The following is a 51,925-nucleotide window of genomic DNA, read 5'->3' on the forward strand; positions in this document are numbered from 1 at the left end:
TCCTCCCTCGACAGGCTCGTGGGCGGGCTGACGCAGGCGTTCTCGAGCACGGTGCCCGCCGTCTCCGTCACCTCGCACTTCTCGTGCACGGCCACCACATGGGGCTCGTCGTCGACGACGACCACCTCGAAGCTGAACTCACGGCCGGGTACATAGTCCTCGACGAGGAACTCCATCCCGCCGGCGGTGAAGGCGCTGGCGTAGACCGTGTCGGACTGTGCCTCGGCGGCGATACGTTCCAGGTCGGCCCAGGTCGTGTCGGGGGTGAGCGGAAACGTTCCGAACGAGGCGATGCCGCTGACCGGCTTCACGAAGTAGCGCCCGCCGCCGCGTTGGCGTTCGGCGAGCGTCCCGGGGGTGAGCGCGGACGCCCGGCCCCGGCTGAGGCCGGCGTCGGCAAGCCGGTTGCGCAGCGTCAGTTTGTCGCGCAGTTCCAGGACCTGCTTCTCGTCCAGGTCCGGCACCCCGAGACGGGCGTTGGCCAGCGCCATCAGGTGCCGGTACCCCTCCCAGACGGTCAGGCAGCACGACACCGACGTGCCCGCCGCCTCCAGTTGGTCGAGGTAGTCCTCGACGTCGCGCGGGGTCAGCACGTGCCCGTCGGTCACCCGGACGTCGTCGGCGAGGTCCGCCAGCGCCCCGCGCCTGGATTCCTGGTACTGCGGCTCCGGCAGCGAGCTGAGCACGTAGACCTTCAGCCCCCGCGCCGTGACCGTGCCGACAAGGTCCTCCATGAACGAGAACCCGACATGGCTGAGCAGCAGCACTCCTCTGGCGTTTTCCATGCTCGATCCGGCCTCCTCACCGGCGGGCGGGGGCGCGGCGCGGCCGCGCCGCGCCCCCGCCGGGGACAAGGGTCAGGCTCAGGCCGGCTGCTTCTCGGCCTTGACGATGGTGTCCTGGTAGAGCTCCTCGAAGTACTGCGCCAGGATCGACTGGTGCTCGCGGAGGTACCGCTTGAACGCGACGATGTCGTCATCGCTGCGCAGGAGGTGCCGGACGGCCGCCCACACCTCGCCGGGGTGGTCGTCGTTGATGTCGGTGTGCGAGTGGTTGATCTGGCCGCCGATGTTGCTCTCGCCGACCGAACCCTTCAGCGCCTCCAGCTTCTTGGGCTCCAGCTTCACGTTCACGTACTCGACGAGGTAGGAGTACGCCACCACGCCGAGCGGACCCTCGTGGTCCAGGAGGTAGGAGAAGTAGCCCGTCAGCAGCTTGGTGGACAGGTAGGGCTCGGTGTCCAGGAACTGCTCGCGCGACACGCCCACCTTCTCCAGGTCGGCGATGAACAGCTCGTCGTGGAGCATTTCCTCCTGCTCGTAGTTGGCCCAGACCTGAGCCGCCTCCGGGCTGCGCTTGGCGATCTCCGCCAGCGCCTTGGACTCGGCCACCCGAAGCAGCCGGATGCGCCAGGCGGTCTCGATCAGGTGCCGCTTGTAGTACGCGGAGTCGACGTTCCTACCCTCGAGGTGCGCGGCCTCGGGGACGTTGGCGTACCACTCGGCGACCTGCAGATCGAGCTGCTCGTCGATCTCGGCGCGCAGCTTCGCCGAGGCGCCGGCGTTGAGGAACGGGGTGCGGTCTCCGTAGCCGACGTTGTGCACGCGGTTGGGCATGGTGTCCCTTTCTCGTGGACGTTTCTCGTGGACGCTCGGACGTTCGGTGCGAGCGGTTTCGGATGCGGTTCAGATGTCGTCGGCGACGCGAACGGTCGCGTCGCCCCGCAGCCGGCACTGGCAGGCCAGACGGTGGTTGCCGCCGGTCCGGCCGAGGTCTTCCAGGAAGTCGAGCTCGTCGTCGTCGGGTTCGCCGAGGGAGTCGAAGCCCTCCAGCACCTCGACGACGCACGCGCCGCACGATCCGGAGCGGCATCCGAACGGGATGAGCCGCTGCGGGGTCTCGTACTCGACTTCGGTGAGGGGAGATCCCGTGGGCAGCAGGATCTCGGTTGCGGTCGGAAGGATGGTCAGTTTCTTCAGGGTCACGACAGCGGCTTCTCCGGGGTCATGACAGCGGCGTGGCGTCGCGGTCGGTGGAGTGCTCCGGTGCGAGGCGGGAGCCGGGGCGCAGCTCGACCGCCGCATGGTTCGCCGCGGTCGCCGCCTCGCCGAAGCCCACCGAAATGAGCGGGACGCGACCCTCGTAGGTACAGATGTCGCCGACCGCGTAGACCCGCGGAAGATTCGTCCGCATCGCCCTGTCGACCGCGATCTGACGATTCTCCGTCTGGAGCCCCCATTCGGTGATCGGACCCAGGCTGGTGATGAATCCCAGTGCCGCGACAAGGGTCTGCGCGGGCAGCGTCAATTCCTCTTCGCCGATCGTGACGCGTACTCCTGACAGGCATTCTGCGCCATTGCACGCCGTCACCTGCGCATCGGTCAATACGCGAATATCGGCCGCATACATTTGTTTGACGCTGTGCTCGTGTGCACGGAAGGCCGAACGCCGGTGGACGACGGTGACGGACCGGGCGATCGGCGCGAGGGCGAGGGCCCAGTCGACCGCGCTGTCGCCGCCACCCACGATCACCACGTCGCGGTCCCGGTGCTCGTGCAGCCGCGGTACGTGGTACGCCACGCCACGCCCCTCGTAGGGCCGCAGACAGGGCATCGTGCGCGGGACCGAACGGCCGAGTCCGCCCGCGATCACGACGGCTCCGACTCGCACCCGCCCGCCGTCCTCCAGCTCGATCGCCCAGCCCGCCCCGGCGTCCGGCGCCAGGGAGACCGCCGTCCGGCCGAGCAGGTAGTGCGGTTCGAACGGCGCGACCTGGGCGACCAGATCGTCGATCAGTTCCCGGCCCCGCACGGCCGCGTGGCCGGCGACGTCGTAGATCTTCTTCTCCGGGTACAGGGCCGCGATCTGGCCGCCCGGCTCCGGCAGCGCGTCGATCACCGCGCTGGAGAGCCCGCGGAATCCCGCGCAGTAGGCGGCGTACAGGCCGGCCGGACCCGCTCCGACGACGGCCACGTCCACGCTCCTCCCGGCGCCGACCGCGGCCGTTTCCGCGCCACCTGAGGTCGTCTCCATTCGATTACCCGCCTCATTCATCCCGAACTCCGGACCCTTTTGACCTTCGGCGTTTCCGTGCTCGCACAAAGCACAACGGAGGAGACTGTGCTTGGCCTATGAAACTTACCGCCGATCGCAAATTCATCCTTCAGTGCGCTGATCATTCCGTCAAGAAAAGGGGTCGGAACTCCACCGTTCATATACGCGGGCGGGCATTCCATCCCGGTGCGCTCTGCCACTCGACCGCGTCCTACTGATCGACCGCGTCGCCGAGGGCCTGGTCCAGGGCGCTGGCGAACCGCTGCCATTCCCGGGCGTAGGAGTTGGCCAGGTCCGCGACCGTGACCGCGCAGTGCAGCGGCACCGCGGACATCAGCTGTCGCCCTGCCTCGAGATCCGGCGCACGCTCGTTCAGCCAGCGCAGCAGCGCGCGCCCGGACTCGGTGAATCTGAGCGACGGGTCCTTCGCCAAGATCTCGATGCGCTGCGCCCGGCCGCTCTCCGCCCGCTGATCGCCCGCCGACGGCCCGGTGCTCGCCTGGTTCCGGTCTCGGACCCCGCGTGCGGCACGCATGCGGGGCGGCGGAGGATCCTGCTCGTTCTGCTCACTGCGCCGCACCCGTTGCCGGATCTCGCACGCGGTGCTGATCGACACCCCCGCACTGGCGGCGATCTCGTGGAGCGTGGCGCCGGCGTGCTCGGCGAGGAACGCGCGTGCCGCCTCCCGGCGCCGCGCGGCGTCGAGCGGGCGGGAGCGGCCGTCCGCCCCGACCCGGACCTTCGACTGAGGAACTTCCTCGGTCGAAGCCCGACGGACGACGCCCACGGTCTTGGGCGAGAGTCCGGTGATGCGCGCGATCGCGCGGTCCGACAGGTCGGGGTGCGAGACCAGGATCCGCGCGGCCGCGGCCTTTCTGTCCTTGAGCGTCAGTGGCAGGCCGTGGGCGACATTGGCCACCACGGAGCGAATGAAGATCTCGCCGACCGGCCCGTCCAGATACCGGACCGGAATCATCTTCTCCCCCCGGAGCCCGGCGGCCTGGAGGCGATGCATCCCGTCGATCACGCGCCGGGTGTCCCGGTGCACCAGGATCGGCTCGATACTCCGCTGCTGCGCGAGCACCTCGACATGCTCCCGGCTCAGCCCGCCCAGACGAGGCGAGTCGGCAGGCACCAGAGAGTCGACCGGCGCCAGGTGGACATCGGCTCGCTCGCCCTCCGCCGTGGCTTCGAGATCCCGAGTTGTTGTCTTTAACAGGTCCGTCAACGCCCCCACCGCTCCCCGTTGTTTCACACTACAGGTAGATAGGAAATGGTTAACGATCAACATCGCGATCCGTCAAGCCCCCAGTCGAGCCCACCAGCCCCTCAGCGCCAAGCCGGGGGCCTCAGTCGATGATTTTGTGACCATCTCGTCCAGTTGGTTCCTTATGCAGTCTGCATATGCCAGCGACATGATCCCGAGGGTTCTCCCGCTAGGCGCGCCCGGCTTACCCCCTCCCACAGCTCTCGGAGAAGCCGTTTTCCGACCTCAACGGCCCCGTGAGACCGCTCGCCGAAGTTCCGGATGCCGCCCTTGACCGCCCGAAACGGAAGCTGTTAATCTCCCCAAAATTGAGATGATCAAGCACAATTCAATCTCATTGAATAACCGGGGGGTTTCGACAGCAAACCCCGATAAATCGACCACGGTGCACCACCACCGCCTTCGCCCGGCAATTCATCCGGTGCTGCATCCGGTGATACATAGCCACTGCATAACACTTTATGGAGGGGTAAACGTGTCTCTTTCACGTCGCAATATGCTGGTCGGCTCCGGCATCGCGGCCTCCGCGCTGACCTTGGGGCCCATCGGGAACACTGCCGCACAAGCCGCTGCCCAAACGGCCGCGTCCCAGCCCTTCGCGCCGCACGACTGGAAATCCGTCCGTGCGCAGTTCCTGCTCCGGCCCGACTACGCACATCTGTCGAACTTCTTCTTCGCCTCGAACCCGACCCCCGTTCGCGAGGCGATCGCAAAGTATCGGAAGGCGTTCGACGAAAACCCGTACAACTTCCTCGACGACAACATGTTCGAGCGCGACCAGGACATGCTGTGGCGCAAGGTATGCGCCGCCGCCGCCGAATACACCGGCGGGCAACCCCACGAGATCGCCCTCACCAGCAGCACCACCATGGGGCTCGCCCTCATCTACAACGGCCTGCGCCTGAAGCCGGGCCAGGAGATTCTGACCACCACGCACGAGTTCTACCCGCACCACGAATCAATACGTCTGGCCTGCGACAAGTGGGGCGCGAGCTGGCGCAAGATTCCGCTATACGAATCCTCGCTGAACTTCTCCGCGGACAAGGCCATAGAACGGATACGCGCCGCCGTGCGCCCCAATACCCGGGTCGTCGGTGTCACCTGGGTCCATTCCAACACCGGCGTGCGGCTGCCGATAGCCAAGGTCGCGGCCGTCATCGAGGACCTGAACCGCAACCGCGACGAGGCGGACCGCATCCTGCTGGTGGTGGACGGAGTCCACGGCTTCGGCGTGGCCGACGAGGACGTCGCGAAGATGGGCTGCGACTTCTTCTCCGCGGGTACGCACAAGTGGATCCTCGGACCGCACGGAACCGGAATCATCTGGGGGAAGGCGGAGAGCTGGAAGCATGTCCAGCCGACCATTCCCAGCCTGATGGCCCCGGAAACGGAGGACGCCTGGCGGCAGGAACGCCCGCCGCACGGCCCGACCGAAGCCGCGTGGATCAGCCCGGGTGGCTTCTTCGCGTATGAACACCAGTGGGCCACTGTCGAGGCGTTCCACTTCGTCCGGCAGATCGGCCGCAAGCGGATCCAGGACCGGATCCTCGAGCTGAACGGCCAGATCAAGGAAGGCCTGGCCCGCATGAAGCACGTCACGCTCCACACGCCGCTCGACCCCACAGTGTCCGCGGGCATCGTGACCTTCGACGTCCAGGGCTACAAGCCGAAGGACGTCGTACAGATCCTCCGTGACAACCGGGTCGTCGCAAGCGCCACGCCGTACGCGGTTCCGCATGTGCGTCTGTCGGCCGGAATCGTCAACTTCCCGAAGGAGATCGACAAGGCTCTGAAGATCGTACGGTCACTGGCTCGATGACCCGCGATCACTGTCGCGGCGCTCCGGCACGCTGGAGGCGCAGCAATCGCGAGGCGTTCACCGGCGTGCTCTGGTGGGTCGGCGGCGCCTTCGCCGTGATGTGGGCCCTGAGGCTCTGCCCGCCCAAGCACACGAACAGCCGGGCCAGGTGAGCCAGTTCCGCTAGGACCTCTCCGAAGGAGCCTGGTGGGAGCTGGTTCGGTAGCGGCTGCGGAATTCGGCCAGGAGTTCGTCGGTCACCTCGGCGCCGGCGCTTACCGCGGCGTGGACGTCGCGGAAGTAGTTCTCGTAGCCGGCCGGGGTGTAGAGGCACAGGGCGAGGGCGGGGACCGGGCCCGCGTTGCGGAAGCCGTGGGGGGTGCCGCGGGTGGCGGCGAGCAGGTGGCCCGGGCCGGCCGTCACCTCGCCGTCTCCGTTGTGGAGGGTCAACTCGCCTTCGAGGACGTAGAAGTACTCGTCGTGTCCGTCGTGCACGTGTGGCCTGGCGCCGATGGTGCCGGGGGCGAGGGTGAACTCCTCGAAGGCGAAGTGCCCGCCCGTGTGCTCGCTGGTGAGCCGGAAGAAGTGCGCGACACCGGCGACGTCTATGAGTTCGCCGTCCTCGGGGCGGCGCAGCAGCGGACGTGCGGGGGTGGGGACCGGGGCCTGGTGATCAGTCATGGGGGCATTGTGACCCAGGAGCCGGCCGGGGGATCTTGCCGACCCCGCCGCCGACGGCCATGAGCCCGCGCTCGTCAGGATCACGGGCCCGAGTTCACTTGTTCACGGAAGGCTCGGCCAGTGTGCCGTATGGGGCTTGGTGAAGTAGTCCGCGTCCTTGGGGCGGGCCGCGTCGCGGCCGGCGGGGCGGGGGGCCGGTTCCAGGTGGGGTATGTACTTGGAGCAGTGGATGTAGGCCTCCTCGATGGTGAGGTGGACCCACAATTCCGGACTGCGCCCGGGCGCGACGTCCGTGGGCAGGTCGGGACGGATGCTGCGGAGGTCGCTGTCGCGGTAGAGGTGGGCCACGCCGTTGATGTGAAGCCCCACGTGATGGTGGGTGAAGTCCACGAAGAGCATGCCGAGGTGAGGGTTCTCGATCACGTTGCCGGCGCTGGCCAGCACACCGTTCCCGCGGAACTCGGGGTAGGCCAGTGTGTAGTCGTCGATCACATGGACGAACCCCGGTGGCCCGGCCCGGAAGCTGGCGTCGCATTCCCCGTGGGAGTCGGCGGTGGCCAGGAAGACCATTGCCTGGCGGCCGATGAAGTCCCGCATTTCGGAGGTCAGATGGCGACGCACCTGTTGATCGTAGAACCGGGCGGCGCGGTCGGCGGTGCCCAGTTGCTGCTGCAGCTGGTGTTCGCCCGCTGATCCGAAAGGTGGCGGAGGCAAGGTCACGAGAGGGTCTCCTGGACGGCGGACAGGGGGGTGGCTCAGGGAGTGGACAGGACGGGGGTCTCGAACGGGTCGTGATGGATGCGGTCGGGCGGGGTGCCGTTGAGGATGAGCGCCTCCCTGGCGGAGGCGACCATCGGAGCCGGGCCGCTGAGGAAGGCGTCGTGCTCGTACCACGGCCCGTATTCGGCCAGGACTTCCGGCAGGGATCCGCGGATTCCGGGGATGTACTCGTGGGAGACCGCGGCCCTGATGGTCAGCCAGTGGTGCCGTTGGGCCGTCCGGAGCATGTCGTCGACCCCGTACAGCTCGGCCCCGGTCCGGGCGCCGAGGAACAGATCCACTGTGTGACGTCCCCCTCGGTGGGCGACCTCTTCGATGAGTGCGCGGATCGGGGCGAGACCGGTGCCGCCGGCCACGAAGAGCAGTTGTTCGCTGTGGTCGGCCGCGTCCAGGACCATGTCGCCCATCGGGGGCCCCAGCCGGAGTACGTCGCCCACCGCCGCTCGGTGCACCAGTGCGTCGCTGACCGAGCCACCGGCCACCGCACGCACGTGGAAGGTGAGTGTGCCGTCCTCACGAGGCGCGTTGGCGGGCGAGTAGTAGCGCCACCGCTTCGGCCACCAAGGCGTCTCGACGCTCACATACTGGCCCGCGGCGTACTCATAGGCCATATGCGGGCGCACGGTGATTTCGGCGATGCCGTGGCCGCGCGACACGCGGTGCACGACCGTGGCGGGCCACACGGCGGGGCGTACCGCCTCGTCCTGTTCGGCCGCACTGATCATGACCTGGGCGACCGTGCCGTACGCCTTCGTCCAGGCGGCTGCGATGTCCCGGGTCCACGCGGGGCCGGCGTACCGGGCCAGAGCGGCGAGGAGACACTCGCCCACGGCCGGGAAGTGTGCGGCGAGGGTGCCGAATTTGCGGTGATCGCGGCCGAGGTGTCCGCAGAAGCGGACGAGGCTCTCGGGGTCGTCGGCCAGATCCACGATGCGCAACAGTGCGCGCAGGAGGCGGTCGCGCTGGGTGTCCATCCCTTGCGGGAACAGCGAACGGACCTGGGGATAGCGCGCGAAAAGTATTGTATAGAAATAGACCGTTATCTCCCCGGCGAGGGGCTCGACCACCGACAGGGAAGTCCTGATGAGGTCTATCTCGTGGTCCGACAAGGGCGCTTCGACGGGCTCCGGCGCTCCGGTGGGTACGGCCTGGGCAGGCGCCGGGGCCGGAGACGGACGCACGGATGTGTTGCTCGGCCGACCGATCCGGAACCTCAAGGCGTCAGCGCTCCCCGTCTGCTGTTCGACGGGGAGGGAGCGGCATAGGGGTCGAGTGGAGCCAGCATGAGTCCTCGCCGGGGTGCGGAATCGATGAAGCGGACGGAGTGCTTCCGGATGCCACACGATCCTCAATGACGATCACGAGGTGGGGAAGAGCCGCACCCACTAGAACTCGGGGCCGCATCTTGTCGCATTGCCCTGACCGGATCCCACCGGTGTGAGGATTTGGGGGACATATCGAGCCGCTGTCGCGGCGCCCCGGGCGAACGCCGGCCGGCGTACCTCCTCGCGGCTCAGTTGGTGACCTCGCGTCGAAGCCGCGCAGCGAGGTGGTGTTGCAGGGGCTGACCGACCGCCGCGAGGTCGTGGGCGAAGTCGAGCGTGTCCTCGTCGGTCAGGGTGTAGCGGCGGCGGGTGGCACTGACCTCCTTGGCGGTGGGAGTGCGGGCCACCTCGTGGCTGGTGAGGTCGACCGTGCCGGCGTCGGCGCGGCCCACCGAGATCTCCGCGATGCCCGTGGGTTGGGTGATCAATGCCTCGACGTGCCCCTCGGGCCGCAGCCGCCACCAACCGCTCTCCCGGGCCGACGGCCGCAGCGGGGTGCCGTCCGCGTCGAGCAGCCAGGCGCGCGCCTCGTAGTGGAGGAAGGGACGCCCGTCGTGGCTGAAGGTGACCTCCTGCGCGTACGCGAACCCCTCGGCGAGCGTCGGGTACTCGCCGCGGCCCCGGCCGACCCAGGTGCCCAGGAACCCGATCAGCGGCGCGAGCAGTGCGTGCGGCGCGGGTGCTTCGTCCGGTCGAAGGGCGTCGGGGTACGGGTGCTTCCGGGCGGGGTCGGACATGCTGCGCGCTCCTGGGTCGAGGCCGGTGCCGGGTGGCAGCCTAGGGCGTCGATCCGCCGGTACGGCAAGGGCGCCCGACCCGAGCCTTCGCTCGGGTCGGGCGCCCTTCCGCGACGCGTCCGCGCGGCGGCCCCCGCCGGGCCGCCGGATCACGGAGTCCGTCCGGGTCAGACCACCGGGACGGGGTAGGTCGGGTACTCCACCCCGGAGACGTGCTGGACGACGCGGATGACCTGGCAGGAGTAGCCGAACTCGTTGTCGTACCAGAGGTAGAGGATCGCGTTGTCGCCGTCGACCTTGGTGGCGCCGGCGTCGACGATCGAGGCGTGGCGCGAGCCGATGAAGTCGCTCGAGACCGCGTCGGGGGCGGTGGTGAAGTCGATCTGGCGCTTGAGCGGCGAGGTCAGCGACACGTCGCGCAGGTAGTCGAGGACCTCCTCGCGGGTGGTCTCGCGCCCGAGCCGCAGGCTGAGGATCGCGATCGAGACGTCCGGCACGGGGACGCGGATCGAGCTGCCGGTGATCGGCGCCTTGAGATCGGGCAGCGCCTTGGCGACGGCCGAGGCGGCACCGGTCTCGGTGATGACCATGTTGAGCGGCGCGGAGCGGCCGCGACGGTCGGCGCTGTGGTAGTTGTCCAGCAGGTTCTGGTCGTTGGTGAACGAGTGGACGGTCTCCACGTGGCCGCGCAGGACGCCGTACTCGTCCGCCATCGCCTTCAGCGGCGGGACGATCGCGTTGGTGGTGCAGGACGCGCAGGACAGGATCTGCTCGTCCGGCTTGATCGTGTCGTGGTTGACGCCGTGCACGATGTTGGGCACGTCGCCCTTGCCCGGAGCGGTCAGGACGACCTTGTCGACGCCGGGGCGCAGGTGCTTCGACAGGCCCTCGCGGTCGCGCCACTTGCCGGTGTTGTCGATGAGGATGGCGTTCTTGATGCCGTACGCCGTGTAGTCGACCTCCGACGGGTCCCCGGCGTAGATCACCTTGATCTCGTTGCCGTTGGCGATGATCGTGCTGTTCGCCTCGTCGACGGTGATCGTGCCCTGGAACTGGCCGTGGATGGAGTCGCGGCGCAGCAGCGAGGCGCGCTTGACGATGTCCTGCTCGCCGCCCCGGCGGACGACGATGGCACGCAGCCGCAGGCCGTTGCCGGAGCCGGCCTTCTCGATGAGCAGGCGGGCGACGAGGCGGCCGATGCGGCCGAAGCCGTAGAGGACGACGTCGCGCGGCTCGCGGCGCTCGATCTTGTTGTCACCCGTGGCGCCGACGACGGCCTCGGCGGTGAACGCCTCCACCGACAGACCGCGGTCGTCGGCCTTGTACGTCGCGGCGAGCATGCCGATGTCGATCTGCGAGGGGCCGAGATCGAGGGTGGTGAGGGCCTGCAGGAACGGCAGCGTCTCGGTGACCGAGAGCTCCCCACCCGCTATCTGCCGAGCGAACCGGTGGGTCTTGAGGATGCTGACCACCGACTTGTTCACCAGGGAGCGGCTGTGGAGGAGGACCGTGACGTCCCGCTCCCGGTGCAGCTTCCCGATGATCGGGATCATCGACTCCGCGATCTCCTCGCGGTTCTTCCAGTTAGTGAACGAGTCGTCGTTGACAGTCACAGGCTTATCTCTCGATCGAGCTAGGCGGTGCTCATATGCTAACCCCCTGCCGTTTTGATCATTCAAGCGGTGTGGGTCGGGTGAGTGCGGCGGCCGGATCCGCGCCGGAATGCGGCTCCACAGGGCATTAATTTGTCCCCATTTGCCACTTTCTGATCTGATACGCGGCCGTGGCCGTCCTCACCCTCTACCCCTCGCGGGCAGCGCGGGGCTCACCGGCCATGTTTGGAGCACGGTGAGCCATGTCCCCGGAGGGAGAGCGCGGAACGCCGAGCCGGTGTCGCAAGCTGAACGCCGGTTCACCGCTTGGAGGGGGCCCATGGCGTACACGGAGCTCGACACGACCGGTCTGCCGCCGGAGCACAGGTTCGAATGGTGGCGCGAGATGGTGGGGCAGGGGGTGGCGCCCACCCGGATCACCAGCGACCACGCCGCCGACTTCGTCGGCCGTGCGGGGGCCCTGCCTTGGGGCCGGTGCAGTTGACGACCATGTCCTTCCCCGCGCTGAGGTCGGAGCGCCCCGCGGAGCTCGTCCGTCGCTCCGACCCGGAGACGTTCGAGCTCACCTTGATCCTCGGCGGAGCGATGCGGGTGGCCCAGGACCGCAGCGAAACGTATCTCTCCGCCGGTGACTTCGCGATGTGGACCTCCTCGCGCCCGTACAGCGGACAAGCCCTCAGCAGCCCGGCGCTCGGCGCTTCGCGCGCCATCATCCTGCATCTGCCGCAGGCGCTCGTCCCACTGCCGCAGGACAGGCTCCGGCCGTTGCTCGCGCGCGGGTTACCGGCGAGGTCGGGGATGGGCAGGATCCTCGCCCAGTACCTGGAGTCCCTGTGGCAGGAGGCGCCCGGTCTGGACGAGGAGAGCGGCGGCCTGCTCGGCAGGGCGGGCCTCGACCTGGCCACCGGCTTCCTCGCCCAGCAGATGGGCGCCCAGGAGCGTCTCCCGCCGGAAACCCGGCACCAGGTCCTGCTGGCCGCCATCGACACCTTCATCGAGGACAATCTGGCCGATCCCCGGCTCGCCCCCGACGCCATCGCCGCCCGCCACCACATCTCCGTACGCCTTCTCCACCAGCTCTTCCGCGGCCGGCCGGAGACGGTGGCCGCCAGGATCCGGCGCCGACGGCTGGAGCGGTGCCACGAGGACCTCGCGTCCCCCCGGTTCCGCACTCTGCCGGTGCACGCCATCGGGGCGCGGTGGGGTCTGACCACCCCGGCAGGGTTCAGCCGCGCGTTCCGGGCGCGTTACGGCATCTCCCCGGGAGAGCACCGGAAGGCGTCGTCGGGCGCGCCCGCCTCCGCACCGGGCGACGGGCGGCGCGACCCCTTGCGGCCCGTCCCCGTCAGCCGACCCGCACCCTGAGGATGCGGCCGGAGGCTTCCACGACGAACAGGTCGCGCCGCGGGTCGTGGTCGCCGAAGGCGCGGGCCACCCGGACACTGCTGGGCATCCGCAGGCCGTTCACCAGCACGCAGGAGCGTCCGGTCGCGGGGTCCACCCGGATCAGTTCGCCGTCGCGGAAGCTCGCGACCACCAGGTCGCCGCCGAAGGAGGTGAGGTCGTCGAGAAGCTTGATCTTCAAGGGGTTCGAGCTGAGGCTGACGACCGTGGTGTGGTGCGCCGGGTCCTTCAGGGGGATCCGTACGACCGGCGACGAGGTGTCGGTGATGACGCTCGCGTACAGCTGGTCACCGACGATCTCCAGGCCGTTGGTGCCGAAGACGTTCGCGGCCTTCGTCCACTCCTCGTCCTTCGTGCCGTCCGGGCGTATCTTGAGGACGCCGGTGGCCAGCTCGCGGCTGACGTAGAAATTGCCCTCGTCGTCGATGGCCAGGCCGTTGATGCCGGAGATCCCGTCCACCACCTTCTGCGGCCGGGGTTCCGCGGCGGTCGGGTCGAACCGCATGATGCCGCCGTGCGGAGTCAGCGGGTTCACACCGTAGTTGACGTACATCATCCCGTCGGGGCCGCGCCGGATGCCGCCGGGCCCGGGCACCGGGAAGCTGGTCCTCAGCTTCCCGTCGGGGGTGTACCCCTCGACCCGGTGCTTGGTGACGTGCGCGACCCAGAGCATGCCGCGCCCGTCGAACTCCAGATTCTCCCGCCAGTCCAGCAGCGGTATGCCGCCCTCCCGGAACACCTCCACGCCCGCGCGCTCCGGGCACCGCTCCAGGGCCGCGGCGGCGGGGGCGTCCGCCGCCGCCACCCCCGGACCGCCAAGCACCGTCGCCGCCAACAGACTTGCCACGATTGCCACCGAACGAATATTCATGCCACTCGTTCTATCGCTTCGGCCCCACCGTCAACAGCCATCCGTCTGCCAATGGGTGGCCACTACAGCATCCGGTCGGCCTTCCTGGCCTCCACCGTCATCGGCAGCTGATCCGGATGGACGTCGATAGTGGCGATCTTGCGGACGGGGATGCCCGGGACCGGCTGGAGGCGCCAGTGGCGGCAGATCTCGGCCAGGGCGACGACGAGTTCGGTGTAGGCGAAGGTGTTGCCCATGCATTTGTGCGCGCCCGCGCCGAAGGGGATGAAGGCGCCCTTGGGCAGGTGTTCCGCGCGGCCCGGCAGCCAGCGGTCGGGGTCGAAGGCGTCCGGGTCGGGGAACCAGCGCGGGTCGTGGTGGAGCGCGTACGGGCTGTAGAGGACCTCACCGCCCGCGGGCACCGTGACGTCGCCGAGGCGGACGGGGACCAGGGCGCGCCGGGTGAACATCCAGACCGCGTAGAGCCGCAGGGTCTCGGTGATGACCCGGGAGGTGTACTCCAGCGAGGAGAGGTCGGCATAGCGCGGCGGGCGGTCGCCGAGGACGGTGTCGAGCTCGTGGTGGACGCGGGCCTCCACGTCGGGGTGGCGGCCCAGCTCGTGGAAGACCCAGGCCAGGGTGGCGCCCGTGGTCTCGATGCCGGCTATGGCGAAGTTGACGACCTGGTCGTGGATCTCCTGGTCGGTCAGCCCCCGGCCATCCTCGTCGCGCAGCGACAGCAGCATCGACAGCAGGTCGCCGTGGTCCTTCCCGGCGCCGCGGTACGCGCTGATCGTCTCGTCGACGGCGCGGCCCATGTCGCCGATGGCCCGGGCGAAGCGGTGGTTGCCGGGGGTGGGGAGCCTGGACCACCACTCGGGCAGGATCGTGCGGACCATGGCGCCGCGCAGCAGGACCGGCACGCTGCGCTGGACCGCCTCGGATGCCCGGCGGGTGAAGCCGGCGGTGAAGAGGGTGTTGGTGAGCATCGCGAAGGAGAGGTCGTTCATCACCTCGCCCACGGACACCACGTGCCCCGGCCGCCAGGACGCGACGGCGGCCTCGACGGCCTCGCGCATCAGGGGTGAGTAGTCGATCAGCTTCCGGCGCTGGAAGGCCGGCTGGAGGATGCGGCGCTGCCGGACGTGGGCCGCGCCGGAGACGGTCCCCACCCCCGCCCCGAAGAACGCCGCGGTCTTCTCGAAGAGGCGGCCCCGCTCGAAGTCGCGGGCGTCGTCGACGAGGACACGGTGCACCAGCGCCGGGTGGGTGAGCGCGTAGGCGGGCAGCGGTCCCAGACGGATCCGTACGACGTCACCGTGGGCGGCCAGCGAGGTGACGAACCCCAACGGGTCCCGCATCAACGACGGTGCGTGGCCGATCAGCGGCCACGCACCTGGGGCCACGAGCGCGCCGCCACCACCCCCGGCGGAGCCGCCTTCCCGTCCGGGCGCCGGCTCCTCCGTCGTGAGCGGGCCCGCCTTCGCGTGCTGCTTCGCCTGGTCGTCGATCACAGGTGTTCCCTCGCATTCGCTCGTGGCGTGGATCTCCGTGTCGAGGGTGTCGATCGCCGGGGTGTCCATGGTGGGTTTCGGCGGCCTGGGGCCGGCGGGCGCGGAGTCATGCTGCGGGGGCAGTCGCCACCTCCTCGGCCGCGGGGACCGCCCGGCCTTCCGGTACCCATTCCTTCCACGCGAGTCGCACTTGAACCGCGCTGCGGTCCTTCAGGCGCTGCACGGGGGCGTAGCGCGGCGAGAGCTGATGGGCCTCGGTCACACCGACGAGCAGGTGGTGGAACGCGTCGAGCCACCAGACGAGGTGCGGGGTGTGGGCGCGCATGCCCTGCCCCAGCTCGTGCAGGTCGTCCAGGACGGCGGCGTGCATCCCGGCCACCCGCCGGCATGCCTCGACCCATGAGAGGCCGTGCTCGCGGGCGGTGATGCAGACGAGGTTGGGCAGGCCGTCGTCCTCGTCCTTCTCGACGCCGTAGAGGTCGTTGAAGAAGACGTAGAGGGTCTCGGTGAGGTGGTACGCCTCACGGATCCGGGGGCCGTACGCGTCCGGGGGCAGCTCCTTGCCGTAGGCGTATTGCAGGAGGTCGAGCCAGATGGTCTGGCCGGACGTGCGCCGCCGGACGTCGATGTACTGGGCGGTTCCGGGGTATTGGCCGAGGCGTTCGACCATGGCCGCCTCGTCGTTGGTGGAGTGGTACCAGGCGGTGAGGTTCGTACCGAGGCGGTGGATCCATCGCGGGCTCATGCCGGCCCGCCGGAACTCCCGCCCGAGCTCCCACCAGCCACGGGCGAAGCGGTCGTCGCGCGAGGGCTCGGGCAGCCCGCCCATGACCGCCCGCCCGATGCGCTCCGCTTCCCGGGGGTCTATCCCGACCCCTTCTATCCGGTCGTCGTGGAACGCCCACAGTGCCAGGAGCCTGGCGATGGTGGCCTGACGAGCCGGTGCCGCCAGGGGATAACTACGCCGGGCGAAGAGGTCCGATCGCAGGATCGTGTTGTACCTCCTGCGCTCTTCGTCCGAGGTGAGCAGCCCCAATTGGTCCAGCCAGAGTTGTACCTCCTCCTCCGCGTCGGAGGTCGGGCACGGGTCCGGCAGACGGTTCCAGGGCTCGGGGTACAGCAGATAGATCTCTTGCACGGTGACAGCAGCCGTTGGGGAGTTCATTTTCTGGGTCCTCGTTGTACGCCGGCGGTGCGCGAAAACAGTGCTGTTACTGGCGAGGTGACGTTCTTCGCTCATGAAACGGTCACAGCGTGCCCCGGAACGCCCGGGTCCGCCGCGGGCGGTCCGGGGGTGGGTACGGCCGGGATACGCCGGATGTCCATAGGGGGTCCGCCTCTCTGTGGCCGGGATCTGACCCGAGCATCCCCACTCCGCGTGAGTGCCACCAGGACGGAGGGTGTCGAAATGAAGCACTAGGGAGCGCGCGGTGCATTCGTCATCACTGCATGAGCCAGTGGACTAGTACGCGCGCTCCTGCGCCCCTGCCTGCGACGACTCCGGGCGGCGAGGCCGCGGTCCGGTGCCGGCACCGTGGAGTCGGCGGCTCCGGTCGGCCGTGGTCCGGAGGGAACGCTCGGTGAGTGCGCGGGTGGATCAACCTGTCGTCACGACGCTTTCCGGCGGGTGCTGGACAGGAGGGTCAGATGGGTGCCCGGGCGGCCCGCGCGGCGGCCGTTGGTGGTGCGGTAGACGTCCACGGGGCCCGCGGGGCGCCAGTGCTGGCCGAGTCGCTTGGCGGTGTACATCGCCTCGTCAGCGCCCCGCAGCAGGTCCGAGAGCCCGGCGCCGGGGCGGTGGGCGGTGCGGCACAGGCCGATCGAGGCACGGGGCGAGAGCGTCGCCGCGCCGGTGTCCAGCGGCGCGGAGAGCCGGGCGGAGAGCCCGTACGTCAGCTCGGTGTGCGGGTCGGCGTCCGGCGCGAGGCGGATCACCGCGGTGAACTCGTCGCCGCCCAGCCGGGCCGCGAAGCCGCCCCGCTCCCGGCACCAGGCCGACAGGCGTCGCCCGACCGCCGCGATGACCTGATCGCCGACCGCGTGACCGTGGGTGTCGTTGATCTGCTTGAAGCCGTTGAGGTCCAGCAGCAGCACGGCGGCGTGCGGGTGCTTGATGGCCCGCTGGGCGCGCGTGGTGAACTCGTCGCGGCACATCAGCCCCGTGAGGGGGTCGGTGCGGGCGGTGCGCAGGCGGCGGACGAGGACGAAGACGTGGGCTGCCCAGCCGACGGTCGGGGCGGCTATGGGCAGTGCCTGGAGAAGGAGGTTCATCGGGCACCTTCCGGAACGGAGAGTGGCCCGTCGCGTCGTCGCGGTGGGAGCGCGGGCGGGCCGGTGGGTGGGTCCGGTCATGCTGGAGATCCCCACTTCTGCCGTGCGGGAGCGAGTGACGGCGAACACCTCTTCGCCGCAAGGGCGTCCATGAGCCAGAGCCTCCGCCGGTGCCCGCCTCTGGCGGTCCGCGTCCGGCCCCGGCAGGCTGTCCTGACCGGCCCGCCCGGCGGCGGCGCCGGCCGACACGTCGGAGGAGGTACGGTCATGGGCCCTCGCAGGAGCACTGGTTCACCGTTGCCGGAGGACTCCGCGCCGGCGCCGTCGCGGAGCGCGCGCCAGGACCGCGGCCGCGCCGTCGCGCGCGTCGCCCTCACTGCGGAGGCCGCCCGGCTGCTGCGCCGGCTGCGCGCGGAACACGGGCCGCTGATGTTCCATCAGTCCGGTGGCTGTTGCGACGGCAGCTCGCCCATGTGCTATCCGGACGGGGAGTTCCGTACAGGCGCCTCCGATGTGCTGCTCGCGGAACTCGCCGTCGAGGGGGTGGCCGAACCGGTCGGCTTCTGGATGTCGGCCGACCAGTTCGAGCGCTGGCGCCACACCCACCTCACGGTGGATGTGGTGCCCGGGCGCGGCAGCGGCTTCTCCCTCGAAGCGCCGGAGGGGGTGCGGTTCCTGGTCCGCTCGCGGCTGCTGACCGACGACGAGACGCGCCGGCTCTCCGGCTGACGGCAGGGTGCCTACGACACCGCGTCCACCAGCGACAGCATGCACAGCCGCTCCGGCGGCCCCGGCCGGGCGTAGTACCAGCCCTGGGCGGTGTCACAGCCCAGCACCCGCAGGTGGTCGGCCTGGGTGCCCGTCTCGACGCCCTCCACCGTCACCGACAGGTCGAGGGTGTGGGCGAGGGAGACGATCCCCTCGACGATCTTCACATCGACGGGGTCGGCCGGAGCGTGCTGCATGCCGCGTGTGAAGGAGCGGTCGAGCTTGAGCGTGCTGACGGGCAGCCGGCGCAGGTAGGAGAGGTTGGAGTAGCCGGTGCCGAAGTCGTCGAGGGCGATGTCGACGCCCATGTCGGCGAGTTGCCGCAGCGGCCGCAGCTCCGCCTCGTCGGCACCGATCAGCGCGTTCTCGGTGACCTCCAGGCACAGGGCGGACGGCGCCAGGCCGGCGTTCTCCAGGACGGCGACGGTGTCGGCGACCAGGGAGGGGTAGCGCAGCTGGGAGGGCGAGAGGTTGACATTGACCCGCATCGGCGCCTGGCACTTGCCCTCGCTGCGCCACGCGCGGGCCTGCCGGGCGGACTCCTCCAGCACCCAGCGCCCCAGCGGCACGATCAGGCCCGTGCTCTCGGCGAGCGGGATGAACTGGTCGGGTCCGAGCACGCCGTGCAGGGGGTGCAGCCAGCGTACGAGCGCCTCGGCGCCGCGCACGGTGCCGTCGCTGAGCCGTACCAGCGGCTGGTACTCGATGAAGAACTCGCCGTTCTCCAGCGCCCCGGGCAGGCAGTTGGTCAGGCTGTGCCGGGCGATGACCCGTGCGTCGGAGTCCGCGTCGGCGAGCTCGTAGCGGTTGCCGCCGGCGGCCTTGGCGCGGTACATGGTGATGTCGGCGCTGCGCAGCACCTCGGCGGGGCCCAGCTCCCCGGCGATCCCGTCGACGATGCCGATGCTGGCCCGTACGGACAGGTCGCGGCCCTCGACGTGGACGGGGTCGGAGAGCGCGGCCAGCGTCCGCCGGGCGAGCGCGGCGGCGTCGCTCGGCGCGTGCGGACCGGTGAGCAGGGCCACGAACTCGTCGCCGCCCAGGCGGGCGACGAGCTCGTCCGGGCCGGTGGCGCAGGAGCGCAGCCGCTCGGCGACGGCGACGAGCAGCTGGTCGCCCACGGCGTGGCCGAGGCTGTCGTTGACGGCCTTGAAACCGTCGAGGTCGAGGTAGCACAGGCCGAAGCGGCCGGCGGCGCCGTGGTCGGTGTCGAGCGCCCGGTCGAGCGCTTCGAAGAACAGGGTGCGGTTGGGCAGTCCGGTGAGGGCGTCGTGGGTGGCCTCGTAGCGGAGCTGTTCGTGCAGCAGGCGGCGCTCGGTGATGTCCTCCATGAGCGCGAGCTGGTACTGGGGGCGGCCGTTGGCGTCCCGCAGGAGGGCGACGGACAGGTCGGTCCACAGCACGCTGCCGTCACTGCGGTAGTACGGCTTCTCGACGCGGTAGTAGTCGCGGTCGCCGCGGATCAGCTCGCGGTACAGGCCCCAGACCTCCGGCCCGTCGTCGGGGTGGACCCACTCGCCGACGTTGCGGCCGGTCACGTCGTGGGCCATGCTGCCGAACATCCGGACGAGGGCGTCGTTGACGTCCATGATGCGGCCGTCGACGTCGGCGATGCCGACCCCTATGGCCGCGCCCTCGAACACCGCCCGGAACCGGGCCTCGCTGGTATGCAGGGCCTTCTCCGTCTCGGCCTGCGCGGCGAGCGCGGCACGGGAGAGGGCTTCCTGCTCGGTGAGGGTGCGCTCGCGCAGGGCGCGGGCGAAGCCGGCGGCGACGGCGTGCTGGAGGCGGGTGCAGCGGTCGCGGGCCTCCTCGGCGGACAGGGCGCCGCCGGGCGGGCAGTGCGCCACGAGGTGGGTGTCGATGGTGCCGAGGATCAGCGGCAGGGCTTCGGGGTCGGTGCAGTGCGCCCGGACCAGCGCGGCGCCGGTCTCCCCGGCGGGCGCCGGGTCGAACTCCGGGGCCCGCAGCGCCCGGCCGAGCCGTTCCGCGAGGGGGACGAGATAGCGCTCGAACTCGGCGCGGGTCATGGAGGTCGTGGTGGCGGGGTAGACCGCGCGGCTCCAGACGGCGGCGAACCGCTGGACGCCCTCCTCGTCCAGGGGTGCGGCGGAGGCGTCGGGGGCGGGTGCGGCGTGCGGCGTGGGCCGGTCGTCCCGCCCGCCCGTACGGGCCTCGTCGCGGCCCGCGCTCCGGCCGCCACCGCAGACGTCACAGCCGCCGGCGCCGGCACCACCCGTACGAGCGATGTGCTCGCCGTCGCGCGCCCCTTGGGGTGCGCCGGGCCCGCTCGTACCGGCGGCTCCCCGGTCGGTGCGGTGGTCGTCCGGGTGGTGGCCCGTCCCGCCCGTCCGGCCGTCGCCGTCCCCGTCGTCCCGCGCCTCGTGGCGTGCCTCGTCGCGCGCCTCGTCCTGTGCTTCGGCCCGTGGACGGCCGTCTCGCGCGCAGACGCCGGCGGGCCTGCCCGGCGTGGCGTCCACGGCCGACACCACCGGCACGGCCGACCTCCCGCTCCCGATACCCACCCCGACCCCGGCTCCGCTTCCGATTCTGGTTCCGCTTGTCGTTCCGCTTGTACTGCCACCGAGCGCCCTGTTCCCCTCAAGGCGCCTTGTGACTTCTGCCCTTGCCAGGTCTTCGGTAACCTGCCTCGCTGTTCCGCCCCCGGATCCGCCCAGCGTTCTGCCGCTCGACGGAATGATCACGGTTTGCGCCCCACACCGGCGAATCCGACGTACATGGCCGGGTCGTCGTCGAGGGCCGCCGTGCCGTCCGCCCCGGGCACCGGGTCGGGCCGCCAGGCGGGCATGGACACCAGGCCCGGCTCGACCATCTCGAACCCGTCGAAGAAGCGCGCCACCTCCGGGCGGGAGCGCATGATCAGGGGTGAGCCGACCTCGCGGTAGACGCCCTCCAACTCTTCCCCCTCCTCCGGCTTCCTGGGGCCGGTGTCGGTCGACGCGTGGGTGAGGATCAGCAGGCTCCCCGGGGCGAGTGCCTCGCGCAGTCCCGCCACCGCCTTCCAGGGGTCGTCCCCGTCCTCCATGAAGTGGAGGACGGCGACGAGCAGCAGGGCCACCGGCCGGTCCAGGTCGAGGAGTCGGCCCACCTCGTCGTCGGCCAGGATGTCATGCGGGGAGCGGAGGTCGGCGTTCACGATGGTGGCGCGCTCGTCACCGGTGAGCACGGCCCGGCTGTGCGCGACGGCGACCGGGTCGTGGTCGACGTAGACGACGCGCGCCTCGGGATGCGCGGCCCGGGCGACCTCGTGGACGTTGCCGAAGGTGGGTATGCCGGAGCCGATGTCGAGGAACTGTGTGACCCCCCGGCCGACGGCGTAGCGCACCGCGCGCCGCATGAAGGCCCGGTTGGCCTGCATGATCTTCGGCAGGCCCGGGAACGCCTCGATGGCTCGGCGCCCGGCCTCCCGGTCGACCTCGAAGTTGTGCGAGCCGCCCAGGTAGTAGTCGTAGATCCGGGACACGCTCGGCACGGAAAGATCGATGCCTTGGGGGGCCCAGGTGGGACGCTCCATCAGTTTGTCGCTCCAGCTCATCGCACGGGTATGTGAGCAGAGGCTACTGATCGTTCGTTCGAATGGAAGCGGCAAGCGGAAATCATCGGTCCGCATCCACCGCCCGCCGACCCCTCGTCTCCTGCGGGTGTGTCACCCGAGGCAGCGCGAAACCACTTCCGTACGTGAGATGCATCTCTCCCACTCCTCGCGTCAGTCACCCCCGTCACTCCCGAAAGCGTGGTGCGACCGCTCACCGGACGGCGCACACATTGTCGATCATGCCAATAAATGGTCATGGGGGGAAATATGTGCCCATCGGTCGACCGTCGGCCGGCCGCCGGGGCGGGGCTCCGACGCGGCGGGCGGCGGCCGCGCCTCCGGCCGCCGCCCGCGCGGATCGGGGGTGTCTCAGGAGCGCGGTTCGCGCCACATCGGCCACATCCGGGGCCCGTCGGGCAGCTCGATGGCCGTGCCGGTGAAGACGAAGCCGAGCCGCTCGTACAGCGTCTTGCTCCGCTCGTTGCTCGCCTCCAGATAGGCGGGCATCCCCTCCTCGTCGCAGCGGTCGAGGACGGTCGTGAGCAGCGCCCGGCCACGGCCCTCGCCGCGGCGTCCGGGGGCGGCGACGATGGTCGGCAGGTAGTAGTGCGAGCGGTCCATCGGGTGGGCGCGCTCGGTCAGTTCACCGACGACGCGGGCGCGCTCGTTGCCGGGGTCCGCCTGGGCGAGCCGCTCGGCCATCTCGTCGTCGTCCCCCGCGTCGGCCGGCTCGTGGGCCTCGCCCGCCTGGACGGGCAGCCACAGCGCCGCCGCCGAGAGGTCCTCGGTCACATCCACCCAGCCGTGGCGCAGCGCCGCGTCCAGGAACACCCCGAAGAAGCCCGGGTGCACGGCGCGCCGGTGTGCCTCGTCGGGGAAGACCCAGCCGCTGACCGGGTCCTCCATGAACGCCTCGCCGATGAGCCGGCTGATCGCGTCGCGCTCCTCCTTCCTGGCCCGGCGGATTCCCGGTACGACAGCGGTCGTCTGATGCGCAGTCATGATCCCTTTCCTGTACGTACATGGAGCGTGGCGGACTGTCCGCGCCCGATCGTACGTACGCGCGATCCGGCGGCGCGCGCGGCCGCACGGTAACAGCCCCCGGGGCGGATGAGCGTCGCTTTGTCAGAGCCCGCGAAGGCTCGTCCGCCGCCCCGCCGGCCCGGCTAGCGTCCCTGGCCATCAGAGGACACAGCCCAGGAACGAGGGAGGCGGCGCCATGCGTTCGGTGCGCCCGTCGCACGTCATCAGAGCGCGGTTGATGCGGTCTTTCAGCCGGCGGGCCCGGCGGACCGGGCCGGCCGGAGGGCGGGCGCTCGGCACCTGGCTCGTGGTCGGCGCGCTGGCCGCGACGCTGGTGGCACTGCTGGTGCCCATATCCCTGTTCGGCGGCGCCCGGCAGGCGGCGGCCGACAGCCCGACGTGGAGCGATGACGGCGCGGGGGTGCGGAACACCGCGTTCGGCCCGCTGACGGCGCTGGACCGGGACTTCGTGCGCAGGGTCCGGCTCGCGGGACTGTGGGAGAAGCCGGCGGGCCGGATGGCGCAGGAGCGGGGGACGGTCGAGAGCGTACGGGTCGCGGGCGAGCACCTCATCGACGGGCACACCGAGTTGGACCGCCGGTCGATCGACGCGGGCCGGGACCTGGGCATCACGATGCCGGACCGGCCCAGCGCCCAGCAGCAGGGCTGGCTGGACCGGATGGACGCCGCCCGCGGGGCGGAGTTCGACCGGGCGTTCGCGGAGCTGGTGCGGGCCGCCCACGGCAAGGTGTTCGGCCTGGTCGCGCTCGTACGGGACAAGACCGGCAACTCCCTGGTCAGGGAGCTGGCGACGCGCGCCAACACGGTCGTCCTCGACCACATCACCGTCCTGGAGAACACCGGGCTGGCCGGCATCCCCCGCACGGCGCCGCAATCGCCGGCACAGGGCCCACCCGCCCCCGAGCCCCCCATGCGGCACGGCAACGACGAAATGAAGTGATCCCATGACCCCCACGACACGACAGGGCCACCACAAACGCCGCTCGCAGCTGAGGATCCGGGCGCTGGTGGCGGCCGGGGCGCTGCTGCTGGGCGGCGGCGGCACGGCCATCATCGCCTCCAACGCCTCCGCCGGCGGGGAACACTCCGCCGCGCCCGAGGCGGCGGCCGCCGCGATGACGATCGCCTGTCCCGACGTCGGCGACAAGCTCCAGGACGTGCCGGACCCGGCGCGGCAGAAGGTCTCCGAGGGCCTGGCCGAGCTGGACGCGCAGGTGGCCCGGGCGTACGGGCGGTCGGCGGGGCACGGCGACGACAGCGCCGCCGTGCTCGACGAGCTCAAGCGGCAGCGCTCGGCGACGATCGGGCGGATGGCCGACGCGATCGGCGAGAAGGCCGCGCGACCCACCGGCCTCACCGAGCTGAGCGGCTGCACGGCCCGGCAGGTGAGCACGCAGTCCGCCGGCAGCGACACCCTGCTCTCGCGGCCCATGCCCGGCGGCCCCTCCCCCGCCGACTTCGCCGACATCCGGACCGCGCCTCCGGTGGCCCGCCCGGGCGTTCAACCCACCGGCTCGACCGGCACGTTCACCTCGTCCTGCGGGCGCAACGAGAACGGCCACTTCAACTCCGACAACGTCATCGTCACGCCCGGCGTGAGCAATGGCGCCCACCACACGCACGACTACGTCGGCAATCTCTCGACGAGCGCCTTCTCCAGCGACCGCAGCCTCGCCGCCGCCGGCACCACCTGCACCAACGGCGACCTGTCCACCCACTACTGGCCCGTTCTGCGAGTGCTGGACGGCAAGGCCGCCCCGGACGCCAACGCCCCGGGCGGCGGGCACGACGGGAACATGGGCAAGATCCTGCGGCCCGCCTCCGTGACGATCCAGTTCCGCGGCAGCCCGGTGTCGAAGGTGACCGCGATGCCGCGCTTCCTGCGGGTGATCACCGGTGACGCGAAGGCGTTCACCAGCGGGCCGGGCAACGCCAACGCCTCGTGGAGCTGCGTCGGTTTCGAGAACCGGCAGCTGAAGGAGAAGTACCCGATCTGCCCCGACGGCGCCGACGTGGTCCGTACGCTCGCCTTCCAGAGCTGCTGGGACGGGCGGTCCACCGACAGCGCCAACCACCGCACGCACGTCGCCTTCGCCCGGCAGGACGGTTCGTGCCCGCGCGGCTTCCGCGCGATGCCGCAGCTCGTCCAGCGCATCACCTACGACGTGCCGGCCGGTACCGCCTTCGCCGTGGACAGCTTCCCCGAGCAGCTGCACAAGCCGGTCACCGACCACGGCGACTTCGTCAACGTCATGCCGGACGCGCTGATGGCGAAGGCCGTGGCCTGCGTCAACGGCGGACGCCGCTGCTGACCTCCCCAAACCCCCGGCGCCGGGTGCTCCCCACCCACACCCTGCCACCCGCGCCGGGAAACGCGGCGGCCCCGGACCTCGAGTCCGGGGCCGCCGCTCGCCGTGGCGTGCGGGATCAGGGCATCACAGGCCGTTGACCCGGGCCTCCCTGGCGAGCCCCAGCGGGTGGACGGCCGCGCCGACGGCACGGGCCCGGCCGTGGGCCTGCGAGCGCAGCCGGCGGGCCTGGGCCAGCAGACGGCGGCTGCGCAGGGCCAGCTCCAGCTCGAAGCGGATGCGCGGCTCGCGCAGCGCCGGGCCGAACAGCTTCTCGATCTGGCGCAGGCGGTAGCGGACCGTCTGGGGGTGCACCTGGAGCGTACGGGCCGCCTCGGGTGCGCCGCCGCTCTCCAGCCAGGCCAGCAGCGTCACTTCGAGCCGCTCGCTCTGACGTGGTGTCAGCCCCTCCAGGGGGCGCAGCCAGCGGGCGGACAGCGCGCGGGCGAGGGACTCGTCCTGCAGGAGCAGCAGGTCGGAGAGGTGGTCGTCGACGAAGACGAGCCGTTCCTTGGGGCTGCCGCCGGGCGGTGCCAGGGCGAGCAGCCGGCGCGCCCAGCGCAGCGAGGATGCGGCGTCCGCGACGGGCACCGCGTGTCCGACGGCGGCCACGCGGCCGCACAACACGGCCACCAGCGCGGCGCGCGTCTCGGGGCCGCCGTCGGGGACGAGCAGGCAGACCTCTCCGTCGACGGTGCCCAGCAGCCCTTGGCCCAAGGTCGCCTGCAACTGGAGGGCGAGGTGGGGGGCGTCGTTGGCGGAGGCGGCGGTGAGGACGACGGCGCGGGTGCGGCCGGGCAGGGCCCAGCCGGCCTGGCGCGCGAGGTCGGCCAGCGCCTCGTCGGGGAGGCAGCGGTCCTCGGCGAGGGCGGCGAACAGCGCCTGGCGCGCCCGCGCCCCCGGCATGGAGGTGACGACCCGGCCGCCGTTCCTGGGCCTCGGTATCTTGACGGTCCCGACCGGCTCGACCGGTACGGCCGGGCGGTCGTCGGCGGTCCCGCCGGGAATCCCCAGGGACCGCAACAGCGCCTGTTCAACGGCTGTCCGCATCGCGTCCCGCCCGATTCGCTCCGCGCCCGCCGCGAATGCGGGTGTATTGCGCAGCAGTTCGTCGGCCACCTTGGCCGCGACGGTGGGAAGTTCCTTTCTCAGGACGCGAGTCCATTCGCCGCGCGGCCGCGACCAGATGCGGTTCAGCATTTCGCACATCGTCTACCTCCGGACATCTGCACCGGACAAGGGGATCGGGACTGACGTTCGGACCCTCTCGCCTGAGTGGGCATCATCAGCAGCCACCCACCATCGTGGGGACTGCCGTGCGCGAATTTGTCACAGCGCGATAAAGCTTATGAAGGACTTGCGAAATTCGAGGATCCTGCTGTTCATTCGACCGCCCGGCGAATTACGCCGATGCGCGGGATTTCCGGATTTCTCAGGAACACGGGCGCCCGGCCGAGCCGCCGCCGGCCGCCCGTCGGAGGCCCCTATGCCTGCGTCACCCATGTCCCCGCCCACCCCGCCGTACCCACTGTCCCCGCTCCCTCCCTTGTCCCACCTGCCCCCACCCTCCCCGCCCGGCCCGGCCCGCTCGCCCTCCCCCGTCTCCCGTTCCCGGCCCCGCTCGCGCCCCGCGATCCGCCCGTCGGCGCGGCCCGCGCTGCCGGCGGCGATCCTGCTGGCGCTGGCCGTCGCGGCCCGCGCCGGAGTGGCCGAGCATGCCCAGCGGTTCCTCGACTTCGGGGCGGGCGTGCTCGCGCTCGTCTCGCTCACCGCCACCGTGCTGTGGGGGCTGGCCGCCACCGACCGGCTGCTGCTCGGCTCGGCCCACCGGCTGCTCGCCCAGGGCATCCACCGCGGCCTGGCCGTGGCCGGGCTCGGCTTCCTCGCGCTGCATATCTGGGTGAAGGTCGCCGAGGGCCGTACGGGCACGACCGCCGTGGCCGTGCCGTTCACCGACGGGGCCCAGCCGCTGCTCATCGGCCTCGGCACGGTCTCCGGCTACCTCTTCGTCACGGTCGCCGTGACCGGCGCGGTACGCAGCGCCTTCGCGTTCGTCGGCCGGTCGCGCCCCTGGCGGGCCCTGCACATGAGCGCCTACCCGGCCTGGGGCGCGGCGCTGGTGCACGGGCTGCACTCCGGCCGCCCGGCCAACGGCTGGGTGACGGCGGCGTACGCGCTGTGCCTGGCGGGTGTGGCCGCGGCGCTGGTGCTGCGGGCCCGTGGCGGCCGGGGCGCCCCGGCCTCGAACGGCTCGAAGGGCGCGAACGGAGGGACCGCGTGACGGCGGCCGTCCCGACCCTGTCCACGGTCGGCCCGCCCCGGCTGCTCGCCGGTCTGGACGAGCGGCCGTGGCTGGACCGCGCGACGCACCTGGCCCTGCACGGCCCGCCGCCGGCGCCGTCCGCGGCCGAACTGACCGAGCTGGCGGAAGGCGTCGCCCTGCGCGGCAGGGGCGGCGCGGGGTTCCCCTTCGCCCGCAAGCTGCGCGCGGTCACCGACTCCCTGCGCCGTACGGGCGGCGGCGCCGCCGTCGTGGTCAACGGCAGCGAGGGCGAGCCCGGTTGCCTGAAGGACACGGCGCTGCTGCTGCACGTACCGCACCTGGTCCTCGACGGGGCGCTGCTGGCGGCCGGGGCGATCGGCGCGGACCAGGTCGCCGTCGGGGTGACCCGCGCGGACGTGGAGCTGTCAGTGCGCCGCGCGGTCGCCGAGCGCGGCACGGCGGGGCCCGAGGTGCGGGTGGTGCGGCTGCCCGAGCGGTTCGTCACGGGCGAGGGGACCGCGCTCGTCCGGGGCATCGAGGGCGGCCCCGCGCTGCCGCCCGGGCGCAAGGTCCGCTCCAGCGAGAGCGGCCTGGGCGGCCTGCCGACCCTGCTGTCGAACACCGAGACCTTCGCCCAACTGGCCGTCGCCGCACGCCTCGGTGTCCGCGGCTTCGGTGAGCTGGGGCTGCCGGAGGAGCCCGGCACCGTTCTGCTGACCGTCGCCGGCGCGCACGTCGTCGAGACGCCGACCGGGCTGCCGCTGCCGTACGCCCTGGAGCTGTGCGGCACCGGTATCGGCCAGGGTGTGCTGGTCGGCGGCTACCACGGCACGTGGCTGTCCGCGCCGGACGCCCGTACGGCCACAGTCTCGCGGGAGGCCCTCGCGGCGGCCGGTGCCACGTTCGGGGCGGGCGCGCTGCTGCCGCTGCCGGAGACCACCTGCCCGGTCGGGGAGACCGCGCGGGTGACGCGGTGGCTGGCGGCGGAGTCGGCGGGGCAGTGCGGCCCGTGCTTCCAGGGGCTGCCAGCGCTCGCCGAGACGCTCCTCGACGCCGCGGGCGGTGGCGGGCAGGCCGCCCTGGACGCCGTACGGACCCGGATGCGGGCCGTGGAGCGGCGCGGCGCCTGTGCGCACCCCGACGGCACCACCCGTTTCGTGGCCTCCGCGCTGACCGTCTTCGCCGAGGACTTCGCCGCGCACGCGCTGGGCGGCGGCTGCGGCCGCCCGGTCCTCGGCGCGCTGCCGCTGCCCGACGGCCTCCGCGACGCCCCGCGCGCCCCGGCCGCGCGGCCCGTGCCCGAGGAGCGGCTCCTCGTGGACTGGACGCTGTGCCGGGGGCACGGGCTGTGCGCGGATCTGCTGCCCGGCCTGCTGCGGCTGGGCCCGGACGGCTATCCGGAGCGGGCCGCCATCGCGGTGCCGGCCCGCATGCGGCAGCGGGCCCTGCGCGCGGTACGGCGCTGTCCCGCCCTGGCGCTGCGCGTCGAAGCCACCGACTGAGCGTTTTTTAGCGCCTTGTGACAACTTCCCGGTTCCGCTGAGTGCTCGCGGAACCCCTCCCGTATCCCCACCCGACGGCGGAACCTCCGTCGGGCACCACCTCAAGGAGCGAACATGGACAAGCGGCGACAGGCATCCCTCGCGGGAGCGGCACTCACGGTCATGATCCTGACGGCGGCGTGCGACGGCGGTACGTCCGCGAAGGGTGGCCAGGGCGACGACGCCAGGCCCGCCGCGAACAGCTCCCAGGCCGGCAAGGGCGGCTATGGCTACGGCTCCGACGACTACGGCTCCGGCCCGGCCGGCGGGAAGGGGGCCGCCAAGGGCGAGGCGGGCGGCAAGCTGGCCGTCCGTGACGCGTCGGGGCTCGGCAAGGTCGTCACCGACGAGAAGGGCTTCACCCTCTACCGCTTCGACAAGGACACCGCCAAGCCGCCCGCCTCCCGCTGCGACGGCGACTGCGCCAAGGCCTGGCCGCCCGTCCCCGCCGGCACCGCCACGGCCACCGCCGGGATCGAGTCCTCCGCGCTGGGCGAGGTCACCCGCGCCGACGGCACCCGGCAGCTGACCCTGGGCGGCTGGCCCGTGTACCGCTACGCCAAGGACACCGCGCCCGGCGAGGCCAAGGGCCAGGGCGTCGGCGGTACGTGGAACGCGCTCGCCCCCGACGGCAAGAAGGCGGGCGGCAGCGCGGGCGGCGACAAGGAGCAGCCCACCAAGGAGCCGAGCGCCCCGGCATCGGAGCCCGCCAAGGAACAGCCCGCGCCCGCCGGGGTGACCGTCTCCGACAACGCCAAGCTCGGGAAGATCCTCGTGGACGGCCAGGGCCGGACGCTGTACCGCTTCAACAAGGACAGCGCCTGGCCCATGAAGTTCGCCTGCACGGACAGCTGCCTGGACACCTGGAAGCCCGCCAAGCCCGTGGACAAGGCGGCGATCCAGGGCGTGCCCGAGAAGCTGGTCACCACCGTGACCCGGCCCGACGGCACCAAGCAGCTCGCGATCGACTGCTGGCCGGTGTACTGGTTCACCGGCGACGCCAAGGCCGGGGACGTCAACGGGCAGGGCAAGCAGAACCTGTGGTTCGCCGTCGACGACAAGGGCGAGAAGAACACCACCGTCCCGGCGCAGGGCTGAGCCCGCCGTCAGCGGATGCCGAGCCCCCGCAGCGCGCGCAGTTGCTCCGGCGCGGGGTCGAGCGGGAAGTAGAGGTAGCAGACCCCTCCCGTGCCGCTTCTGACCTGGCCCTGGGCGTTGTAGCGCTTGGTGCGGAGCCAGATGTTCTCGAACTGGCGGCGTTTGTAGACGCGTCGGACCTCCGGGTCCGACGCGCTCGCCGGGTCGTTGGCCACGACGTCACCGTCGCGGGTGAAGCCGGTCAGGCACATCAGGTGCCCGGCCGTGCCGTAGCCCGCGCCGTCGAGCTCGGCGGCGAGGAAGGACTGGGAGGTGATCACGGGGATCCGCGCGCGGATCAGCCGCTCCACGTCGTTCAGCGAGCCCAGCCGGGTGACGACGGCCTGGAGGTCGCGGTAGGTGGCGGCGTAGGCGGCGTTGAAGGGCCAGTTGCCGCAGCCCTTGTACTGGTGGTCGTAGGTGAAGCGGGCCGCGTGGCAGACCTGTGGGTCGGCGTAGTCCGGGTTCACCCAGGCGAGGTCCTCGGCCGTGGGCCGCCGGCCCCAGTACTCGACGACCATCTGCGAGGACGTCGGGCTGCACCACGCCTCGCCGCCGTTGTCGTACTCCGGGTACTGCCCCTTGTGGATCTCCTGGGAGTAGCGCGGCACCCGCAGCTCGCGCCCGGCGCCCTCCCCCGGCTTCGAGGCGGGCACGGTGAAGCGGTCGGGGATGTCGGAGCCCATCACGCCGAGCCGCCACACGGTGGGGGTCAGCCGGGTGCCGGGTCTGCGGTAGAGCGTCAGGCGCAGTTCGTACGAGGCCAGGCGCAGGCCGGTCGCGGGATTGCCGACGGCGAGGGTGTCGGTGGAGACGTTGCTCCTGCCGTCGCCCTGCCCGTCGACGGAGGTGCGCCGGATGTCGCCGTCGGCGTCACCGGCGGTCCAGCGGCCCAGGACGTACCACGGCGTGCTCGTCCCGTCGGTGTAGTCGGCGCGCAGCTCGATCTGGATCCAGGTCCCGGCGGGGGCGTGGGCGTTCCAGGAGGCGATGACCTCGCTCGCCGGTGCGGCCGGCCGGTGGAGGGGGCCGGTCCAGGTGGCGTACTCCCAGGTGGTCGTGGTGCCGGTGTGCGGGTCGGGGTAGTCGAGCGTGCCGACGGGGTGGTCGATGACGAGGCCGGGACGGCCGCCGGGGCGGGTGCGGGTGCCCCGGGCGGCGCCCCGGCGCCAGTCGGCGGCGGTGGTCCAGGCGTGGTTGTCGACGGAGGCGGCGCGCCCGGCGGGCCCGGCGGCGGAGGCCGGCGGGGAGCCGGCCGTGAGGGACGCGGCCGCCGCGGCCCCGAGGGCGGCGGCGAGGACGGTACGGCGGGGCGTGGGTCTGCTGGACATTGGCGGTCCCCCAGTCGTGGACGGGTGTGCGAGCCAGTGATTCCCCGTACGGCGCGTCCCCAATACCGGAGCGCCCCGGGGACCGCCATAGGGTGGTCCGGTGAACGCTCCCCTTCCCGCCGGTGCCCCCGACCCGCTCCCGGCCCTCGCCCGGCGGCTGCGGGCGCTGCCGCCCTCGCTCGGGCCGGTCCGGCTCGTGGCCGTGGACGGGCACGCGGGGTCGGGGAAGACCACGTTCGGCGCGCGGCTGGCGGCGGAGCTGGGCGGCGCGCCCGTACTGCATCTGGACGATCTCGCGACGCACGAGGAGCTGTTCGACTGGACCGGGCGGCTGACCGAAGGGGTCCTGGCCCCCCTCTCGCGGGGCGGGACGGCGCGGTATCCGGTGTACGACTGGGTGGCGCGGCGGTTCGGGGACGAGCGGGAGCTGGCCCCGGAGCCGGTGGTCCTGGTGGAGGGGGTCGGCGCGGGGCGCCGGGCGCTACGGCCGCATCTGGCGTGTCTGATGTGGATGGAGTTGACGCATGAGCACTCCTGGGAAAGGGGTCAACTCCGCGACGGTCCCGGCCTGGCCGAATTCTGGGACGGCTGGAAGCGGGCGGAGCGCGACCATTTCGCGGCGGATCCGACGCGCCCGTACGCCGAACTGCTGATTCTTCAGGGCGAAGAGGGCTACGAGGTGCTGCCGGGGCCCTGGCGGCTCCCCTGAACCGCCCTCGCCCTCACGCTCGGTGACCGGCCGTCGCCCGTGCGCCGCCCGTCGCCGTGCGATCCCGCCGACTGCGCCAACTCCGCTTGACCGAGGGGGCGTACAGGACTTACGTTCTCATTGTGCGGCCAGTGAGGGCCGCCCGCGGACGCGAAGCCCCCGGTTGTTCCCCCGTGATCGGGGGCTTCGTACCCTCCGCGAATCACCTCTTTGGGCGCTTTGCTCCACAGCGCCCCTCACCCTGGGTGACCATCTTCCGGATCGCTTTCCGGCCCCAAGGAGTGCCCCTCCACCGTGAACGGCCTTGCCGCACCCTTCGGCCGACGCCAACCTCGCAGGTACGATGCGAAGTGGCGCACCTATCGGCGGGTGCGTCGGCACACTGGTCAACTCCCGTCCACAGCACAGCGATTCGGAACAGGCGCGGCCAGGCACACGCCAGGCGGCACGCTACGGGGGCACGGTTTGTGGGGGACGTGATGGATCTCGGCATGCAGGGCCCACCCGCCCCGGCCGATCTCGCCTGGCTGCGCGCCGTCGACGCCTACACCATGGGCGCGTACGCGCAGGCCGAAGAGGAGTTCCGGACCGCGGTCCGCGTCGACCCGGGCATGGCGGACGCCTGGCTCGGCCTGCACGCGCTGCGCGCCGACACCACCACCGCGCTGCTGCGCATGTACCGCCACCGGGACCGGTTCGGCGAGCAGCGCGCCCGCCACCGCCGCACCCTGAACTCCTGGTACTGGCTGGGGTGGTGGGTGCAGCCGGTCCTGGAGAGCGGCCGCGATCTGCTGCTCGCGCACGCCTCGCACTGGCTCGACGGCCGCCATGTGCCCGAGCTGGACCGGGCGCTGGCCGGCTGCGCGCCCGTGGAGACCGACCCGCAGGCGCGCTTCCTGCACGCCTGCCGCGCCTATCTGGTCAAGGACTGGGAGCAGCTCGTCCGGCACACCGAGCCGCTGTTGAGCGATCCGCTGCTGGGCATCGAGGCGGGGCTGTTCGGCGGCATGGCCCGGGTGCGGCTGGAGATGTACGGCCAGGCCGAGCCGCTGCTGTCCGCCGCCCTGATGCGCTGCCGCAGCGAACAGCCGCAACGCAAGGAGCTGCGCTATTGGCTGGCGCGCGCCCATGAGGGCACCGGGCGCAGCGCCGCCGCCCTGCCCCTCTACCGCGCCGTGCACCGCGTGGACCCCTCCTTCATGGACACCTCGGCCCGGCTCACCGCCATCGCCGACGGGGACGGCCTGGACGACCACCTGGGCCTGGCCCCGGTGCCGATGGGCGGGCCGGACCCCGCGCCCGCCACCGACGGCGCGGGCGAGACCGAGCCGGCCGTCCCGGACCCCCTCGACGGCCGCGATCTGCTGACCGGTACGGACCGGGGGCCTTCGGGCACGCCCCAGGCCGACGCCGACACCGACGACGTCCGCCGGAAGGCCCGCGTCCCCGCGCAGCCCACGGCCCAGCCGACGCCCGGCCCCTCCGACCCCGTACTGCTGGCCAAGGCCCTCTCCGAGCTGGAGCGGATGGTGGGCCTGGAGCCGGTCAAGCGGCAGGTGCGGGCGCTGTCGGCGCAACTGCACATGGCACGGCTGCGGGCCGGGCAGGGCCTTCCCGTCCAGCCTCCCAAGCGCCACTTCGTCTTCTCCGGCCCCTCGGGCACCGGCAAGACCACGGTCGCCCGGATCCTCGGCCGGGTCTTCTACGCCCTCGGGCTGCTCGGCGGCGACCATCTGGTGGAGGCCCAGCGGGCGGACCTGGTCGGGGAGTTCCTGGGCCAGACCGCGGTCAAGGCCAATGAGCTGATCGACTCGGCGCTCGGCGGTGTCCTCTTCGTCGACGAGGCGTACAGCCTGTCCAACTCCGGCTACAGCAAGGGCGACGCCTACGGCGACGAGGCCCTTCAGGTGCTGCTCAAGCGCGCCGAGGACAACCGCGACCGCCTGGTGGTGATCCTGGCCGGCTATCCGGAGGGCATGGACCGCCTCCTCGCCACCAACCCCGGCCTCGGCTCCCGCTTCACCACCCGCGTCGACTTCCCCAGCTACCGCCCCCACGAGCTCACCAGCATCGGCGAGGTGCTGGCCGCGGAGAACGGCGACGGGTGGGACGAGGAGGCACTGGAGGAGCTGCGCAGCATCAGCGCGCATGTGGTCGAGCAGGGCTGGATCGACGAGCTGGGCAACGGCCGCTTCCTGCGCACGCTGTACGAGAAGAGCTGCGCGTACCGGGATCTGCGGCTGTCGGGGTATCCGGCGACGCCGTCGCGCGACGACCTCGCGACGCTGCGGCTGCCGGATCTCATGCAGGCGTACGGAGAGGTCCTCTCGGGCCCGGGCTGGGGCTCGCCGCATCGCGGCGGAGGGGCCCGGGACCCGCAGGACCCGGCGTGAAGCCGGGGCCCCGGACAACCGGCCGGCCGGAAATTCCGGGCCGGCCGGGGAGCCTCCCGGCGGTGGCCGGGGGGAGTCCGAGGCCGAAGGGGCCTAGGACGATATCGCCCACTTCAATTGCGCCGGTGCCGATGCGGGGCTGTCCGTGTACTTCGAGGTGTAGGCGGGCGCCTTGCCGTAGTCGTCGCCGCCGCTCCCCAGATACCAGCCGTTGCCTTCGTTCTTGATGAGCTTGGTGGCGGCGTCGTAGGACCACTTCAACTGCGCGGGAGCGGATGCCGGGTCCCCGGTGTACTGGGTGGTGTAGGCGGGTGCCTTGTCGGAGGCCTTGTCCGAGGCTTTGTCGGATGCCTTGTCGGAGGAGGAATCGCCGCCGCTGCCGAGATACCAGCCCTTCGCCTCGTTCCTGATGAGTTTGGTGGCGGGGTCGTAGGACCACTTCAGGTTGCCGGGTGCCGACGCGGGCTCTCCCGTGTATTTGGCGGTGTACGCGGGGGCCTTGGCGGCGGTGTCACCGCCGCTGTCGAGGTACCACCCCGCCCCCTCGTTCTTGATCGGCGCCGGAGAGGGGGCGGCGGTGTGGCCCACGCCGGGGGACAAGGCCACCAGTGTGACGCCGGCGACGAGAATCGCGGACCGCCGGGCGAGCGGGGGCATGGGCATGGTCGTCCTGCCGTTTCTGCGCGTGGCTCCGAGGAGGCGAACGGTTCGCCTCAGGACCGCGCTGTCCGCGACCAGCATGGGTCGCCATCCGCCGCGCACCCACCGGAACCGGTCCCCACCACCGGTTCGTGCATGGGCATACGGCTCCGCCGGGTACGCGTCGGCGGCGCCGCGCGTTCGAAAGCGCCCGGCGTACGGTGAGCGGTGCGGCCGGTCGACACACGGGCCGGCGGCCGCGCCGTGCCCGTGCCGGCCGAGCGCGCGCAGAGTCGTCCCGCAGGCGGACGGACACGACGAGGGGACGCCCAGTGACCTCTACCCCAGCAGCCGGAGGCCCGGTGACCAGCTCCATGAACGGTTCGCCGAACAGGCAGGCCGGCCCGGAACGGCCTTACGACGTCGTGCTCTTCGGAGCGACGGGGTTCGTCGGGGAGCTCACGGCCGAGTATCTGCTGGCACACGCGCCGCGGGGATGCCGGTGGGCGCTCGCCGGGCGCAGCCGGGAGAAACTGGAGCTGCTGCGGGACCGGCTGGCGGCGCTCGACCCCGAACGCGCCGCCGAGCCGGCTCTGGTGACCGCGGACGCGGCCGATCCGGCCGCGATGCGCGCGCTGGCCGAGTCCACGCACGTCGTCGCCTCGACCGTCGGCCCCTATATCCGCTACGGCGCGGAACTGGTGGCCGCGTGCGCGGAAGCGGGCACCGATTACACGGACCTCACCGGCGAGCCGGAGTTCGTGGACCTGACGTACGTACGCCATGACGCGCGCGCTCGCGAGACGGGCGCGCGGATCGTGCACGCCTGCGGCTTCGACTCGGTGCCGCACGACCTCCTCGCGTACTTCACCGTCCTTCAACTGCCCGAGGGCGTGCCGCTGACGGTCGACGGATTCGTGCGCGCCTCGGGGATGATCTCCGGCGGCACCTTGGCCTCGGCCCTGACGATCGCGGCGCGGCAGTCCCAGGCGAGGGCCGCGGCCCGGGAGCGGAGCCGGTACGAGCCGCGGCCGGCCGGGCGCCGGGTCCGGGCCCCGCTGGGAGCGCCGCGGTTCAGCAAGGAGACGGGGACGTGGGCGCTCCCCCTGCCCACCCTCGACCTCCAGGTCGTACGCCGTTCGGCCGCCGCGCTGGAGCGGTACGGCCCCGATTTCCGCTACCGCCACTACGCGTCCGTGAAGTCGCTGCCCGTGGCCCTGGCGGCGCCGGTCGGCGCGGCCGCGGTGTTGGCCGCCGCGCAGGTGTCTCCCGTCCGGTCCTGGCTGACGGGTCGCTACGAGCCGGGGAGGGGGCCTGGACCGGAGCAGCGGGCGCGGGCCCGGTTCCAGGTGCGGAACGTGGGCGAAGGGGGCGGCCGGCGGGTCTTCACCGAGGTCTCCGGCGGCGACCCGGGGTACGGGGAGACGGCGAAGATGCTGGCCGAGGCGTCACTGTGTCTCGCCCTGGACGATCTGCCGCCGACCTCGGGGCAGGTCACGACGGCCACGGCCATGGGTGACGCGCTGATCGGGCGGCTGGGGGCCGCCGGTATCCCGTTCCGGGTCCGGCACGCCGACTGACGAGCCGCCGCCGTCCCGCCCGCGGCCGTCAGGCCGGGGGCGGGATCAGCACTGGGGCCGCTTGCCGTGGTTGGCCGCCTTGCGGCGGGCCCTCTTCTTACGGCGCCGCTTCGAGGACATGGCGTCTCCCTTTCCGTAGCTCCCATGGATTTTCACCCAATTTATACCGCTCTGGCGCGATCTGCTTGGTGAATCCCACGGGTCGCCGGCCCGGAAGGCCCCGGCCTACCCCGCCATCGCCTCCTCCCGGGGCGCCCGCGGATCGGCCACCCGCACGGGAGGAGCGACGCGGTGCGAGGGATCCCGCACCTCGCCCACCAGCTTCTCCAGGACGTCCTCCAGGGCGACGAGCCCGAGCACCCGCCCCGACCCGTCCGCGACCGCCGCCAGGTGCGCGGCGGCCCGCCGCATGACGGTCAGCGCGTCGTCCAGCGGCAACTCCGCCCGCAGGGTCTCCACCCGCCGCCACACGTGCTGCGGCACGGCCCGTTCCCGGTCCTCCAGGTCCAGGACGTCCTTCACGTGCAGGTAGCCCATGAAGACGCCGCCGGGCCCGGCCACCGGGAAACGGGAGTAGCCGGTCCGTACCGTCAGCTCCTCGATCTGCCGGGGGGTGACGGACGGGGCGACGGTCACCAGTGTGGCCGGGTCGAGGAGGACGTCCGTGACCGGGCGGCTGCCCAGTCCCAGCGCGTCCTCCAGGCGCTCCTGCTCCACGCGTTCGAGCAGCCCGGCCTGGCGGGAATCCGCCACCAGGCGGTTGAGCTGCTCGCTGGTGAAGACCGCCTCGACCTCGTCCTTGGGCTCGACGCGGAACAGCCGCAGCACGCCGTGCGCGCAGGCGCCCAGCAGCGCGGTGACCGGGCGGCACAGCCGGGCGAAGCCGACGAGCCCCGGGCCCAGCCACAGCGCCGCCCGGTCGGGCGCCGACATGGCCAGGTTCTTGGGCACCATCTCGCCGATGACCAGGTGCAGGAAGACCACCAGGGCCAGGGCGATGACATAGCCCAGCGGATGGATCAGCCCCTCGGGCAGCCCCGCCGAGTGGAAGAGCGGCTCCAGCAGCCCCGCCACCGTCGGCTCGGCGACCGCGCCGAGGGTCAGGGAGCAGATGGTGATGCCGAACTGGGCCGCCGCCATCATCTGCGGCAGGTTCTCCAGCCCGGTCAGGACGGTGCGGGCCCGGCCCGAGCCCGCCGCGGCCTTCGGTTCGATCTGGCTGCGGCGCACGGACACGAGCGCGAACTCGGCACCGACGAAGAAGCCGTTGGCGAGCACCAGCAGCAGGGCGAAGAGGAGTTGCAGCACGCTCATCGCTGCTCCCCCTTGCCCGCACCCGTACGGGCGAAACGCACCCGCTCGGCGCGGTGGTAGCCGACCCGGCGCACCGTCAGCCGCCAGCCGGGCAGCTCGGCGGTGTCCCCGGGGACGGGGATGCGGCCGAGCAGATCGGCGACCAGGCCGGCCACGGTCTCGTACGGGCCGTCCGGCGCCTCCAGTCCTATCCGGCGCAGCGCGTCGACCCGGCAACCACCGTCGGCCTCCCAGGCGGTGCGGCCGTCCTCACAGGAGACGGGGGCCAGTCCGGGCCGGTCGGCGTCCTCGCCGTCGTGCTCGTCACGGACCTCGCCGACGAGCTCCTCGACGATGTCCTCCAGCGTCACCACGCCGGCGGTGCCGCCGTACTCGTCGACGACCACGGCTATGGGCTGCTCGCTGCGCAGCTGCTCCAGCAGCGGCTGCACGGGCAGCGTCTCGGGGACGAGCATGGGGGCGACGGCGATCCGGCCGACGGTCGTGCGCAGCCGGTCGGGGCCGGGGACGGCCAGGGCGTCCTTGAGGTGGACCATGCCGACGATCTCGTCCAGCCGCTCGTGGTAGACGGGGAAGCGGGAGAGACCGGTGGCGCGGGTGAGGTTCAGGACGTCCTCGGCGGTCGCGGACGTCTGGAGCGCGCTGACCTTCACCCGGGGCGTCATCACGTGCTGGGCGGTGAGCCCGCCGAGCGAGAGGGTCCGTACGAACAGGTCGGCGGTGTCCTGCTCCAGGGCGCCGGCGCGGGCGGAGTGGCGGGCGAGGGAGACGAGCTCGCCGGGGGTGCGGGCGGAGGCCAGCTCCTCGGCGGGTTCGACGCCCATGGCCCGTACGAGCCGGTTGGCGACCGCGTTCAGCAGGGTGATCACGGGTCGGAAGAGGTGCGCGAAGGCGTGCTGGGGGCCGGCGACGAACCGCGCGACCTGGAGCGGCCGGGAGACCGCCCAGTTCTTGGGCACCAGTTCCCCGATGACCATCTGGACGGCGGAGGCGACCAGCATGCCGGTCACGACGGCGACGCCGGGCGCGGCGCCGGCGGGCAGGCCGGTGGCGGCCAGCGGTCCGGTGAGCAGACGGCCCAGGGCGGGCTCGGCGAGCATGCCGGTCACCAGGGAGGTGATGGTGATGCCCAGTTGTGTGCCCGAGAGCTGGAAGGAGAGCTCGCGCAGGGAGGCGACGACGGTGCGGGCGCGGCGGTCGCCGTCGGCCGCGGCCCGTTCGGCCTCCGGCTTCTCGACGGTCACCAGGCCGAACTCGGCGGCGACGAAGAAGCCGTTGGCGAGGATCAGGAGCAGGGCTGCCGCGAGCAGCAGCAGGGACACGGTGACACTCATGCCGTCGCCTCGCGATGGGCGGCGGCGCGGGTACTACAGGACGATCCGTCCATTGCCGGAGGGAGTCACTCCTCGGTTCGCAGGTGCCTCGCGGCGCCTCGCGGGATCGCGGGCGCCTCGGGTGCGGGGCGGGGCACGGCGTGTGCCCGTGGCACCAGAGTAATCAAGGAGGCGCCGCCCGGAGGCTGGCGGGACCTCAGGTCGTGGAGCGGCCCGTGCCGTGCGCCTCGACGAGCGCGCGCAGCGCGCGGGCGTCGGCGACGGCCTGCTGCTTGGCGACGCCGGGCTGGATGCCCATGGCGGGCAGGCTGGTGCCGTCGGCGAGGTCGAGGTGGACCCAGGCGTCACCGGCGCGCAGATTGACCCGCACGATCTGCGCCCACTCCAGCCGCCGGCTCGTGGCCAGGTTCACGACGGTCACGCCGTCCTCGGAGGCGACGACCTTGGGGCGGGCGAGCGTGGCGAGGGCGGCGAAGAACAGCAGGCCGGTGCCGATGAACGTGGCCCGGTCCCCCGCGGTCAGCGTCCCGAGCGTCAGGGACACCACCGTGAGCACCGCGAACAGGGCGGCGCCGAGGGTGAGCAGGACGATCCGGGTGCGGGTCGGCCGGAAGGTGACCGGCAGGCCGGGCGGGGGAACGGAGGTCACGTCGTTCGTTCTTTCGGTCCGTCAGAGGCGGCAGGCGTGGATGCCGGTGGTGAGGATGGCGCGCGCGCCCAGCTCGTAGAGCTCGTCCATGATCCGCTGGGCGTCCTTGGAGGGGACCATCGAGCGGACGGCGACCCAGCCCTCGTGGTGCAGCGGGGAGACGGTGGGCGACTCCAGGCCGGGGGTGAGAGCGACGGCGCGCTCGACGTGCTCGACCCGGATGTCGTAGTCCATCATCACGTAGCGCCGGGCGACGAGGACGCCCTGCATGCGGCGGAGGAACTGCTGGACCTTGGGGTCGTCGAGGGGGGCGCCGGCCCGGCGGATGACGACGGCCTCGGACTCCAGGATCGGCTCGCCGATGATCTCCAGGCCGGCGTTGCGCAGCGTGGTGCCGGTCTCGACGACATCCGCGATGATCTCGGCGACGCCGAGCTGGATGGCGGTCTCGACGGCCCCGTCGAGGTGGACGACGGAGGCGTCGACGCCGTTGTCCGCGAGGTGCTTGGTGACCAGGCCGGAGAAGGAGGTGGCGATGGTCATGCCGCCGAAGTCGCCGACGTCCTTCGCGGTGCCCGGCCGGGTGGCGTAGCGGAACGTCGACCCGGCGAAGCCGAGCTGCATGATCTCCTCGGCCCGGGAGCCGGAGTCGAGCAGCAGGTCGCGGCCGGTGATGCCGATGTCGAGCCGGCCGGAGCCCACGTAGACGGCGATGTCGCGCGGGCGCAGGAAGAAGAACTCGACGTCGTTGGCCGAGTCGACGAGGACCAGTTCCCTGCGGTCCTTGCGCTGGCGGTAGCCGGCCTCATGGAGCATCGCCGACGCAGGCTCGGAGAGAGAACCCTTGTTGGGAACGGCGATGCGCAGCATGAGGTCGGTTTCCTTTGTGCGTGAGTGTTCGTATGTGCCGGGAATTGCTGGTGCTGGTCTACAGGTGAGCGTAGACGTCGTCGAGGGAGATCCCCCGGGCGACCATCATCACCTGAACGTGGTACAGGAGCTGGGAGATCTCCTCGGCGGTGGCGTCGGCGCCCTCGTACTCGGCTGCCATCCACACCTCGGCGGCCTCCTCGACCACCTTCTTGCCGATGGCATGGACGCCCTTGCCCACCAGTTCGGCGGTGCGGGAGGTGGCGGGGTCGCCGGAGGCGGCCTTCTGCTGGAGCTCGGTGAACAGCTCCTCGAACGTCTTCTTGGACATGGTGGTCCTACCCTACGGGGTCCGCTCCCGCTGTCAGTGCCAGGGCTCGGACACCGATCGCAGGATCATGGCCGTGGCGACGGCGGCGGTGACCGCCTCATGGCCCTTGTCCTCGTTCGAGCCGTCGAGTCCGGCGCGGTCCAGGGCCTGCTCCTCGTCGTCGCACGTGAGGACGCCGAAGCCGACGGGTACGCCGGTGTCGACGGAGACCTGGGTGAGGCCCTGGGTCACGCCCTGGCACACGAAGTCGAAGTGCGGGGTGCCACCGCGGATGACGACGCCGAGGGCGACGATCGCGTCGTAGCCCCGCCCGGCGAGGACCTTGGCCACGACGGGCAGCTCCCAGCTGCCGGGGACGCGCAGCACGGTGGGCTCGTCGATGCCGATGTCGTGCAGGGCGCGCAGGGCGCCGTCGACGAGGCCGTCCATCACCTTCTCGTGCCACTGCGCGGCGATCACGGCCACTCGCAGGTCATGACAGTTCCGCACACTCAGCTCGGGGGCGCCCTTGCCGCTCACGTTTCTCCTCGGGTGGTATCGGGTGTTGTCGGTTTCGCGTGCTTACTGGTTGCCGCAGGCGGACACCGGGTCGGTGTCGAGCCACGGCAGGTCGTGTCCCATCCGGTCCCGCTTGGTGCGCAGATAGCGGAGGTTGTGCTCGCCCGCCTGGACGGGCATGGGCTCGCGGCCGGTGACCTTCAGGCCGTGCCGGGTGAGGGCGGCGGTCTTGTCGGGGTTGTTGGTCATCAGCCGCAGCGAGCGGACGCCGAGGTCGGCGAGGATCCGGGCGCCGGCGGCGTAGTCGCGGCCGTCGGCGGGCAGGCCGAGTTCGAGGTTGGCGTCGAGGGTGTCACGGCCGTCCTCCTGGAGCTCGTAGGCGCGCAGCTTGGGCAGCAGGCCGATGCCGCGGCCCTCGTGGCCGCGCAGGTAGAGGACGACGCCGCGGCCCTCGCCGGCGACCCGCTCCAGGGAGGCGTGCAGCTGGGGGCCGCAGTCGCAGCGCAGCGAGGCGAAGACGTCGCCGGTCAGGCACTCGGAGTGGACGCGCACCAGGACGTCCTCGCCGTCGCCGAGGTCGCCGGAGACCAGCGCGATGTGCTCGACGCCGTCGACGGTCGAGCGGTAGCCGTAGGCGCGGAAGTCGCCGAAGGCGGTGGGCAGCCGGGTCTCGGCCTCGCGGCGGACGGTGGGCTCGGCCGAGCGGCGGTAGGCGATCAGGTCCTCGATGGAGATGATCGCGAGGCCGTGCTTACGGGCGAAGGGCACCAGCTCGGGCAGGCGCAGCATCGCGCCGTCCTCGCCCGCGATCTCCACGATCGCGGCGGCGGGCCGCAGGCCGGCGAGGCGGGCGAGGTCGACGCCGGCCTCGGTGTGGCCGTTGCGTACGAGCACGCCGCCGGGCTTGGCGCGCAGCGGGAAGACGTGGCCGGGGCGGACGAAGTCGCCGGGGACGGTGGTGGGGTCGGCGAGCAGTCGGATGGTGGTGGCGCGGTCGGCGGCGGAGATGCCGGTGCCGGTGCCGTGCTCGCGGGTGGCGTCGACGGAGACGGTGAAGGCGGTGCGCATCGACTCGGTGTTGTGCTCGGCCATCTGCGGCAGGTCGAGCCGGGCGATGTCGGGCTCCTCCAGCGGCACGCAGATCAGCCCGCGGCACTCGCTCATCATGAAGGCCACCACCTCGGTGGTGATCTTCTCGGCGGCCACGACGAGGTCACCCTCGTTCTCGCGGTTCTCGTCGTCCACGACGACGACGGGTCGGCCGGCCGCGATGTCGGCGATGGCGCGCTCGACGGGGTCGAGGGTCAGGTCGTCGGTCTCGTACCAGCTCTGCAGGGCAGTCATGCCGCAATTCCTTCCAGTGCGGGCGGCTCGGCGCTCGTCACCGAGCGGGAGCGCAGCCACCAGTCGCGCATGCCCCACAGGACGAGGGCGAGGTAGATGACGTAGACGAGGCCGGAGAAGGCGAGGCCGCTGGTGAAGGCGAGCGGCACCCCGACGACGTCGACGAGCAGCCAGGCGAACCAGAACTCGATGAGGCCGCGGGCCTGGGCGACCATCGCGGCGAGGGTGCCGACGAAGATGTAGGCGTCCGGCCAGGGGTTCCAGGACAGCTGCGGTACGGCCGTGAACAGGGCGCCGACCACGAGGGTGCCGACCGCCGTGCCGGCCAGCAGGACGAGCCGCTCGCGCCAGGTGGCGAAGCGGACGGCGATGGAGCCGTCCTGGGCGTCCCGCCGGCCGCGCTGCCACTGCCGCCAGCCCCACATCGCGACGCCGATGACCAGGAGCTGCTTGCCCACGCCGCCGCTCAGGTGCGCGGAGGCGTAGGCGGCGATGAGGATCAGGCCGGAGAGGAACTGTGCGGGCCAGGTCCATATGGAGCGGCGCCAGCCGAGGGCGAGGGCGGCGAGGCCGACGGTGTTGCCGATCATGTCGGACCAGATGACGTGCTGGCCGAAGGCGGCGAACGCCTCGTCGTTGAGCCAGTTCAGCGCGCTCATGCGACCGGCTCCCCGGGGTTGCGGACCGCGCCGTCGGCCAGCAGCCGCTCGACGTACTTGGCCAGGACGTCGACCTCGAGGTTGACCGGGTCGCCGGGCTGCTTGATGCCGAGGGTGGTCAGCGCCAGCGTGGTGGGGATGAGGCTGACGGTGAAGAAGTCCTGGCCCGCCTCGACGACGGTGAGGCTGATGCCGTCGACGGTGATGGAGCCCTTGTCCACGACATAGCGGCGCAGCGCGGCGGGGAGCGAGATCTTCACGATCTCCCAGTGCTCGCCGGGGGTCCGCTCGACGATGGTGCCGGTGCCGTCGACGTGTCCCTGGACGATGTGGCCGCCGAGGCGCCCGCCGAGCGCCATGGGGCGTTCAAGGTTGACGCGGGAGCCGGGGACGAGCGCGCCGAGGCTGGAGCGCTTGAGGGACTCGGCCATCACATCGGCGGTGAACTCGCCGTCGGTGGTCTCGACGACCGTGAGGCAGACGCCGTTGACGGCGATCGAGTCGCCGTGCTTGGCGCCTTCGGTGACGAGGGGGCCGCGGAGCCGGAAGAGGGAAGAGTCGCCGAGGCTCTCGACGGCGACGACCTCACCCAGTTCTTCGACGATGCCGGTGAACACTGTCAGTTCTCCTCAGGGGCGGTGGCGGAAGCGGTGGGGGTGGCGGTGATCCGCAGATCGGGGCCGAGCCGGGCGACGTCGGTGACGTCCAGGCGCAGCGCCTGCGCGATGGTGCCGATGCCGGAGTCGCCGAGGGCGGTCGGCCCGGCGCCCAGCAGGGCGGGGGCCAGATAGCCCACGACCCGGTCGACGGCGCCGGCCGCGACGAAGGAGCCGGCGAGGGCGGGGCCGCCCTCCAGCAGGACGGAGCGGATCCCCCGCCCGTAGAGCTCGGTGAGCAGGGCGTGCACGTCGAGGCCGGAGTCGGCGTAGGGCAGGCGGGCGATGTCCGTGCCGGGCAGGTGACGGGTGTCGGCGTCCTCGCCGACGGCGATCAGCGTCGGTGCCGCGTCGTCGAGGACGCGGGCGTCGGGCTTGACGGTGGCGTGGGTGTCGACGACGACGCGCAGCGGCTGGGTGACGGGCCCGCGGCCGCGGACCGCGAGGTGCGGGTCGTCGGCGCACAGGGTGCCGGAGCCGACGACGACGGCATCGGCCTCGGCGCGCAGGCGGTGCACGTCGGCGCGGGAGTCGGCGGAGGTGATCCAGCGGCTGGTGCCGTCGGCGGCGGCGCTGCGGCCGTCGAGGGTGGCGGCGTACTTCCACAGCACGAAGGGGCGGCGGCGCAGGACCGAGGTGAGCCAGGCGGCGTTGCCGGCGGCGGCCTCGTCCGCGAGCAGCCCGCCCTCGGTGTCCACCCCGGCGGCGGCGAGGGTGGCCGCGCCGCCGGTGGCGGTGGGGGTGGGGTCGGCGACGGCGTAGACGACGCGGCGGATGCCGGCGGCGATCAGGGCCTGTGCGCAGGGGCCCGTGCGGCCGGTGTGGTTGCAGGGTTCGAGGGTGACGACGGCGGTGCCCCCGCGGGCGTCGTGGCCGACGTCCGCGGCGGCGTTCAGGGCCTCGACCTCGGCGTGCGGGCCGCCGGCGCGCCGGTGCCATCCCTCACCGATCACACGGCCTTCGGCGTCGAGGACGACGCAGCCGACGACGGGATTGGGGCTGGTGGAGCCGAGGGCGCGAGCGGCGAGCGCGATGGCGCGTCGCATCGCTTCTGCTTCGACGGTGCCCTCTTGGGTGGCCACCGGGTCCTCCTGCCTCTTCGGGCACGGACTCCGGGGCTGTCGTCACGGGACGACGAAGAGACGGGTACGCCATGGCAGGGTCACCGGTCGCCGGAAAAGAGGGCTCGCCCCCGAAGGGACGGGCCACCGGCGACGGTGGTGCCGTCGCGTGCCCGCCGCGCACTGCCTCCCATCCGGACTTTAACCGTCGGTCCAGGAATTTCACCTGGTCAACCGGCCGCTGGCTGCGGACGGGTCGCGGACTGTAACCGCCGGTTCGGACTTTCACCGACCCCGGAGTGCGCTGCGTAAGTAGTTCTCAGTTCATGCTACATGGCGTCTGACCTGCACGTTCCTTGAACAATGCCGATCCGACGCCTCCGAGCGTACGCCGAGGGGCGGCGCGGTGTCCACGGTGATGTGACGGACCACGCCCTTGCCGCGCAAGGGCACAGGGGCGTTTCCGGAGACCGCCTCCTCACTTGGTCCGGACTATTGACGCACTGGTCTAGTCCTCTTAACCTCTGCCACACCTCCGAGGAGTACGGCCCGCGGTACGCGCGAACCCGGGCCGCGGCACCACGCACCCCCCAACCGCTCGACGAGCCCCCCACCTGGAGGAACCCGATCGTGTTGCCCACCCACAGACCCCGCGCCCGACGCGGGACCACCCTCGCCGCCGCGGGGACCGCGCTGGCGGGACTGCTCTTCGGCACGCTCTCCGCGACCGTCTCGCACGCCGAGGACCAGTCCGCCTGCCGTCCCGACGGCCTGTACGCCACACCGGGCGTCGACGTCCCGTACTGCTCGGTCTACAACTCCGCCGGCCGCGAGAAGATGGGCGCCGACCACCAGCGCCGCGTCATCGGCTACTTCACGGGCTGGCGCACCGGCAAGGACGGCACCCCCGCCTACCTCGCCTCCGACATCCCCTGGGACAAGGTCACCCACCTCAACTACGCCTTCGCCCACGTCGGCCCCGACGACAGGATCTCCGTCGGCGCGGACGGCCCGGACAACCCCGCCACCGGAATGACCTGGCCGGGCGTCCAGGGCACCGACATGGACCCGGCCCTCCCCTACAAGGGCCACTTCAACCTGCTCACCACGTACAAGAAGAAGCACCCGCAGGTGAAGACGCTCATCTCCGTGGGCGGCTGGGCGGAGACCGGCGGATACCTCGACGAGAACGGCAAACGCGTCGACTCCGGCGGCTTCTACAAAACCGCCACGAACGCCGACGGCTCGGTCAACCAGGCCGGCATCGACACCTTCGCCGATTCGGCCGTCGCCTTCGTCAAGAAATACGGCTTCAACGGCGTCGACATCGACTACGAATACCCCACGTCGATGAAGGACGCCGGGAACCCCGAGGACTGGGCCCTCGCCAACGCCCGGCGCGGCGGCCTGAACAAGGGCTACGCGGCGCTGATGAAGACCCTGCGCGAAAAGCTGGACCGGGCCGGCGCCGCGGACGGCAGGCACTACCTCCTCTCCGTCGCCGCCCCCTCGTCGGCGTATCTGCTGCGCGGCATGGAGACGTACCGGACGACGAAATACCTGGACTACGTCAATGTGATGTCGTACGACCTGCACGGCGCCTGGAACGAGTTCGTGGGCCCGAACGCCGCGCTCCACGACGACGGAAAGGACGCCGAACTCGCCAAGTGGGGCGTCTACACCACCGCGCAGTACGGCGGCATCGGCTATCTCAACGGCGACTGGGCGTACCACTACTTCCGGGGCGCCCTGCCGGCCGGGCGGATCAACCTCGGCCTGCCGTACTACAGCCGCGGCTGGAAGAACGTCACCGGCGGCACCAACGGCCTGTGGGGCACGGCGAAGACGACCTCCTGTCCCGCCGGCTCCGGCCTGACCACGTGCGGTGACGGCGCGGTAGGCATCGACAACCTCTGGCACGACCAGGACGACAACGGCAAGGAGTCCCCGGCCGGCTCCAACCCCATGTGGCACGCCAAGAATCTGGAGAAGGGCGTCGTCGGGGACTACGCCGGAAAGTACGGCTTCCCGGCCGACACCAAGCTCAGCGGCTCCTACACCCGCAATTACGACGCCACGCTCACCGCCCCCTGGCTGTGGAACGCCGAGAAGAAGGTCTTCCTCTCCACCGAGGACGAGCAGTCGGTGAAGGCCAAGGCGCAGTACGTCGTCGACAAGGGACTCGGCGGCACCATGGTGTGGGAGCTCGCGGGCGACTACGGCTGGAACGCCACCAAGGGCCAGTACGACCCCGGCACCACCCTCACCACCGCGATGTACGAAGCGTTCAAGTCCGCACCCGCCTACGGTGCCCGGCGGGCGACCACGGAACTGCCCGCCCAGGCCCTCGACGTGGATGTGGACCTCACCGATTTCCCGCTCGGTGACAGCAATTACCCCATCAATCCGAAGCTCCGGATCACCAACAAGTCGAAGACCACCATCCCCGGTGGCGCGGAATTCCGCTTCGACTACGGCAATTCGGCCCCCGGCAACGCCAAGGACCAGTCGGGCTGGGGCCTGAAGGTCGTCCGCGCCGACCACACCGCCGGCAACAACATCGGCGGCCTCAAGGGTGACTACAACCGCGTGTCGGTGAAACTGCCGGCCTCGCAGCCGCTCGCGCCCGGCGCCACGGCCGTGATCGACTACGTCTACTACCTGCCCACGTCGACACCGTCGAACTGGAGCGTCGACTTCGGCGGCAGGTCGTACGCCCTCACCGCCGACCTGGCCCGCGGCACGACCGTGGTCGACCCGGGCGGCTCCACACCGACGCCGACGGGCACCCCGACCAGTACCCCCACCGGCGGCTCCTGCACGGCTCCGACATGGGACAAGGCGGGCGTCTACAACGGCGGCGCCACCGTCTCCTGGAAGTCCCGCTCCTGGAAGGCCAAGTGGTGGACCCAGGGCGACGAACCCGGCACCACGGGCGAATGGAGGGTGTGGCAGGACCTCGGCGGCTGCTGAGCGCGCGGGGGCCCGCGGCGGGGTCGACCCGCCCGGACCCCGTCGGGGAGGATGTCCGTCCATGACGACCGGCGAAGCGCCCGTGGACCGGCGCCCGCGCCGCGCGTGGGCCGCCCTGGCCGCCGCCTTCGCCGTGCACGGCGCGGTCGCCGGCGGCTTCGCCACCCGTATCCCCTGGATCGGAGGGCATCTGGACCTCAGCTCCGGGCAGCTGGGCATCGCGCTCGCCTTCCCCGCGATCGGCGCCGCGTGCGCGATGCCCCTGGCGGGCCGCATCACCCACCGCCTCGGCTCCCGGGCCGCGCTGCGCGGGCTGCTCGCCCTGTACTGCGCCTCCCTGGCGCTGCCCGCCCTCTCCCCCGGCCTGATCGCCCTTTGCGGCGCGCTGTTCCTCTACGGCGCGACCGCCGGCATGGCGGACGTGGCCATGAACGCGCTCGGCGTGGAGACCGAGGAGCGCCTGGGCCGGTCGATCATGTCGGGGCTGCACGGGACGTGGAGCGTGGGGACGCTCGTCGGCTCGGCGGCGGGCACGGTCGCCGCGCACGCCGGGCTCGACGCCCGCCTCCACCTGGGCGGCGCGGCCGCCGTGCTCGTCCTGCTCGCGGTGCTCGTCTGCCACTGGGCCCTGGACCTGCGTACTCCGCCCGATGAGCACCCTCCGCCGAGGTTCGCGTCGCCACCGCGCGCGGCACTCGTCATCGGCGCGGTCGGCTTCTGCGCGGTGTTCGCCGAGGCCGCGAGCCTGGACTGGTCCGCCGTCTATCTCCGCAACGTCATCGGCTCCGACCCCGGCGTCGCGGCCGCCGCGACCACGGCGTTCTCGTGCGCCATGGCGGCGGCCCGGTTCGCGGGCGACCCGGCGATCGGCCGGTTCGGGCCGGTACGGACCGTACGGGCCGGCGGCGTGGTGGCGGCCGCCGGCGGCCTGCTGGTGATCTCCTCGGCGGGCCCGCTGCCGGCCATCGCGGGCTTCGCCCTCCTGGGCACGGGCATCGCCGTCGTCGTCCCGTTGGCCTTCGCGGCGGCCGGACGCAGCGGCCCGGCGCCGAGCCAGGCCATCGCCGGCGTCGCGACGATCACCTACACCTCGGGGCTCGTCGCTCCGGCCGCCATCGGCCGGATCGCGGACGCCAGTTCGCTGACGGTGTCCTTCTGCGTGGTCACGGCGCTGGCGGCGGGGCTGGTGGCGGGGGCGGGCGTACTGCGCGACTGAACGCCGGTGCCCGGACAGCAGGATGGGCCGCACGGCGGACCCTCGGGGGTCCTCCGTACGGCCCGGATCACCTGGTGGTGGGATGCTGGCTAGAGGATGCCGAGCAGACCGCCGAGGCCGTGGCCGCCCCAGCCGCCGCCCCAGCCGCCGTGGTGGTGGCCGCAGCCGCCGTGGTGGCCGCCCCAGCCGCCCCAGCCGCCGTGGTGACCGCCCCAGCCCCAGTTGTCGTCACAGTCGTCGTGGTGACGGTTGCCCCAGCCGCCGTGGTGACCGCCGCCCCAGCCGCCGCAGTCGTCGTCGCAGTCGTCGTGGTGACGGTTGCCCCAGCCACCGCCCCAGCCGTCGTGGTGACCGCCCCAGCGGCCGTCGCAGTCGTCGTCGTCGCCATGACGGTGGTCACGGCCATGGTGGTGGTCACCGTGGTGGTCGCGGTCACGGCCGTGGTCGTGGTCCCACGCCTGGACGGAGGGCGTGGCTGGGGTGGCCGAGGCCACGCCGGACATCGGGATGATGGCAGCCGCGGCGATGACGGCGGCGGCCGCGGTGCGGCCGACGAGCTTACGCATATGTGTCTCCTGGTTGCAGGAATCGGACACGGGGACGCATACCGCGCCCAACCCGCGAAGTTGCCGCAGCCCACGGTCATACAGTCTTACGGGCCACCAATTGGGCCGATTGCAGCACGGAGGCCGCCCCTGAAGCCGGGAACGAGGAGGGGGCACGGCACCGGGTCGCTCGGCGGGTCAGGGGCCCCGGTGCCGAAGAGCGCCGCCCGCACGCGAGTTCGAGGTCGTGCGCATCACGCCCCTGCTCCAGCTTCAGCGGCTCACATACCTCCGCCATACAGAGGGCCAGGGCAGCGGGCAGGCGAACGGCCCGCGCCTCGCCGCTTCCGCAACCACCTCGACCGGGCTGACTCCACCGCACGCGTCGCCCTGGGCCCTGCCCTCATCGGTGTCACGGTCGCCGTACGCCCGCGTCCGACCGCCGAACGGCTGAGAGGCCCAGCAATCCAGGCGCCAGGCGCCTGAGCGGTCGGAACAGAAGATCTTTCGCCTGATAGTCCAGCCGTGATCCCCGACTCGCAGTGCATCAAAACGCGATTCTCGACTGGCCGAAAGGTCAAAGCCCTATCGATACCCTGAGAGTACAAATCCACTTCGACTTCGCGCTGATCTCGCACACCCGTCAGAAGCGACAGGAGCTGCTCCATGAAGGCAGACAAGTCATTGGGGCACGCCAGGGAGGTATCGAGAGCGGGTTCGGACGCAGATCGAATGGAACACGGAAAGGGTCCGCCAGTATCACTACTGGCGGACCCCGCGAACTTCACCGCTGGTGTCGCCTCACCGCCGGTTTTCAGCGACCGTGATCAACTCGCTCCGTTCGTCACCGGCGATCCTGTCAAGCTCTTGCGGCCCGATTTCTAAATGAGCTGAACCATCCCTTTTGAGGTTCACAGAGGACACCGGTTCGGATGAGCTCGTGACACTGGCGGAGGAGAGCGGATTCTTGCGGAACGGGGGTCACACCCGCACTCGCCGCGAACCTCTCCAGCCGCCAGATGTCAAACGCCTCCCAACCACCCGGCAGTAGGTCAATGTCGACCTCTATTCCATCCGGACCGGTCAAGTGGCATCCTCGCCCGTGAACGGAATAGACGAAGCCGTCGGCTGTCCGCGCCGTCCGTGCGAGCGCTCCGGAGCGAACACCCTGCAGCACGACGTCCAGCCTCTCGAACTCCGGAAACTCGCGAAGCAGTGCATTCCTGTTGTGATCAAGGATGCTCAGGAATCTCTCGACCACCGGTACGGCAGGATTCTCGACTGAACTCACCGTCCCCTACGCCCCCTTCGAGCCGCGGAAGGAAAGTCTCGGCCCACTTCGACCGCCGACCAGGTGACATGATCAGCGTCCCGGTAGCCGTAGGCCTTCACCTCTTCGAGTGAGATGGACCGATACTGGACATCGATGCCTGCCTTCTTGGCTGCAGCAACTCGATGGTGCCCGTTGATCACATACTTGCGGTTGTTCTGTTCGAAGACCTCGATGGGGTCACCCTGCCAACCGCCTTGACTCATACTGTCTGCGATCTTATCAACACGCTGGCGCGAGTCAGCTCCATCGAGCGACTCGGTCCGCTCCAGCGAATGAGGACTGGCAGTGCAGTTGTGGACGAGTACGGGCGTGTCCCCCGCCAGCACATGGTAGGTGTGGACGCCGCTGACGGTCAGGTCGTGGGTGCGTTGCTGTTCGACGAAGTGGCGGGTTGCCGTGAGTTGGACGGTTTCGCCGTTGGGGGTGCGCAGGTGGGCGCCTGGGCGGAGGTCGCCCGCGTCGACCCATCGCTTTTCGTCGGTCTCCCAGAACGGATGCGTGTCGGTGGCGATGATGCTCGCCGCGCCCCGGTCCGTCTC

At 71.6% G+C, this 51,925-nt stretch carries 48 protein-coding genes and 1 riboswitch (1 of these 49 running past the window's edge); of the genes, 14 read left to right on the forward strand and 34 right to left on the reverse strand.

What is annotated here, in order from left to right; genetic code table 11:
* From ACZ303_RS29000 to ACZ303_RS29020, 5 genes are all read right to left on the reverse strand, one after another.
* Positions 1-785: the 5' portion of an ATP-grasp domain-containing protein gene (locus tag ACZ303_RS29000; RefSeq protein WP_467343432.1), read on the reverse strand. It extends 547 nt beyond the left edge of the window; only the first 785 of its 1,332 coding nucleotides appear in the window; its start codon is at positions 783-785; the stop codon falls past the left edge of the window.
* Between the two features lie 78 nt (positions 786-863).
* The gene (locus ACZ303_RS29005; RefSeq protein ID WP_467343433.1) at positions 864-1,616 is read right to left on the reverse strand and encodes a hypothetical protein; all 753 of its coding nucleotides are present in this window, start codon (positions 1,614-1,616) and stop codon (positions 864-866) included.
* Between the two features lie 69 nt (positions 1,617-1,685).
* Positions 1,686-1,985 carry a 2Fe-2S iron-sulfur cluster-binding protein gene (locus ACZ303_RS29010; RefSeq protein ID WP_467343434.1) on the reverse strand — a complete coding sequence of 100 codons (300 nt, stop codon included), beginning with the start codon at positions 1,983-1,985 and terminating at the stop codon, positions 1,686-1,688.
* Between the two features lie 19 nt (positions 1,986-2,004).
* The gene (locus ACZ303_RS29015) at positions 2,005-2,973 is read right to left on the reverse strand and encodes an NAD(P)/FAD-dependent oxidoreductase (RefSeq protein WP_467343435.1); all 969 of its coding nucleotides are present in this window, start codon (positions 2,971-2,973) and stop codon (positions 2,005-2,007) included.
* A gap of 292 nt (positions 2,974-3,265) precedes the next feature.
* Entirely contained in the window at positions 3,266-4,345 is a 1,080-nt protein-coding gene (locus tag ACZ303_RS29020) for a ParB N-terminal domain-containing protein (RefSeq protein ID WP_467343436.1), read from the reverse strand.
* 472 nt (positions 4,346-4,817) lie between these two features.
* Here ACZ303_RS29020 and ACZ303_RS29025 point away from each other — a divergent pair, with 472 nt between their 5' ends.
* Complete coding sequence (locus tag ACZ303_RS29025; protein WP_467343437.1) at positions 4,818-6,140, forward strand: aminotransferase class V-fold PLP-dependent enzyme; 1,323 nt, start codon at positions 4,818-4,820, stop codon at positions 6,138-6,140.
* A 162-nt stretch (positions 6,141-6,302) separates the two neighbouring features.
* Here ACZ303_RS29025 and ACZ303_RS29030 read toward each other — a convergent pair whose 3' ends face one another.
* The 5 genes from ACZ303_RS29030 to ACZ303_RS29050 all read right to left on the reverse strand — a co-directional run bounded on the left by ACZ303_RS29030 (position 6,303) and on the right by ACZ303_RS29050 (position 11,255).
* On the reverse strand, positions 6,303-6,800 hold the full coding sequence (locus ACZ303_RS29030) for a cupin domain-containing protein (protein WP_467343438.1): 498 nt from the start codon (positions 6,798-6,800) through the stop codon (positions 6,303-6,305).
* A 102-nt stretch (positions 6,801-6,902) separates the two neighbouring features.
* A complete protein-coding gene (locus ACZ303_RS29035; protein ID WP_467343439.1) occupies positions 6,903-7,520 on the reverse strand; it encodes a pyridoxamine 5'-phosphate oxidase family protein in 618 nt (205 codons plus the stop codon).
* Positions 7,521-7,555: 35 nt separating this feature from the next.
* Positions 7,556-8,761: a globin domain-containing protein gene (locus ACZ303_RS29040; protein ID WP_467343440.1), complete on the reverse strand. Its 1,206-nt coding sequence runs from the start codon at positions 8,759-8,761 to the stop codon at positions 7,556-7,558.
* A 332-nt stretch (positions 8,762-9,093) separates the two neighbouring features.
* Entirely contained in the window at positions 9,094-9,642 is a 549-nt protein-coding gene (locus tag ACZ303_RS29045; RefSeq protein ID WP_467343441.1) for a nitrobindin family protein, read from the reverse strand.
* A 167-nt stretch (positions 9,643-9,809) separates the two neighbouring features.
* On the reverse strand, positions 9,810-11,255 hold the full coding sequence (locus tag ACZ303_RS29050; RefSeq protein WP_467343442.1) for a glyceraldehyde-3-phosphate dehydrogenase: 1,446 nt from the start codon (positions 11,253-11,255) through the stop codon (positions 9,810-9,812).
* A gap of 319 nt (positions 11,256-11,574) precedes the next feature.
* On the opposite strand from ACZ303_RS29050, the gene ACZ303_RS29055 reads away from it, so the two are divergent.
* Together ACZ303_RS29055 and ACZ303_RS29060 are read left to right on the forward strand one after the other, a co-directional pair.
* On the forward strand, positions 11,575-11,739 hold the full coding sequence (locus ACZ303_RS29055) for a hypothetical protein (protein ID WP_467343443.1): 165 nt from the start codon (positions 11,575-11,577) through the stop codon (positions 11,737-11,739).
* Positions 11,730-12,620, forward strand: coding sequence for an AraC-like ligand-binding domain-containing protein (locus tag ACZ303_RS29060; RefSeq protein WP_467343444.1), 891 nt, complete (start codon positions 11,730-11,732; stop codon positions 12,618-12,620). The genes ACZ303_RS29055 and ACZ303_RS29060 overlap by 10 nt, the downstream gene beginning before the upstream one ends.
* On the opposite strand, the gene ACZ303_RS29065 is transcribed toward ACZ303_RS29060, so the two are convergent.
* From ACZ303_RS29065 to ACZ303_RS29080, 4 genes are all read right to left on the reverse strand, one after another.
* Entirely contained in the window at positions 12,601-13,506 is a 906-nt protein-coding gene (locus ACZ303_RS29065) for an SMP-30/gluconolactonase/LRE family protein (protein ID WP_467343445.1), read from the reverse strand. The two genes, ACZ303_RS29060 and ACZ303_RS29065, sit on opposite strands and share 20 nt — an antisense overlap.
* A gap of 86 nt (positions 13,507-13,592) precedes the next feature.
* Positions 13,593-15,092 (reverse strand): cytochrome P450, encoded by a 1,500-nt coding sequence (locus ACZ303_RS29070; RefSeq protein WP_467343446.1) that lies wholly within the window; start codon positions 15,090-15,092, stop codon positions 13,593-13,595.
* Positions 15,093-15,129: 37 nt separating this feature from the next.
* Positions 15,130-16,188, reverse strand: a complete 1,059-nt coding sequence (locus tag ACZ303_RS29075; RefSeq protein WP_467343447.1) for a terpene synthase family protein — start codon at positions 16,186-16,188, stop codon at positions 15,130-15,132.
* A 443-nt stretch (positions 16,189-16,631) separates the two neighbouring features.
* Positions 16,632-17,294, reverse strand: a complete 663-nt coding sequence (locus ACZ303_RS29080; RefSeq protein ID WP_467343448.1) for a GGDEF domain-containing protein — start codon at positions 17,292-17,294, stop codon at positions 16,632-16,634.
* Between the two features lie 267 nt (positions 17,295-17,561).
* Between ACZ303_RS29080 and ACZ303_RS29085 the strand changes: the two genes are divergently transcribed.
* A complete protein-coding gene (locus ACZ303_RS29085) occupies positions 17,562-18,023 on the forward strand; it encodes a DUF779 domain-containing protein (protein ID WP_467343449.1) in 462 nt (153 codons plus the stop codon).
* Positions 18,024-18,034: 11 nt separating this feature from the next.
* Here ACZ303_RS29085 and ACZ303_RS29090 read toward each other — a convergent pair whose 3' ends face one another.
* The 3 genes from ACZ303_RS29090 to ACZ303_RS29100 all read right to left on the reverse strand — a co-directional run bounded on the left by ACZ303_RS29090 (position 18,035) and on the right by ACZ303_RS29100 (position 22,620).
* The gene (locus tag ACZ303_RS29090) at positions 18,035-20,164 is read right to left on the reverse strand and encodes a putative bifunctional diguanylate cyclase/phosphodiesterase (protein WP_467343479.1); all 2,130 of its coding nucleotides are present in this window, start codon (positions 20,162-20,164) and stop codon (positions 18,035-18,037) included.
* Positions 20,165-20,763: 599 nt separating this feature from the next.
* The gene (locus ACZ303_RS29095; RefSeq protein WP_467343480.1) at positions 20,764-21,597 is read right to left on the reverse strand and encodes an SAM-dependent methyltransferase; all 834 of its coding nucleotides are present in this window, start codon (positions 21,595-21,597) and stop codon (positions 20,764-20,766) included.
* 390 nt (positions 21,598-21,987) lie between these two features.
* On the reverse strand, positions 21,988-22,620 hold the full coding sequence (locus ACZ303_RS29100) for a GNAT family N-acetyltransferase (RefSeq protein WP_467343450.1): 633 nt from the start codon (positions 22,618-22,620) through the stop codon (positions 21,988-21,990).
* A 259-nt stretch (positions 22,621-22,879) separates the two neighbouring features.
* Here ACZ303_RS29100 and ACZ303_RS29105 point away from each other — a divergent pair, with 259 nt between their 5' ends.
* Both ACZ303_RS29105 and ACZ303_RS29110 read left to right on the forward strand, forming a co-directional pair.
* The gene (locus ACZ303_RS29105) at positions 22,880-23,602 is read left to right on the forward strand and encodes a DUF4142 domain-containing protein (protein WP_467343451.1); all 723 of its coding nucleotides are present in this window, start codon (positions 22,880-22,882) and stop codon (positions 23,600-23,602) included.
* A 4-nt stretch (positions 23,603-23,606) separates the two neighbouring features.
* On the forward strand, positions 23,607-24,974 hold the full coding sequence (locus tag ACZ303_RS29110; protein ID WP_467343452.1) for a DUF1996 domain-containing protein: 1,368 nt from the start codon (positions 23,607-23,609) through the stop codon (positions 24,972-24,974).
* Positions 24,975-25,097: 123 nt separating this feature from the next.
* Here ACZ303_RS29110 and ACZ303_RS29115 read toward each other — a convergent pair whose 3' ends face one another.
* Positions 25,098-26,210: a PucR family transcriptional regulator gene (locus tag ACZ303_RS29115; RefSeq protein WP_467343453.1), complete on the reverse strand. Its 1,113-nt coding sequence runs from the start codon at positions 26,208-26,210 to the stop codon at positions 25,098-25,100.
* 346 nt (positions 26,211-26,556) lie between these two features.
* Between ACZ303_RS29115 and ACZ303_RS29120 the strand changes: the two genes are divergently transcribed.
* The 3 genes from ACZ303_RS29120 (at position 26,557) to ACZ303_RS29130 (ending at position 29,912) form a co-directional block, all read left to right on the forward strand.
* On the forward strand, positions 26,557-27,291 hold the full coding sequence (locus ACZ303_RS29120) for a hypothetical protein (protein ID WP_467343454.1): 735 nt from the start codon (positions 26,557-26,559) through the stop codon (positions 27,289-27,291).
* Positions 27,288-28,775, forward strand: coding sequence for an NADH-ubiquinone oxidoreductase-F iron-sulfur binding region domain-containing protein (locus tag ACZ303_RS29125; RefSeq protein ID WP_467343455.1), 1,488 nt, complete (start codon positions 27,288-27,290; stop codon positions 28,773-28,775). The genes ACZ303_RS29120 and ACZ303_RS29125 overlap by 4 nt, the downstream gene beginning before the upstream one ends.
* A 114-nt stretch (positions 28,776-28,889) precedes the next feature.
* The gene (locus tag ACZ303_RS29130; RefSeq protein WP_467343456.1) at positions 28,890-29,912 is read left to right on the forward strand and encodes an SCO0930 family lipoprotein; all 1,023 of its coding nucleotides are present in this window, start codon (positions 28,890-28,892) and stop codon (positions 29,910-29,912) included.
* A gap of 8 nt (positions 29,913-29,920) precedes the next feature.
* Here ACZ303_RS29130 and ACZ303_RS29135 read toward each other — a convergent pair whose 3' ends face one another.
* On the reverse strand, positions 29,921-31,282 hold the full coding sequence (locus tag ACZ303_RS29135) for a peptidase C39 family protein (protein WP_467343457.1): 1,362 nt from the start codon (positions 31,280-31,282) through the stop codon (positions 29,921-29,923).
* Between the two features lie 100 nt (positions 31,283-31,382).
* Between ACZ303_RS29135 and ACZ303_RS29140 the strand changes: the two genes are divergently transcribed.
* Positions 31,383-31,991, forward strand: coding sequence for a uridine kinase family protein (locus ACZ303_RS29140; protein WP_467343458.1), 609 nt, complete (start codon positions 31,383-31,385; stop codon positions 31,989-31,991).
* Positions 31,992-32,470: 479 nt separating this feature from the next.
* Positions 32,471-34,384 carry an AAA family ATPase gene (locus tag ACZ303_RS29145; RefSeq protein WP_467343459.1) on the forward strand — a complete coding sequence of 638 codons (1,914 nt, stop codon included), beginning with the start codon at positions 32,471-32,473 and terminating at the stop codon, positions 34,382-34,384.
* A 93-nt stretch (positions 34,385-34,477) separates the two neighbouring features.
* Here the strand turns inward: ACZ303_RS29145 and ACZ303_RS29150 are convergent, their stop codons facing one another.
* The gene (locus ACZ303_RS29150) at positions 34,478-35,047 is read right to left on the reverse strand and encodes a hypothetical protein (RefSeq protein ID WP_467343460.1); all 570 of its coding nucleotides are present in this window, start codon (positions 35,045-35,047) and stop codon (positions 34,478-34,480) included.
* Positions 35,048-35,397: 350 nt separating this feature from the next.
* Between ACZ303_RS29150 and ACZ303_RS29155 the strand changes: the two genes are divergently transcribed.
* Positions 35,398-36,603 (forward strand): saccharopine dehydrogenase family protein, encoded by a 1,206-nt coding sequence (locus tag ACZ303_RS29155; protein ID WP_467343481.1) that lies wholly within the window; start codon positions 35,398-35,400, stop codon positions 36,601-36,603.
* A gap of 45 nt (positions 36,604-36,648) precedes the next feature.
* On the opposite strand, the gene ACZ303_RS29160 is transcribed toward ACZ303_RS29155, so the two are convergent.
* The 11 genes from ACZ303_RS29160 to ribD all read right to left on the reverse strand — a co-directional run bounded on the left by ACZ303_RS29160 (position 36,649) and on the right by ribD (position 45,304).
* Entirely contained in the window at positions 36,649-36,723 is a 75-nt protein-coding gene (locus ACZ303_RS29160; RefSeq protein WP_467343482.1) for a hypothetical protein, read from the reverse strand.
* Positions 36,724-36,828: 105 nt separating this feature from the next.
* Entirely contained in the window at positions 36,829-37,917 is a 1,089-nt protein-coding gene (locus tag ACZ303_RS29165) for a hemolysin family protein (RefSeq protein ID WP_467343461.1), read from the reverse strand.
* Entirely contained in the window at positions 37,914-39,251 is a 1,338-nt protein-coding gene (locus tag ACZ303_RS29170; protein WP_467343462.1) for a hemolysin family protein, read from the reverse strand. Before ACZ303_RS29170 ends, ACZ303_RS29165 begins: the two co-directional genes overlap by 4 nt.
* Positions 39,252-39,447: 196 nt before the next feature.
* A complete protein-coding gene (locus tag ACZ303_RS29175; RefSeq protein ID WP_467343463.1) occupies positions 39,448-39,900 on the reverse strand; it encodes a PH domain-containing protein in 453 nt (150 codons plus the stop codon).
* A 21-nt stretch (positions 39,901-39,921) separates the two neighbouring features.
* Complete coding sequence (hisG, locus tag ACZ303_RS29180; protein ID WP_467343464.1) at positions 39,922-40,770, reverse strand: ATP phosphoribosyltransferase; 849 nt, start codon at positions 40,768-40,770, stop codon at positions 39,922-39,924.
* A gap of 58 nt (positions 40,771-40,828) precedes the next feature.
* Positions 40,829-41,101, reverse strand: coding sequence for a phosphoribosyl-ATP diphosphatase (locus ACZ303_RS29185; RefSeq protein ID WP_467343465.1), 273 nt, complete (start codon positions 41,099-41,101; stop codon positions 40,829-40,831).
* Positions 41,102-41,134: 33 nt separating this feature from the next.
* Positions 41,135-41,620, reverse strand: coding sequence for a 6,7-dimethyl-8-ribityllumazine synthase (ribH, locus tag ACZ303_RS29190; RefSeq protein WP_467343466.1), 486 nt, complete (start codon positions 41,618-41,620; stop codon positions 41,135-41,137).
* 42 nt (positions 41,621-41,662) lie between these two features.
* Positions 41,663-42,943, reverse strand: a complete 1,281-nt coding sequence (locus ACZ303_RS29195; RefSeq protein ID WP_467343467.1) for a bifunctional 3,4-dihydroxy-2-butanone-4-phosphate synthase/GTP cyclohydrolase II — start codon at positions 42,941-42,943, stop codon at positions 41,663-41,665.
* Positions 42,940-43,602, reverse strand: a complete 663-nt coding sequence (locus tag ACZ303_RS29200; RefSeq protein ID WP_467343468.1) for a nicotinamide mononucleotide transporter family protein — start codon at positions 43,600-43,602, stop codon at positions 42,940-42,942. Before ACZ303_RS29200 ends, ACZ303_RS29195 begins: the two co-directional genes overlap by 4 nt.
* The gene (locus tag ACZ303_RS29205; RefSeq protein ID WP_467343469.1) at positions 43,599-44,219 is read right to left on the reverse strand and encodes a riboflavin synthase; all 621 of its coding nucleotides are present in this window, start codon (positions 44,217-44,219) and stop codon (positions 43,599-43,601) included. Before ACZ303_RS29205 ends, ACZ303_RS29200 begins: the two co-directional genes overlap by 4 nt.
* Before the next feature lie 2 nt (positions 44,220-44,221).
* Positions 44,222-45,304, reverse strand: a complete 1,083-nt coding sequence (gene ribD / locus ACZ303_RS29210; protein WP_467343483.1) for a bifunctional diaminohydroxyphosphoribosylaminopyrimidine deaminase/5-amino-6-(5-phosphoribosylamino)uracil reductase RibD — start codon at positions 45,302-45,304, stop codon at positions 44,222-44,224.
* Between the two features lie 191 nt (positions 45,305-45,495).
* A riboswitch (FMN riboswitch) is annotated at positions 45,496-45,626 on the reverse strand.
* Positions 45,627-45,952: 326 nt separating this feature from the next.
* Here ribD and ACZ303_RS29215 point away from each other — a divergent pair.
* Both ACZ303_RS29215 and ACZ303_RS29220 read left to right on the forward strand, forming a co-directional pair.
* On the forward strand, positions 45,953-48,292 hold the full coding sequence (locus tag ACZ303_RS29215) for a chitinase C-terminal domain-containing protein (RefSeq protein WP_467343484.1): 2,340 nt from the start codon (positions 45,953-45,955) through the stop codon (positions 48,290-48,292).
* Positions 48,293-48,353: 61 nt separating this feature from the next.
* Positions 48,354-49,508 (forward strand): MFS transporter, encoded by a 1,155-nt coding sequence (locus ACZ303_RS29220; RefSeq protein WP_467343470.1) that lies wholly within the window; start codon positions 48,354-48,356, stop codon positions 49,506-49,508.
* A gap of 89 nt (positions 49,509-49,597) precedes the next feature.
* Here ACZ303_RS29220 and ACZ303_RS29225 read toward each other — a convergent pair whose 3' ends face one another.
* The 3 genes from ACZ303_RS29225 to ACZ303_RS29235 form a co-directional block, all read right to left on the reverse strand.
* Complete coding sequence (locus tag ACZ303_RS29225; protein WP_467343471.1) at positions 49,598-50,074, reverse strand: hypothetical protein; 477 nt, start codon at positions 50,072-50,074, stop codon at positions 49,598-49,600.
* A gap of 838 nt (positions 50,075-50,912) precedes the next feature.
* Positions 50,913-51,344: a DUF6896 domain-containing protein gene (locus ACZ303_RS29230; protein ID WP_467343472.1), complete on the reverse strand. Its 432-nt coding sequence runs from the start codon at positions 51,342-51,344 to the stop codon at positions 50,913-50,915.
* Positions 51,341-51,925 (reverse strand): polymorphic toxin-type HINT domain-containing protein (locus tag ACZ303_RS29235; protein ID WP_467343473.1); only part of this gene is annotated, 585 nt, incomplete at its 5' end. The genes ACZ303_RS29235 and ACZ303_RS29230, both read right to left, overlap by 4 nt.

It is taken from the genome of Streptomyces sp. NPDC023527, assembly GCF_055560115.1.

Bases quoted from the DNA above. Each gene is read 5' to 3' on its own strand.
- ACZ303_RS29005 (WP_467343433.1), bottom strand. From the start codon at position 1,616: ATGCCCAACCGCGTGCACAACGTCGGCTACGGAGACCGCACCCCGTTC.
- ACZ303_RS29075 (WP_467343447.1), bottom strand. From the start codon at position 16,188: ATGAACTCCCCAACGGCTGCTGTCACCGTGCAAGAGATCTATCTGCTG.
- ACZ303_RS29130 (WP_467343456.1), top strand. From the start codon at position 28,890: ATGGACAAGCGGCGACAGGCATCCCTCGCGGGAGCGGCACTCACGGTC.
- ACZ303_RS29115 (WP_467343453.1), bottom strand. From the start codon at position 26,210: ATGCTGAACCGCATCTGGTCGCGGCCGCGCGGCGAATGGACTCGCGTC.
- ACZ303_RS29110 (WP_467343452.1), top strand. From the start codon at position 23,607: ATGACCCCCACGACACGACAGGGCCACCACAAACGCCGCTCGCAGCTG.
- ACZ303_RS29170 (WP_467343462.1), bottom strand. From the start codon at position 39,251: ATGAGTGTCACCGTGTCCCTGCTGCTGCTCGCGGCAGCCCTGCTCCTG.
- ACZ303_RS29200 (WP_467343468.1), bottom strand. From the start codon at position 43,602: ATGAGCGCGCTGAACTGGCTCAACGACGAGGCGTTCGCCGCCTTCGGC.
- ACZ303_RS29145 (WP_467343459.1), top strand. From the start codon at position 32,471: ATGGATCTCGGCATGCAGGGCCCACCCGCCCCGGCCGATCTCGCCTGG.
- ACZ303_RS29165 (WP_467343461.1), bottom strand. From the start codon at position 37,917: ATGAGCGTGCTGCAACTCCTCTTCGCCCTGCTGCTGGTGCTCGCCAAC.
- ACZ303_RS29225 (WP_467343471.1), bottom strand. From the start codon at position 50,074: ATGCGTAAGCTCGTCGGCCGCACCGCGGCCGCCGCCGTCATCGCCGCG.
- ACZ303_RS29030 (WP_467343438.1), bottom strand. From the start codon at position 6,800: ATGACTGATCACCAGGCCCCGGTCCCCACCCCCGCACGTCCGCTGCTG.
- ACZ303_RS29185 (WP_467343465.1), bottom strand. From the start codon at position 41,101: ATGTCCAAGAAGACGTTCGAGGAGCTGTTCACCGAGCTCCAGCAGAAG.
- hisG (WP_467343464.1), bottom strand. From the start codon at position 40,770: ATGCTGCGCATCGCCGTTCCCAACAAGGGTTCTCTCTCCGAGCCTGCG.
- ACZ303_RS29100 (WP_467343450.1), bottom strand. From the start codon at position 22,620: ATGACTGCGCATCAGACGACCGCTGTCGTACCGGGAATCCGCCGGGCC.
- ACZ303_RS29055 (WP_467343443.1), top strand. From the start codon at position 11,575: ATGGCGTACACGGAGCTCGACACGACCGGTCTGCCGCCGGAGCACAGG.
- ACZ303_RS29080 (WP_467343448.1), bottom strand. From the start codon at position 17,294: ATGAACCTCCTTCTCCAGGCACTGCCCATAGCCGCCCCGACCGTCGGC.
- ACZ303_RS29150 (WP_467343460.1), bottom strand. From the start codon at position 35,047: ATGCCCATGCCCCCGCTCGCCCGGCGGTCCGCGATTCTCGTCGCCGGC.
- ACZ303_RS29085 (WP_467343449.1), top strand. From the start codon at position 17,562: ATGGGCCCTCGCAGGAGCACTGGTTCACCGTTGCCGGAGGACTCCGCG.
- ACZ303_RS29195 (WP_467343467.1), bottom strand. From the start codon at position 42,943: ATGACTGCCCTGCAGAGCTGGTACGAGACCGACGACCTGACCCTCGAC.
- ACZ303_RS29220 (WP_467343470.1), top strand. From the start codon at position 48,354: ATGACGACCGGCGAAGCGCCCGTGGACCGGCGCCCGCGCCGCGCGTGG.
- ACZ303_RS29105 (WP_467343451.1), top strand. From the start codon at position 22,880: ATGCGGTCTTTCAGCCGGCGGGCCCGGCGGACCGGGCCGGCCGGAGGG.
- ACZ303_RS29095 (WP_467343480.1), bottom strand. From the start codon at position 21,597: ATGGAGCGTCCCACCTGGGCCCCCCAAGGCATCGATCTTTCCGTGCCG.
- ACZ303_RS29020 (WP_467343436.1), bottom strand. From the start codon at position 4,345: ATGTTGATCGTTAACCATTTCCTATCTACCTGTAGTGTGAAACAACGG.
- ribD (WP_467343483.1), bottom strand. From the start codon at position 45,304: ATGCGACGCGCCATCGCGCTCGCCGCTCGCGCCCTCGGCTCCACCAGC.
- ACZ303_RS29070 (WP_467343446.1), bottom strand. From the start codon at position 15,092: ATGGACACCCCGGCGATCGACACCCTCGACACGGAGATCCACGCCACG.
- ACZ303_RS29025 (WP_467343437.1), top strand. From the start codon at position 4,818: ATGCTGGTCGGCTCCGGCATCGCGGCCTCCGCGCTGACCTTGGGGCCC.
- ACZ303_RS29135 (WP_467343457.1), bottom strand. From the start codon at position 31,282: ATGTCCAGCAGACCCACGCCCCGCCGTACCGTCCTCGCCGCCGCCCTC.
- ACZ303_RS29155 (WP_467343481.1), top strand. From the start codon at position 35,398: ATGAACGGTTCGCCGAACAGGCAGGCCGGCCCGGAACGGCCTTACGAC.
- ACZ303_RS29045 (WP_467343441.1), bottom strand. From the start codon at position 9,642: ATGTCCGACCCCGCCCGGAAGCACCCGTACCCCGACGCCCTTCGACCG.